The organism is Aeromicrobium sp. P2_G6 (assembly GCF_056403535.1).
On the sequence record NZ_JBFUFH010000002.1, the window covers coordinates 331849 to 386409 of the forward strand.

Here is a 54561-nt window from a genome sequence, read left to right on the forward strand (position 1 = left end):
GATCTCGCTCTTGAAGCTCGACCAGTCCGTGAAGGCGTACACGAGGTTGTAGACGCTCGGGATGAAGAAGAAGACGATCATCACGGCGATGGCCGGGAGCAGGAACGCGGCGGGCTGGCCGGGCCTCTGCCTGGGGTTCCGCTTGGGCTTTCGGGGTGGTGCGCTGGCGCGCCCGGTGAAGGCGGGCGCGCCAGCGGTGTCGGCAGGCGTCCAAGTGTTCGCGGACATTCGGGTTGATCCCTTCAGATCTCTTGGTCGACTGCCACCCGGCTCAGAAGCCGGGAGTTCCGATGGCCTGTGCCAGCTGGGTGAACTGGGCCTGAGTGGTCTCCGCGACCTTGCTCGGACTGGCTTGTCCGGCGAGCATGTTGGCCAGGTTGAGGTACAGGTCCGGGTTGACGACCGCCAAGACCTGCATCGAGCCGACCGAGTTGCCGATCGAGTCCGCGTTGGCGCTCAGGGCGTCGGGAACCGTGGTGGGCGTCTCGACGCCGTCCTGGATCGACACCGTGTTGAGGGACTTGATGAAGCCCGGGTACGCCGACCCCATCCAGTACGTGAGGAACTGACGTGCGGCCGCTTCGCGCTTGGCGTCGCCGGTCTTGAAAGCGACGAGGGCGTTGGACTGGTCGGGGATGACCGTGCCGACATTGCCCTTGGGCGAGATCGGGAAGAAGCCGATCTTCTTGTTGAGCTCCTCGGTGTTCGACTGTGCCTGCATCTGGCTGAAGAACGTGTTGACCTGGATGGCCATGGCTGCGTCGCCGTCCAGCAGCGCCTTGCTCTGGTCGACGAACGTCGCGGACGCGTAGTTCTTGTTGAACAGGCCGTCGTCGACGAGGCTCTTGTACTTCTTGATCGCGTCGAGAATCGTCGGATCGGTGAACTTCTCCTCGTTCTTGTTCACCTTGTCCCACAGGCCGTCCTTGGCCGCGTCGGCGAGCTGCACCTGGACCCACCACTGGGTGGCCCACTTGTCGCCGCCCATCTCGTAGAACGGCACGCCGCCCTTGGCCTTGATCTTCTCGGCGTCGGCGACCATCTCGTCGAAGTTCTTCGGCGTCTCGGTGATGCCGTACTTCGCGAAGACCTCCTTGTTGTACCAAACGCCCTCGACGGCGGGGACGGTCACGAGGGCCGCGTAGCGCGTCTTGTCGAGGATCCCGGTCGAGTCCTTGAGGGCCGGCTTGTACTTGTCGATGAACGGGGCGCCGTCGAGCGACTGCAGGTTGGTCTTGGCGTTGATCGCGGTGAGCTGCGACGCGGTCGGCTGCCAGAACGCCAGGTCCGGCTTGTCACCCGAGGCGACCTTCGTCTGGACGCTCTGCTCGTACGGGTCGGGGACCGTGACGATCTTGACCTTCGCGCCGGTCTTCTCGCCGAAGTCCGCGGCGACCTGCTTGGCTGTGGCGTTGCTGTTCTGGGCCGCCCAGATCGTCAGGTTGACCCCGTCGAGCTTTGCGGTCTCGGCGGGCCACCTGGCGGCCGAGCTCTTGGAGCCGGAGTCGTCGCTGCCACTGCCGGGATCGCTGCAGGCGGTGGTCAGCAGCCCGACCGCCGCGAGGGCGATCAGAGTCTTGTGCAGTCTTTTCATCGGTCTTCCTTGTGTCGTGGTTCGGCTCCGGCGCCGGCGGCGCGAAGGTGCTGCGGTGGAGGTGTCGTCCGAGCAGCGGTACGCCCTTGTGGGGCGGGACCGGTGCTCTCGCGGACGATCAGGGCAGGCGTCGCGAGCGGCACCGTGTCCTGTGTCGAGCCAGACCCGAGTTCAAGCAGCTCGAACGCGCGGCGTCCCAGTGCCGCGAAGTCGAACCTGACGGTGGTCAGGGCGGGGGAGTAGTAGGGCGCGGCGGGCACATCGTCGAAGCCGACCACGCTGACGTCCTCGGGGATGCGCAGCCCGAGGTCGTGGGCTGCGCGGATGACGCCCAGCGCCTGGTCATCGTTGCCGCACAGGACGGCGGTGACGTCGGTGTCCAGCAGGAGATCGCGGGCGGCGTTGTACGCCCCCTCGATCGACCAGCCATGTGGCTGGACGACCTCTGGCACGGGAGCGCCTGCGGCCTCGAGCGCCTGCTTCCAGCCGCGCTCACGATCGCCGACCGGGGAGGACGAGGGGATCGCGACATGGTGGACGGTTCGATGGCCGAGCTCCAGCAGGTGCTCGGTCGCGCTCCTGGCGGCGGCCGTGTCGTCGTACCAGGTCAGCTTGGGGTTGTCCGACTGCGACGACTGCCGGCCGAGCCAGGACTCGGCGGCGCCCGACCAGCTCACCGACGCGGGGAGCGCCTCGAGCGCGGTGGACCCCTCGCGGTCGTACGCCAGCACGATGACGGCGCCGGATCGTGGGTCGCTCACCTGGTCGACGGCGGCGGCGATGTCTTCGGGACTGTCCGAGGGCAGCACGCGGATGGCGACGTGCACGCCCGCGGCTCGAGCCGCCTCCTCGATGCCGCCGAGCGTCTCGGCGTAACCGAAGAGGTTCGTGTTGGAGGTCAGGACCGTCACGGCGCGGTCCATGCCGTTGGCCAGCGCCCGTGCTGCGCGGTTGGGGCGGTAGCCGAGGGCGGTCATCGCCTGGGTGACCTTGTCGCGGGCCTTCTGGCTCACGTTCGGGTGATCGTTGATGACCCGCGAGACGGTCTGGTAGGACACCCCAGCGGCCTTGGCGACGTCGCGGATCGACGCCGCTGAGGTTGCGGGTTGTTCTTCGCCTTCGGCATTGTGACCGGTCACAAACATGGCTAGAGTGTGAGCGATAACACGCTGTCGGCGCAAGGCCTCGAACCAAAAGAACCCGCAGAGGTCCGCAAATCCCCTCGTATTGGAGCAAAAATCTTGTCTGCACAAGAGATTCGATGGTCACCAGGCCCGCACACGGTCGTCCTGTCGTTCGCGGGCGGGCCGCCCAGCCTGCTCCGCGTCGAGATCGACGGTCGCGCGGTGATCTGCCCCTCGTCACCACTGCCGCTCGTCGAGCTGGGAGTGGTCGGCAGCGGTCGCTCCTGGTCGGCTCGTCGCTACATCGACTCGGTGGCCGGACAGCGCCTGAACTACCGCGACCACGCGATCGAGGAGACCCCGACGGGCGAGCGGCTGGTCGTCACGAGTGAGGACGAGAGCACGGGGCTGCGCGTCACCACGACCTTGTCGTCGGTGCGTGGCGCCGGAGTCGTGACGTTCGAGTCGCGCATCGTCAATGACGGCGCGGACGACGTCGACCTCTCGTGGGTCACCTCGGCGACGTGGGGCGGCGCCCTGGCCGGGTCGTCGATCGAGTCGTTGCGCCTGTGGTGGGCCGAGAACGACTGGCTGGCCGAGAATCGCTGGCTCTCGGCCGGCGCGCGCGAGCTGCTGCCGAATCTCACCCGCGCGGTGCACGAGCACGATGCGCGCGGGGAGTTCTCCCGGACCGCGCTCGGCGCCTGGTCGACCGATGGCAGCCTGCCCATGGGCGTGCTCGTCGACGAGGCATCCGGCACCGCGCTCGGCTGGCAGATCGAGCACAACGGTGCGTGGCACTGGCAGATCGGTGAGCGTACGGACGGGATCTACGTCAGCCTGCTCGGGCCGACGGAGGCCCAGCACGACTGGTACGCCCGGCTGGCGCCGGGCCAGGAGTTCACGACGGTCCCGGCCACACTTGCGGTGTCCACGGACGGGTACGAAGGGGTGGTCGCGGAGCTGACCGCCGTACGCCGTTCAGGTCGTCGGCAACACCCGGATCACAGCGCCCTGCCGGTCGTGTTCAACGACTACATGAACACCCTCATGGGCGATCCGACCACGGACAAGCTCCTGCCGCTGATCGACGCGGCCGCGGAGGTCGGTGCGGAGACGTTCTGCATCGATGCCGGCTGGTACGACGACGACTCCGTCGGCTGGTGGGGCAGCGTGGGCGCGTGGGAGCCGGCCACCAACCGGTTCCCCGGCGGGGGTCTGGCCAAGGTGCTCGAGCGCATCCGCGACCGGGGGATGGTCGCCGGTCTGTGGCTCGAGCCCGAGGTCGTCGGAGTGCGGAGCGCCATCGCCGACAGCCTCCCGGACGAGGCGTTCTTCCTGCGCCACGGCCGGCGCGTCGTCGAGCACGAGCGCTATCACCTCGACCTGCGGCACCCGCTGGCCCGAAAACACCTCGACGAGGTCGTCGATCGACTCGTCGACATGGGCGTCGGCTACTTCAAGCTCGACTACAACATCAACATCGGCACGGGCACCGACCACGACGCCTTCAGCGCCGGAGCCGGGCTGCTGGGGCACAACCGTGCCTACCTCGACTGGGTCGACGGCGTGCTCGACCGCCACCCGGACCTGACTCTGGAGAACTGCGCCTCCGGTGGTCTGCGCGTCGACTACGCGATGCTGTCCCGCCTGCAGATGCAGTCGACCAGCGACCAGCAGGATCCGTTCCGCTATCCGCCGATCGCGGCAGCGGCCGCTGCCGCGATCGCACCCGAGCAGGCAGCGAGCTGGTCCTACCCGCAGCCGGACTTCACCGACCACGAGATCGCCTTCACCATGAGCACCGGATTGCTGGGCCGCGTGCACCTGTCGGGACACCTCGACACGATGACCGACGCGCAACGCGACCTCGTCGCCCAGGCCGTCACGGCATACCGCGCCCACCGAACGTTCGTCGGCCGCGCGGTGCCGTTCTGGCCCCTGGGCATGCCTGGCTGGGACGACGAGTGGGTGGCTCACGGTCTACGCGACGACAAGGCAGCGCTCGTCACGATCTGGCGGCGGGGTGGGGAGACCGACACCTGCGCGCTGCGGCTGCCGGGCCGGCTCGCCTCGGCGGCGGTTCGGGTCGTCTATCCGGTCGGGTCGGACGGGCACGCCGAGATCGCGGACGAGGGCGGCACGGTCCTGAACGTCACGCTGCCGCACTCGCGGCAAGCGCTCACGCTGGCGATCGGGGAGCTGAGCTAGGTCTCGTCGGATCCCTTCTGCGCCTGGTCGAACACCCGGAGCAGCTCCATCGGCAACGGGAAGACGATCGTCGAGTTGTGCTCCGACCCGAGCTCCAGCAGCGTGCCCAACGTACGCAGCTGCATCGCGGCCGGGTGGGCCTCCAGCACGACGGCGGCCTCGCCGAGGTTGGCGGCGGCCTCCTTCTCACCGATCGCGTGGATGACCTTGGCTCGTCGATCGCGCTCCGCCTCCGCCTGACGGGCCATGGCTCGGCGCATGCTCTCGGGGAGGATGACGTCCTTGACCTCGACGATCGTCACCTTCACGCCCCACGGGTTCGTGACCTCGTCGATGATCTGCTGCAGGCGTTGGTTGATCTCGTCGCGCTTGGTCAACAGGTCGTCGAGTGGCGTCTGGCCGAGGATGCTGCGCAGGGTCGTCTGCGCGACCTGCTGCGTGCCGAACCTGTGGTCGTCGATCGAGAGCACCGAGCGGATCGCATCGACGACGTTGAAGTAGGCGACGGCGTTGACCCGCACCGTCACGTTGTCCTTGGTGATGACGTCCTGCGGCGGGATGTCGTACGTGTGGGTCCGCAGATTCACCCGGGTCAGCTTGTCGACGATCGGGATGATGAAGATCAGACCGGGTCCCTTGAGCAGCTGGATGCGGCCGAGGCGGAAGATCACCGCCCGCTCGTACTCGGTCATCACGTGGATGGAGGCCGACAGCAGCGCCAGCGCGACGATGATCGCCAGCGCCACTCCGATGAGTATCGCAATGCTCATGATGTGTCCCTTCCCTGTTCGGAGGACGTGTGCTCCGGGGGTTCTGTGGCAGACCTCGGGTCGACGAGCAGGACGAGGTCCTGGACTGCGACGACTCGCGCGGTGTCGCCGGGTCGCAGGGGAGGGCCGACGCTGCGCAGCGACCACCAGGCGCCTTCGGCGTATGTCGATCCGGTGGTGCCGTCGGCCTCGCGGACCGTCACCGACTGTCCCGTGAAGACGTCTGTGCCCGTGCTGACCGATGGCAGCTTCCGGGCCCGCGCGGCAAGCCGGCCGGCGAACACGGCGGCCGCGGCCACGACGAGGGCTGCCGGCAGCACGACGGCCAGGTCGACCGACACGCCCTGGCCCTCGTCGAACAGGAACACGGCCGACAGCACCAGCACCACCGCACCACCGAACGCGAAGCCGGCCACGCCCGGCGCGAGCAGCTCAGCCACGAACAGCACGATGGCAACGGCCAGCAGCGCCAACCCGACGACGCTGACGGGCAGCACCGACAGGCTGAACAGGGCGAGCAGGAGCGCGACGGCGCCCGTGGACCCAGCGACCCCGACGCCCGGCGCCGCGAGCTCCCACAGCAACCCGAGCGTGCCGAGGATCAGGAGGAGAAACGCGATGTTGGGATCGGCGAGCACCTGCAGGATCTTGCGGAACAGCCCGAGGTCATACCGTTCCACGGTTGCTCCCGCGGATCGTACGGTCGCGCGCTCGTCCGGGGTGATGAGCACGCTGCGTCCGTCAGCCGTGGCCAAAGCGTCCTCCAGGGTCGAAGCCTTGGCATCGACCGCGCCGATCCTGACCGCTTCGTCGACTGCGGCCGAACGACCCTCACGCACGGTGTCGCCCGCGAACTCGACGTTCCGGTCCCTGAGCTGTGCCAGGGCCTCGGCCTGCGCGGCTGCGTCGTTGATGATCTTGTGTGAGAGGGAGGAGCCGTCGATTCCCACGGGTGTGGCGGCGCCGATGGCGGTGCCCGGCGCCATCACCGCGACATGCGCGGCGAACGTGATGATCGCGCCGGCCGAACCCGCTCGAGCCCCGGCCGGGGTCACGTAGACGATCACGGGAACAGGGCTGGCCAGGATGTCCTTGACGATGGCGCGCATCGAGGTGATCAAGCCGCCGGGAGTGTCGAGCTCGATCACGTACGCATCGAAGTCGCCCGATCTGGCCTTCCGCAGGCCGGCCGCGACGTGGTCGGCGACGACCGGGGTGATCTCCGTGTCCAGCTTCGTCACGAGGACGCGTGGTGTGTCACTGGTCTGTTCGGCGGGTCCCGCGGCCGCGCCCGCGGCATGCAGCAGGAGGAACACCCCGAGGACGATCGCCAGCCGTCCCGTGATCAACAAGAAGCGGACCATGTGCCTCAGACCCTTCCCCTCAATCGTACGGCGGCGGGTGGATTCAGACCTCCGATTTCAGGCTCGAACGGTATTGACCGGGCGGTCAATCAGGCACACACTCAAAGAAGAGTGATCCGCCTCCAATCGACGGATCTCGAAGTGGAAAGAAGGTGGTTGGAAGTGATGAAGAAATGGGCTCACCCTCTGGACTTTGTTGCCCTGGCTGCTGGTGTGTACGCGGCATGTTCGCCGATCTGGACCGATACGACGGACGACGCCACGGCCACGATGATCGTGCTCGGAGTCGTGACGGCATGCATCGCGCTCTACTCCTTGGCGCGGCCAGGAGAGATCGCAGAAGGCCTGATGGCGTTGATGGGCATCTTGTTCATCGCCTCGCCATGGGTCATGGATTTCGACAAGGTCGATGACATGGCGCTGACAGCGTGGATCGTCGGCGCGATCGCCCTGGTGGTCGGTGTTGCCGACTACGCCATGGCGCACAGGTCGCATCACGGCGGCGGCTTGACCGCCTAGTTCACGGAGGGATCCGACATGGCGCGGACTCGCTCGGATCGACCCGAGCGAGTCTCGCGCGCCGGAAGCGGCAGCGACGGCGGAGCGGACGCCCGCGACCGGATCCTGGATGCGGCGGAGCACCTCATCGCGACCGACGGCTTCGATGCCACGCCCACGGCCCGGATCGCGGACCGTGCCAAGGTCGCCAAAGGCCTGCTCTTCTACTACTTCCCGAGGAAGATCGACCTGCTGCGCTGTCTGCTCACCGAACGCCTGCCGGCGCCTCCGAAGCGGCTGTCCAGCGGCATCGCGAAGCGCGGCGACCTGCACGGCTCGCTGGTCCGGCTGGCCCAGAGCTTCAGCCGCACGCAGTCCCAGTCACCTGAGGTGACGACGATCGTCTTCCGCGAGGCGGGCACCCACCCCGAAGTCGGTCAGCACCTCGAGGCCCTGCGCGACGGGCTCGTCGATCTGACCGAGCGCGTGCTCGACGCCGCCAGTCCGAAGACCTTGGATCGGCAACGTCGACACGGGGCTGCCGACACGTACGTCGCCGTGTTGCTCCATGACGCGAACGCGCGCCGGTTCAACGGCCCGATCCCGGACCTCGACGCAGCCGCGCGCATTGTCGCCGCCGGCCTGACGTCGCCCTAGGACCGGTGCGCTGACCTACGGCTTTGAGCCGATGCCGGTCTTGAACTCCTTGATTCGGAGTGGTCCGCTCGACTTCGGGTCCAGAGGCGGCATCGTGGTGCCGTCGCCGTGACGGACTCCTTCGAGGAACGCCTCCAACGCGTCTCGTCCCGAATGCTGTGGCTGCCAGTCGAGCTCGGCCCTGGCGCGCGCCGCAGACATCACCGGGAGCCGCATCAACGCGTCGAACAGGTTGCCCGGAGCCGGCACCAGGTGGAGCCGCCACGCAGCGCCGAATGCGTGACGTGCGATCCCGGGCGGGATGTCGAGTCCCTTCGCGGAGAACACGGCGGCGAGGGCGTCGCGATCGAGGATGTCGTCGGTCGCCAGGTTGAACGCACCGCTGACGGGCCGCTCGACCGCGGTGGCGAGTGCTCGGGCCACGTCGCCGGCGTGCACGGTTTGCATCCGGAGCCCGCGTGGCACGGGCAGGATCGGGATGAATCGCGGATCGAGCAGCTTTCCAGGCAGGAGCGGACCCGCGAAGAGGCGCCGCTGACTCGTCGCGGCCGACCGCTGGAACACGAACGCCGGCCGGAACCGGACAACGCGGACATCTGAGTGCTCGAGCTCGAAGATGTCCAAAAGTCGCTCGACGTAGACCTTCTCCCGCGCGTACGACGCGCTCGAGGGGCCGTCGGTGGGCCAGCTCTCATCGACGGGTGGTCCGTCACTGGGGGAGTATGCCGCGATCGAGGAGTTGACGATGACGGCAGACACGCCCTGTCGTGCCGTAGCGTCGAGCAACCGCCGCGTGCCGACGGCGTTTGTCTGCCAGGTCAGGTCGGGGTCGTGGCTCGGCTGGAACAGCCAGGCCAGGTGCACCACGACATCGGCACCCTCAACCATCGGGTCGAGGTCCGTGGTTGCGATGTCAGCCGATTCCCACCGGACGGACGCGAGCTCCTGGGCGCTCATCGTGACCTCGGGGATACGGCGTGCGATCCCGACGATGGTGTGCGGCGTGTGGTCGGTGCTGGCGAGCTCTCGGATGAGCGCGCTGCCGATGTTGCCTGATGCCCCGAAGATGACGATCTTCATCCGTGTTCCTTTTGGCGAGGTAGTGGGCAGGACGAATCTGCCCGTGCCGTACCCGCTCGGGCCCAGGGCGAACCGTCAATGTCTCAGGGTCGCCATCGGCGGTTTCGTTGCCAGATGCCGCCGGGTTGTTTGATCTCGATGTGGCCGTCGGGTGCTTGGCGGAATTGCCAGTTTTGGTCGTGGGCTTGGTGGTGGTGCAAGGAGCAGAGGAGTGCGCCGTCGTTGATGTTGGTGGTGGCGCCGTGGGCCCAGTCGTCGCGCCAGTGGTGGCCTTCACACCACCCTGGGGGTGCTTCGCATCCGGGGGTGACGCAGCCGAGGTCGCGGTTGGCGATCGCGATGCGTTGGGCGGGGGTGAACAGGCGCTTGGAGCGCCCCATGTCGAGGGGGAGGGAGGCGCCGTTGAAGACCATGGGCAGGATGCCTTGGGTGCAGGCGATGCGGCGCAGCTCGCCGGAGCTGATCCGGGTGCCGGTGGTCAGCGTGGCGGCGCCTACTTGGTTCTTGAGGTCGTCGAGGTCGATGTTGACGGTGATCACGGCGGGGGTGCCGCCGGTGGTGGGCAGTTGGTCGGTGGGCAGCCGTTCGATGAGGTGGGCGAATGCTCGGCCCATGCGTTGGGGGTAGGTCAGCTCGTCCTGGTCGCGTTCCTGCTCGGGGGTGAGGTGGCGGCGCCGTGGTGCGGCGATCGCGTCGAGGGCTGACTTGAGCATCTCCATGTGAAGGGCGGTCAGTCTGCCGCCGAATCGCCAGGTGCCGTCGTGGTCGTCGGCGGTCCACATCTCGGTGCGCGCCCAGGCCCGGCGTTCGCGCTGTCGCAGCGCTTCGTCCTCGTCGGCTGCGGCTTCGGCGGGCGGTTTGAACACATCGGAGATCCGCAGCGCTCTTTGGCGCAGGTCCTTGATCGGGTACCGCTTCGCATCGGCGATCAGCGTGGTCTCGCACGCGTCGCGCTGGTCGGCGGTCACGCTGTCGGGCAGGTCGGCCATCGCGCCGGCGATGACCGCGGCCTGGGTCTCGGCCAGCTCCCCGGACGCCAGCGCGTCCTCGGTCTTGGGGGCGGCCGCCATCGTCTTGGCGACCCGCACGGTGCGGTCGGCTTCGTACTTGTCCCTCCCGAACCCGCGCGCGAGCATCTCCCCGGTGCGGGCCTTGTCACCCAGCCCGGCATCCAGTGCACGGACGGCGGCCAGCTCCTGCCCAGCAACCCGAGCCTTCAACCGCCGCAACCGCTCGACCGCGTGCCGTTGAAGAGCCGGATCCAGCTCGGCATACGCCTCCGTCGGCATCGAGTCCAACACGGCATCGAGCGCGTCCAGGCACCCCACCAACGGTGGTGGCGATTGGACGAGCTCGGCGACCATGACCCCCCGATCACTAGAACATATGTTCGACTGATCCCAATCTAGACCACCCCTCTGACACTGTCCATCAACCCGGATCCAGGTGTGGACAACAGCGTTCAGCGGTTCGTGACCCCGTCGATCGCCTCGCGCAGCAGGTCGGCGTGACCGTTGTGCCGGGCGTACTCCTGGATCATGTGGATGTAGAGCATGCGCAGCGACATGTCCTCGCCGTGGCTGTCGAACGCCACGTCGAAGTCGAGGGCCTTGGCCACGAGGTCGGCCTCTCGCTGCTCCGTCAGCAGTTCGGTCGCTGCACGCTCAGCGTCCGCGGGGTCGATGACGTTGAAGTCGGTGTCGTCCCGCGCCTCGAAGTTGTGCAGGTGCTCGATGTCCTGCTGGGCGAGCCGCTTGCGAAACCAGATGCGCTCGACCTTGGCCAGGTGCCGCACCAGGCCGAGCAGGGTCAGGTTGGTCGAGGGGATCGGCCGCGACGCGAGCTGTTCGGGAGTGAGGCCGGCGCAGATGTTGAGGAAGGTCGCGCGGTGATGCGCCAGCATCTCCTCGAGCAGCGGACGGTCCGGGCCGGTCATCGGGCCCTCGGGTGCAGGGGTCGGGGTGGGGAAGGTCCAGGTCATACGCCCGATCGTGTCACGCGGCGGCGTCGGCGAGTCCGGCGAGGATCAGCTCGAGCCCGAAGTCGAACTCCTCGCCGAAGTCGTACCCGGGCTTCATGACGTGCTCGGACGCGAACTCGACGAGGTGCGGGTAGTCGATCGGCGACATGCGCTCCAGCATCGGTCCGGCGATCTCTGCGACATCGTCCGGCCCGGACATCGGCAGGGTCGCCTCCTGCAGCGAGAACCCGTAGACGAACGCATCGATCAGCGCGAACGCGTGGGCCGTCATGGCGATCGAGAACCCGGCACTGCGGAGGGCGCCGATGACGGCGTCATGATGGTGCAGCGTCGCCGGGCCGGGGCTGGTGCGGGTCTCCATCAGCGCGATCGCCCAGGTGTGCCGGCCCATGACCGTACGAGCCGACTGAGCCCTGCGGCGCATCCCGGTCCGCCAGTCGTCGTCGGGCTCGGGGAGCTCGATCTCGCTGAACACGATGTCGACGATGCCGTCGAGGATCTCCTCCTTGTTGGCGACGTGGTGATAGATCGCCATGGGCTTGACCTCCAGCTCGCTCGCCAGGGCCCGGATCGTCAGGGCGGCCAGGCCGTCGGCGTCGGCGATCGCCACGGCTTGCTGGAGCACGCGGTCACGGGTGAGCCGCATGCGCTTGGACTTCACCTGTTCGGTCACGGGCTCCCCTTTTGCGCGGTTGTGTGGTTCACTGTAACCCATACCGTACTTAGTACGGTTTGCGACTCGCCGCTTGAGCGAGACCGACAGGAGCAGACATGAGCACGTCAGACCACGCAGTGCAGCAGGACACGATGCGGGCGGTCGTCCAGGATGCGTACGGCTCGACCGAGGTGCTGCGTGTGTCGCGTGCCGACGTGCCGGTGATCGGCGACGACGAGGTGCTGATCCGCGTGCACGCTGCCGGCGTCGACCGCGGCACGTGGCACCTCATGACCGGGCGGCCCTACCTGATGCGCATCATCGGCTTCGGGTTCCGCCGGCCCAAGAACCGCGTGCCCGGCCTCGACGTCGCCGGCACGGTCGAGTCGATCGGTGCGAAGGTCACCCGCTTCGCGGTCGGCGACGAGGTCTTCGGCATCAGTCGTGGCGCTTTCGCAGAGCTAGCCGCCGCCAAGGAGAGCAAGCTCGCGATCAAGCCGGCCGGTCTGTCGTACGAGCGGGCCGCCGCGGTGCCGGTCTCGAGCAGCACGGCGCACCAGGCGCTGCACCTTGCCGGTCGCCTCCAGCCCGGCCAGAAGCTGCTGGTCAACGGCGCCTCGGGCGGCGTCGGCTCGTACGCCGTGCAGCTCGGCAAGGCACACGGCGCGGAGGTCACAGGCGTCGCCAGCACCGCGAAGCTCGACCTTCTGCGCTCGCTCGGTGCCGACCACGTCGTCGACTACACCCAGCCGGGAGACCTCCCGGATCGCTATGACCTGATCCTCGACATCGGCGGCAACACGCCCCTGCGTCGCCTGCGCCGAGCCCTCACGCCGACCGGCACGATCGTGTTCGTCGGCGGAGAGAGCGGCGGCAACGTCACCGGTGGCATCGGCCGGGGGATGCGGGCCGCGCTGCGCTCACCGTTCGTACGCCAGCGGTTCGTCATGCTGGCGTCGAAGGAGCGCTTCGACGAGTTCGAGCAGGTCGCTGACCTGATCGTCGCCGGATCCGTCACGCCGGCTGTGGAGCGTACGTATGCGCTCGACGGCGTCGTCGAGGCGCTCAAGCACCTCGAGGACGGCAACGTCCGCGGCAAGCTCGTCATCAGGGTGCTGCCCGCGTCATAGCTCGACGACTCGCCCGCGGGAGACGACTGTCCGTACGTCGTGCAACGCGGCGATGTCGTCGAGTGGGTCGCCGTCGACCACGAGCAGGTCGGCGTCGAGCCCTGGGCGCAGACTTCCGGTGCGTTCGCCGAGGCCGATCGCCTCGGCGGCAGCCGTCGTCGCGCTCGTGAGTGCTGCGGCAGGGGAGAGGTCGCACTTCACCAGGTCGCCGATCGAGATCGGCAGGAGGGCGTGGTGCTTGGCCGGGTTGATGCCCGAGTCGCCGCCGCTGATGAGCCTGACGCCGCCCGCCACCAGCTCGGACACCTGCGCCAGACGCATCTCGACCGTGATGCCCGCGCGCTCCATCAACGCGACGACCTGTGGTGGCAGGACTCCGCCGGTGGCACGGAGGTCGGAGCCGAGTGTTGGGCACACCACGATGTCGTTGGCGACGAGCGCCTCGACGACGGCGGGCGGCGTGTGCACCCCGTTGGGCACCAGACACGAGCAGTGCTCGATGCCGTCGACACCGGCGGCGATCGACTGGCGTACGGACGGCACACCGTGTGCGTGGGCGGTCACTGCGAGGCTCATCGCGTGCGCCTCGTCGACCACGGCGCGGAGCTCTTCGTCCGTGAACTGGCAGGTCATCACATCGGTGCCGGGGGTCATGACGCCGCCGCTCGTCATGATCTTGACGAGGTCGGCGCCGCGCTCCGCCCTCTCGCGCACGGCCGCGCGGAGCTCGTCAACGCCGCTCGCCTCACCACCCATCGACGCACAATGTCCGCCGACGCTCGTGATCGGCGGTCCGGCGGCCACGACGGTCGGACCCTCGGCTCGGTTCCGGTACTTGTCGACGACCGCCCAGTGGTGGTCACCGAGGTCCCGCACCGCGGTCACGCCGGTGCGCAGGTGGACCCGCAGCGACTCCTCGATGACGGCGTCGAGCTCGTCCGGGCTGAACCCCGGTATGCGGTCCAGCGCGTTCGGACCACCATCGGCGCACAGGTGCACGTGCGCGTCGATCAGTCCGGGCAGCAGCGTCGTGCCCCGCTCGTACGTCACCTCGCAGCCGTCGGGCACCGGCGCATCCGCCGGCTCGACTCCGATGATGCGCCCGTCCTCGACCAGCACGAGCGCGCCGCCCGGCAGCTCCTTCTCGCCGTCGAACGCCCGGTCGGCGCGGTAGCCGTGCATGTGGTCAGTGAATCGGATCGGTACGGATCTGGGTAGGCCTGCACATCATCGGGCGTCCACCGGCTCCAGCACCGCCACGGGGATCGTGCGTCCGGCCTTGCGGGCGTACCGCTCGACTCCCGGCGCCTGGGCCAGCACCACGTCGCGCCACACAGCGTCGCGCTCGGCACCGACGAGCTCGCGGGGACGTGCCTTCAGGTGGTCCGCCATGATCTGCACGTCCGCGACCTCCACCTTGCGGAGGTTGCGGAACCAGTCAGGATCGGTCTTCGAGCCCGACCCCGTGCCCCACACCACGTAACCCTCAGGCTGCTCGAGGTAGCGGACGCACGTGGAGCGCGGCACGCCGGTGCGTCGTCCCGGTGTCGTGATCATGAGGACGTGGACGTTCTTGCTGCCGCTCGAGAGCCGGCCGTCCAGCCGCTTGTACATCCACACGCCGATCTGGCCGCCGGTGTGCTTCATCCAGTGCCTCAACCTGCTCACGCGAGACCTCCGTGCCGAGCCCACCTCGAGGTTCCCGCCGGTGCGTGGTCGCGTCAAGCGATTTTCTCCACAGCGAGCAGCGACAGGCTCTTCCCAAACGTCGCTCCATTCGGCACTATCTCTTGCCAAGTCACTTCTTCGGGGGAAGAGGTATCGGGAGTGGAATCGTCGACGTCGGCCCTGTCCGACCGCGTGCGCGACCTCGTACGCCAGCGCCGCATCGACCCACGCACCGACGCGACATCCGTACGCCAGGTGGCGCTCGACGTCATCGCCGAGCACGAGTCCCGCAGCCTGACCGGCGCCGTACGCTCGCTCGACGAGCCGGAGCTCGTGATCGGCCAGATCGTCGCCGATGTGTCGGGCTTCGGGCCGTTGCAGCAGTTCCTCGACGACGACTCGGTCGAGGAGATCTGGATCAACGATCCGTCCCGGGTATTCATCGCTCGCGGCGGCCGGCACGAGCTGACATCGTCGATCCTCACGACCGAACAGGTGCGTGAGCTCGTCGAGCGGATGCTCAGCTCGTCGGGCCGTCGGCTCGACATCAGCCAGCCATTCGTCGATGCGATGCTGCCCGGTGGGCACCGCCTGCACGTCGTGCTCGACGGCATCTCGCGCGGGTTCGCCGCGGTCAACATCCGCAAGTTCGTCGCGCGGGCGCACTCGTTGAGCGACCTGGTCACGCTGGGCACGCTCAACGAGCAGAGCGCGGCATTCCTCGACGCGAGCGTCGCCGCCGGGCTCAACATCGTGGTGTCGGGCGGCACCCAAGCCGGCAAGACCACGCTGCTCAATTGCCTCGCCGCCTCGATCCCCGGCTCGCAGCGTCTCGTCTCGGTCGAGGAGGTCTTCGAGCTGCAGTGTGGCCATCCTGACTGGGTCGCGATGCAGACCCGGCAGGCAGGGCTGGAAGGCACGGGTGAGATCTCGTTGCGGGTGCTCGTCAAAGAAGCGCTGCGCATGCGACCCTCGCGCATCATCGTGGGTGAGGTGCGGGCAGCGGAGTGCCTCGACCTGTTGCTGGCGCTGAACGCCGGGCTGCCCGGGATGGCGAGCATCCACGCCAACTCGGCACGTCAGGCCCTCGTCAAGATGTGCACGCTGCCGTTGCTGGCCGGCGACAACATCGGCTCACGGTTCGTGGTGCCGACAGTCGCCGCATCGGTCGACCTCGTGGTCCACACAGGGATCGATCCCGACGGCTCGCGCGCCGTACGTGAGATCGTCGCGGTCACCGGGCGGGTCGAGAACGACCTGATCGAGTCCGAACCGGTCTTCGTACGACGTGCCGGCCGTCTCGAGCGGGGTCATGGGGTGCCGTTGCGGCGGGACGCGTACGACCAGGTCGGCATCGACCTCGACGACGTACTGGGGGTCGGCCGATGGGTGCCCTGATCGGGCTGATGGCGGGCCTGGGCCTGCTGTTGATCGGCTGGGCGGTCGCCGAGCCGGGCTGGCGACCGGCTCCCCGCACCGTCAGGCGGACTGGACGGATTGCCGACTTGCTGGCGCGGGCGGGCGTCGAGGGTGTGTCTCCGACCCAGGTAGTCGTGATGTGCGCTGTCGCGTTCGTGTTGGCCGCCGTCGGGTTGACCGGCGCCTCCGGTGTGCCGGCGATCGGGGTGATCTTTGGGCTGATGGCTGCTGCGCTCCCCATCTCGGTGCTGCGCGGACGCGCCTCGCGCCGGGTTCGCGAACATGCCGCGCTGTGGCCGGATGCCGTCGACAACCTCTCGTCTGCCGTGCGCGCCGGTCTCTCGTTGCCCGAAGCGCTGATGCAGCTGGGCGACCGGGGACCCGACGGACTTCGGGCGCCGTTCCGTCAGTTCGGCCGCGACTACCAGGCGACGGGACGCTTCCACGACTCCCTTGACCTGCTCAAGGCGCGGCTCGCCGATCCGGTCGGCGACCGGGTCATCGAGGCGCTGCGCATCGCGCGGGAGGTCGGCGGCGGCGACCTGGGCCGCATGCTGCGCTCACTGTCTGGCTTCCTGCGCGACGACCTCCGTACGCGCGGCGAGCTCGAGTCGCGTCAGTCATGGACCGTCAACGGCGCCAGACTCGCGGTCGCCGCGCCCTGGGCCGTCCTGCTGTTCATGTGCCTGCAGCAGGACGTCGTCCAACGCTTCGCCACGACGACAGGACTCGTCGTGCTCGCCAGCGGTGCGGTGCTGTGCGTCGTCGCCTACCGGCTCATGCTCTGGATCGGCCGCTTGCCCACCGAGAAGCGGATCCTGGCGTGACCGGCGCGATGATCGGGCTGCTGCTCTCGAGCGGGCTGTTGCTTGTCGCGTCTGGCTGGGCGCGCACGAGAAGGCCGTCGCTCGACCAGCGACTGGCTCCCTACGTGCGTGACGTTCATCCCTACGCCGTCGTGCCCGGCCGCGCCGGTGGCGTGGTCGAGGCGGTGTTCGGTCCCTCGATCCGCCGCACCGGCCAGCTCGTGGGCGACCTCATCGGTGGCTCCGCCAGCGTGTCGCGACGGCTCGTACGACTGGGGTCGACCATGACGCTCGAGGACTTCCGCATCCGACAGGCACTCTGGGGTGTCACGGGGCTCGCTGCGGCGATAGGCGTGTCCGCGCTCCTGTGGTCCGAGCGCGGAGCCGGCGTGCCGATCCTGCTGGTCATCTGCGTCATCGGCTTCGTGGGCGGCGTCCTGCTGTGCGACACCAACCTGTCGAGCCGGGTCACTGCACACGAGCAGGAGCTGCAGGCCGAGTTCCCCGTCGTGGCCGACCTGTTGGCGCTTGCGGTCGCCGCCGGCGAGAGTCCGGTCGCGGGGCTCGAGCGCATCATGAAGGTCTGCCACGGTGCCCTCTCGGACGAGCTCGCGCGGGTTGTTGCCGACATCCGCACCGGAACTCCGATGGCACAAGCATTCGACGGGCTCGCCGCTCGCACTGGTGTCACGAGCGTCGCGCGGTTCGCCGAGGGACTCGCGATCGCGGTCGAGCGCGGCACGCCGCTGGTCGACGTCCTGCATGCGCAAGCTGCCGACGTACGCGAGGCAGGGCGCCGCGAGCTCATGGAGGCAGGTGGGCGCAAGGAGGTCGCGATGATGGTTCCGGTCGTGTTCCTGATCCTTCCGGTCACCATCGTCTTTGCGTTCTTCCCCGGCTACATCGGCCTCCATCTGACCTCAGGAATGTAGGAAGGAAACTCACATGCGGCTATTTCGACCACCTCGCCATGACGAGCGGGGCGACGTGCCCGGCTGGGTCATGATCACCGTGATGAGCGCAGGGATCGTGGCGGTGCTCTCGGCGGTCGCCGGTCCGCAGCTGCGCCAGATGCTGACGCAGGCGCTCTCGGCGGTCGGCGGCTGAGCCATGCGTCAACCCGGTCGCGCCAGAGATGAGCGGGGCGCAGCCGTCGTCGACTTCGTGCTGATCATGGTGCTGCTCGTCCCACTGGTGCTCGGCGTCGCCCAGGTCGCGCTCGTTCTGCACGTACGCAACACGGCTGCGGCCGCCGCGTCCGAGGGTGCTCGAGCGTCGGCGCCGCTGGGTGCGACTCCTGCCGATGGCGCGGCGCGCACCCGCAGCATGATCCGCGACGCACTGGCCGACCACTATGCCGACGACGTGACCGCGACCCGCACGACGATCGGCGGCGTTCCGGGCACCGAGGTCGTCGTACGTGCCCGTGTCCCGGCGCTGGGACTGTTCGGACCGTCCGTGCCCGTCACCGTGCGCGGCCACGCCGTCAGCGACATCGAGCCGTGAACCGCGACGACGGCACTGCCACGATCGAGTTCGTGTGGCTCTCGGTCCTCCTGCTCGTGCCCTTCGTCTACATCCTCGTCGCGGTCTTCGACGCCCAGCGAGCTTCCTACGGCGTCTCGACGGCGAGCCGGTCGGCAGCACGAGCATTCCTCCAGGCGCCAGACGTCGCGTCGGGTGAGCAGCGGGCGAGAGTGGCGGCGCGCGTCGCCCTCGACGATCAGGGCCTCCCAGCGGCCAGCGTGCACATCACCTGCCTGCCCTCGCCTGCTGACTGCCTTCAACCCGGATCCTCGGTCCGCGTCGTCGTCCGTACGACTCAGGCGTTGCCGCTGACCCCCAGCGCGCTCGGCTCCCAGCTGGGGGGCATCACGGTCGACAGCACCCATACCCAGCCCTACGGAACGTTCCGGAGGGAGCGATGAGGCGCGACGATGGGCAGATCACCGTCATGACGATCGGGTTCTTCGTATTCCTCGGCCTGCTGGCGGTCGTCGTGGTCAACTCGTCGGCAGCGTTCCTGCAACGACAACAGCTCGACAACGTGGCCGATGGCGCTGCTCTAGCGGCCGCGGACGGTTTGAGCCGCGCTGCCTTCTATCGTCGCGGCGAGGTCAGGCTCGACGACGCCGAGGCCAGGCGCCTGATCGGTGAGTACGTCACCGGCGACGGCATCCGGGTCGTCGCGGTCAGGACCGACGGCGACCAGGTGCACGTACGCCTCGAGCGCAGCGTGAGCATGGCGATCAGGCCACCGGGCTGGACGTCGCGCACGACGATCGTGTCCGAGGCGACGTCGGAGCTGCGGCTCGGCGACTGAGCCGCCGAGCCGAAGCAATCAGCAATCAGCGATCAGCCCATGGCCGACTGACGCCGCGCGGGCCCTGCGTCTGTCGCGGTGAAGCTCAGCACGACGATGATCGCGCCGAGCACGACGCCGACGATGCCGCCTTCGGTGTCGGTCGCCATCGCGATCACACCGCCGACGACGTTGAGCGCGCCGGCGGCGATCGCTGCGGCGCGACCCCACGGCTCGCGGCGGGCCAGGCCGTACACGGCGGCGAGGCCGAACAGGCCGAGCGCAACAGCGCCGATCGTGGCCAGGACGGGCAAGGACTCATCGCCGCCGAGGATGATGCCGACGTTCATCAGCGACATCAGGGCAAGGACGACGACGGCTGCCCAGCGTAGGAACTTCATGGTGCCTCCAAGGGTGGGACGCCGGGCGGTCTGCCTGGCGTGACTGGATGCCCTCATGGTTGGCCGCGCCGCGTTCCCTCAACCAGAGCACATTCTCTCGACGACCTCCCGGATCCCGGGAGGATCTCCCGCTCCTGCGGGAACCGAATCCGTTGCGAACGCTGCCGCGGCGGGTGCATGGTGGCGGCATCACTGACATCGCCCTCACCCCAGAGCATGCATGGTCGCCACGACGCCATGCATCGGCTTGGGCTGTCGCCACGCTGCTCGTGACGGCTGTTGGGGCGACCGTCGACATCCTCGTCCTCGGGCAGTCGGACCAGGCTGATCCCGAGGCAACCCATTCGCTGGTCGAGTCGCTCTGCTATCTCCTCTCGTACGGTGTCGTCGGCGCGTTCCTCGTCAGCAGGCGTCCCGACCTGCCGTTCGGCTGGCTGCTGGCGGGCACCGCTGCGGCGTTGACCCTTTCCGCGATCACCGTGGGTCCCGCGTATGTCGCGGTGAACAACGGCGAGACCGGCACGCTGGTGCGGTGGGGGCTTTCCGGTTCGGGGCTCGTGTTCACGCAGATCGCGGTCCAGGGCTTCATCAACGTCCGGTTCCCGAGTGGACGGATCACGTCGCGGTGGGGCCGCGTGCTGGACCGCTTGATGATCCTCGGACTGGCGCTCGTCATGTGCGGCGGCCTGTTCGGCTCGACCAACGTGCGCACGGTCCTGCCAGGCGCTTCGCCCCAGGTGCTCGACAACCCACTCGTCGGCGGTACGCCGCTGGCCGACGTGGCGGAGGTGATGCAGGTCGGTGCCCCGCTCGTCGTGCTCCTGGGGATCATCGCCGGCCTGCACGTCGTCGTCCGGGCTGCACGCGCGGAGGGAATCGAGCGCGAGCAGCTTCGCTGGCGCGCCGGAGGGGTGCTGCTGTCCTTGCTGCTGTTCCCGTTCGCCGTGGCAGAGGTCTTGCCGAGCGTCATCGGCATCGTCGACGGACTGCTGTTCGTCACGACGCTCGTGATTCCGGTGATGTTCTACCACCTGTGGGACATCGACGCGATCATCCGGCGATCGGCTGTGTACGCCTTGGTCAGCGTCGTCCTGGTCAGCGTGTACGTCGCCATCGCGGCGGTCGGCGCGACCCTCGCCTCCGACCAGGCCGGAGTCCTGATTGCTGCGCTGGTCACCGCGGTGGCGGTGGGACCGGCCCGCAACCGGAGTCAGCGGCTCGTCGACCACTTCTTCTACGGCGAGCGCGACGATCCCTATCGAGCGCTCAGCGACGTGAGTCGCCGGCTCGAGGCGGTTGCCGGCGCGGGCACCGTGCTGCCGGCGGTCGTGGACGCCGTGGCCGGGTCGCTGCGGCTGCCGTACGTCGCGATCGAGCGTCCTGGCGACAACCAGCTGCTGGCGGCACACGGTGATCCGGGCGAGGCCCCGGTCGAGCGGTGGGCGCTGACCTACCAGGGCCGGACCGTGGGACACCTGGTCGCCTCACCCCGGCGCGGCGAGGCTGAGTTCGGCTCGCGGGACCGTCTGGTCCTTGCCGACCTGGCGCGTCAGTCGGGCGCGGCGGTGCACGCCGAAGCGCTGACCGCTGACCTCCTCGACTCGCGGCAGCGCCTCGTGAACGCCCGTGAGGAGGAGCGGCGCCGGTTGCGGCGGGATCTCCACGACGGGCTGGGGCCGGTCCTGACGGGACTCGGGCTCAACATCGACGCAGCACGTACACGGCTGGAACAGGCAGAGCCTGACGTGCCAGACGCCGATGCATTCCTGTCGCACGCCAAGCAGGCGTCGTCGCAGGCCATCGCCGACCTGCGGAACATCGTCTACGGACTCCGACCGCCCGCGCTCGACGACCTGGGTCTTGTCGGCGCAGTACGCGTCCACGTCGACCGGCTGGCCGAGGGGAGCGCCGTGCGGATCGCGGTCAACGGCGCAGGACTTCCCGAGCTGCCCGCTGCCGTGGAGGTCGCGGCCTTCCGCACGGCCGTCGAGGCCGTCAACAACGTCGTACGGCATGCCGATGCGCATCGATGCACCGTTGAACTTGGCGTCGAGGACGGGTGCCTCGTGCTCGAGATCTCCGACGACGGCGAGTCACGTACGGACTGGACCGCAGGTGTGGGTGTGCTCGCGATGCGGGAGCGCGCCTCAGAGCTCGGCGGGACGCTGTCGGCGGGGGCGACAGCGCAAGGCGGCAGGGTGCGAGCGACGTTCCCCTTGAGCCCGCCATTGATGACAGGCTCGGCACCATGACCGCGGAGGCAACCACCGTGTTGGTCGTCGACGACCACCCGCTCGTACGTCAGGGACTGCTGGCAGTCCTCGGCTCGGCGGAGGGAATCGTGGTGCTGGGCGAGGCCAGCGACGGCGACGAGGCGATCCACCTGGTGACGCAGCTGGAGCCCGACGTCGTGCTCATGGACCTGCAGATGCCCGGCATGCATGGCATCGATGCAACCCGCGCGATCGTCGCCGCGCGCCCCACGACGGCGGTCCTCGTCCTGACGATGTTCGAGGACGACGACATGGTGTTCTCCGCGGTCTCGGCCGGCGCGATGGGCTACCTGCTGAAAGGCGCCGACGGCTCTGACATCATCGCGGCTGTACGCTCCGCGGGCGCCGGTCAGGCGGTCTTCGGTGCCGCGTTGGCGGGCCGCCTGCGATCGTGGTTCGCCTCACCTCCGCGGGTCGCAGCTGACGCGTTCCCGCAGCTCACCGATCGCGAACGCTCGATCCTCGACGGGGTCGCCGCCGGCCTCACCAACGCCCAGATCGGCGAGCGGGAGTTCCTGTCCTCCAAGACTGTGGCCAACAACGTGTCGAACATCCTGGCCAAGCTGCAGCTGGCCGAGCGCGGCCAAGCCATCATCGCCGCGCGTGAGGCCGGCCTCGGACGTACGGAACGCGACGACTGACCGTCAACGGGAGGCAGCGGCGCCCATGATCCGGCTGACGTTGTCCGGGGCGAAGAACACCGCAGGGGAGAGGGTCGCGGCGTTGACGCTCACGAAGTCGTCCATCGCCTCCTGGTTGCCGTGGACGGAGCCGAGCAGCTGCTGGGTCTGCGGCGGCGGTGGCTCGAGTCGGGCGAGGTCGGTCGTGAACTCGTACACCGGCATCGCCTGCATGTCACGCTTGCGCTGGTAGTCGCCCATCGCGTCCTCGTACGACCGGGCCCCGGTGAGGGTCTCGTCCAGCGCGGTGACGCACAGCTCGACCTCCCGGAACGCGTCGGTGATGCCCATCGCCGTGATGGGGTCCTTGTTGTAGCCGGCATCGCCGACGAGCGCCCAGCCGGGCCCGTACGGCTTGCGGAAGAAGTTGGGCACGGCGCCGCCGTTGAACGGCTCGACCCGTTTGGCAGCCCTGACCCGCTCGGCGAACTCCGGCGCGAGCTTGAACGTCTTGAGGAAGTTGGCCTCGACGTCAGCCTTGTACGTGCCCGACTCGGCGTACGGCCAGCCGCAGACCACCATCGTCAGGCCGTCGTTGGTCTGGACGGCGGCCCAGCCCCGGCCCGGGCGGATGTGGACCTCGAAGCCGTCAACCGGAAGCCCGCTGAAGTACGTGTAGTAGCTCCACAGCAGGCGAGGCTTCTCGTGGTAGTCCTCGGTGTCGAGCGCCTTGGCGACGTGCGAGTTGCGGCCGTCCGCCCCGACGACGACGCGGGCGGTCTCGCTGACCTGCACACCGTCCTGACCGTGACCGCGTATGCCGACGACGACCCCGTCCTCGACGATGAGCTCGTCGACGTTGAAGTGCTCGCGCACGACGACGCCGGCCTGCCGGGCGCCGTCGACGAGGATCTTGTCGAGGACCGTGCGCCGGGGTGCATAGCCCGCGGCGTGGCCTTCGTACGGCCGCGGTGTGCCGGCGATCGTGAACGGCCCGAAGTCGAACGAGTAGCTCTCGATCGGCGGGCAGCCGGTCGCCGCCACCCTGGCGAGCAGGCCCCAGCGATGCAGGGCCGCGACGCCGGGAGGGTGGATCATGTGGGTCGAGAGCGTGTCGCTGGGAAACCTCGCCCGGTCGACCAGGAGGACCCGGTGACCCTTGCGGGCCAGCAGCATTGCAGTCGGCGATCCCGCGCAGCGAGCGCCGACGATGATCGCGTCATAGTCAGGTGCCATCGTCTTGCCTCTCGTCGGCCCCCGATCTTTCGAGGGTGAACCCGTTGAGAGGTTTCGACAACCCGAACCGGCAAGTCAGCCTTCGAGCGCGGCACGCAGCTTTGCGGCGTACTCCTCGGCCTCGCCCTCGGCGTACTTCGTGCGGGGCCAGAAGAAGCCACGGAGTCCGTCGCCCTTGGTTCGCGGCACGACGTGCATGTGCAGGTGGGCGACGCTCTGCGAGACGACGTTGTTCATCGCGACGAACGTGCCCTGAGCACCGAGTCCGGAGGTGATCGCGTCGGCGACCCGCTGGGCGGTGCCGAGCAGCGGCACCATGAGGGACTCGGGCAGGTCCGAGAGCGTCACGAGATGTTCTCGCGGCACGAGCAGCGTGTGCCCCTTGAACACCGGGCGTACGTCGAGGAAGCCGACGACATCGTCGGTCTCCAGGACGATCGTGGCTGGGGTCGTGCCCGCGACGATCCCGCAGAACAGGCAGCCTTCGGTCATGGTTCGATCTCACCACAGATGGGCATAGGGTGACCGTATGGCTGAATCAGAAGGCACCGACAGCAAGTCCGACATGAAAGCCAAGTTCCGCGAGGCGCTGGAGAAGAAGAAGGGCAAGCACCACGCGACCGCCGAGGGCGCCGAGCACGACGGCAGCGAGAAGTCGCACGGCGCCAACGGCCCGACGCAGTCGCCCGAGTTCCGGCGCAAGAGCATCTGACGTCTCCCTGTAACCTCGTCGAGTGGCGACACCCGATTTTGCAGAGCAGACCAAGGCCCTCGACGCGACCCTGACGTCGATCGAGAAGGTGCTCGACCTCGACGCCATCCGCGCGGAGATCGAGACACTCCAGGAAGAGGTCGGCGACCCCGGGCTGTGGGACGACCAGGCCAACGCGCAGCGCGTCACGAGCCGGCTCTCCGCGCTGCAGGCCGAGGTCGAGCGCGTCACCGGACTGCGTGAGCGCCTCGACGACCTGGAGATCATGCACGAGATGGCCCTCGAGGAAGCGGATGCTTCCGCTTCGGCTGAAGTCGCCTCCGAATTGGTTCGCATTCAAAAAGCCATAGATTCACTCGAGATCCGCACGCTGCTGTCCGGTGAGTACGACGAGCGCGACGCGCTGGTCTCGATCCGCTCGGGCGCGGGCGGTGTCGATGCGGCGGACTTCGCGCTGATGCTGCAGCGCATGTACATCCGCTGGGCCGAGCGCCACGGCTACAGCGTCGAGGTCTACGACACGTCGTACGCCGAGGAGGCCGGCATCAAGTCGACGACCTTCGCGGTCAAAGCGCCCTACGCGTACGGGACGCTCTCGGTCGAGGCCGGCACGCACCGCCTCGTCCGCATCTCGCCGTTCGACAACCAGGGCCGCCGCCAGACCTCGTTCGCCGCGGTCGAGGTCGTGCCGGTGCTCGAGGAGACCGACGAGATCGACATCCCCGAAGAGGACATCCGCGTCGACGTGTTCCGCTCGTCGGGTCCCGGCGGCCAGAGCGTCAACACGACCGACTCGGCCGTACGCCTGACGCACATCCCGACCGGCACGGTCGTCAGCTGCCAGAACGAGAAGAGCCAGCTGCAGAACAAGGCCAGCGCGATGGTGATCCTCAAGGCCAAGCTGCTCGCCCTCAAGAAGGCCGAGGAGCGGGCCCAGCTCGACGAGCTGCGCGGCGACGTGCAGGCGTCGTGGGGCGACCAGATGCGCAACTACGTCCTCAACCCGTACCAGATGGTCAAGGACCTGCGGACCGAGTTCGAGACCGGCAACACGCAGGCCGTGCTCGACGGCGAGATCGACGACTTCATCGAGGCGGGCATCCGCTGGCGGAGGGGCCAGGCCGCTTAGTCGGGCTCTCGCGGGTCTTCCTGCTTCTGTTCCTCGACCCGCCGCTTGACCCGGCCCATGCCGGGCAGCTTGCCCAGCATCTGGTTGAGCTCGCGGGTGATGTCGAGCAGGTCGTGCACGTCGGGCCCGACGGTGCGCAGGGTCACCAGCATCGGCAGGATGTCGGACTCGACCCGTTCGACCAGGTCAGGCAGCTGATCGATGAGCTTGACCATCGCGTCGACCTCGTCCGGGTGCGTGGTCTCGGCGAGGCGCTCGAGCGTCGGCTGCAGGTGCTCCAGCGCCGGCGCGAAGGAGTCGAGCAAGGCCTGCAGGCGCGCGATCGTCGGCTCGACGCTGCCGACGGTTCCCGCCGTACGGACGATCAGCGCGTCCGCCTCGCTCCGGGTGTTGTCGATGCGGTCGACCAGCTCATCGGCGCGCGCCAGCAGCGCCTCGGCGGATCCGAGCAGCGCGACTGTACGGGGGAGCAGCGCGAACGCCTGCTCGAAGAGTGCCGGTCCGCGACCGATCAGAGCCAGTGCGTCACGCGGATCGCCGAGCGGAAGCCTCATGCCTCGACGCTAACCAACACCGCGACGTACCGCCCGCTGGAGCGGTGACTTAGGGCCCACCAGGCGTACGCGGGTGGGCCCTAAGTCACCGCTCCCCGGGTCAGGGTCAGTCTCCCGAGCTGAAGGCTGCGTCGAACGCTGCGGTGGGAGCGTCGAACAGGTTCGCCTTGACGAACGCCAGTGCCTCGGGGGCGCCGAGCAGGCGATCCATGCCGGCGTCCTCCCACTCGACCGAGATGGGGCCGTCGTAGCCGATCGTGTTGAGCATCCGGAAGCACGCCTCCCACGGCACATCGCCGCGGCCGGTCGACACGAAGTCCCACCCGCGCCGCGGGTCCGCCCACGGCAGGTGCGAACCGAGCCGGCCGTTGCGGCCGTTGCCGAGCTGCTTCTTCGCGTCCTTGCAGTCGACGTGGTAGATCCGGTCCTTGAAGTCCCAGAGGAAGCCGAGCGGGTCGAGGTCCTGCCAGATGAAGTGCGACGGGTCCCAGTTGAGCCCGAACGCCTCGCGGTGGCCGATCGCCTCGAGTGCCGCATGCGTCGTCCAGTAGTCGTACGCGATCTCGCTGGGGTGCACCTCGTGCGCGAACCGGACGCCCTCCTCGTCGAACACGTCGAGGATCGGGTTCCAGCGGTCGGCGAAGTCCTGATAGCCCGCGGCGACCATCTCCTCGGAGGCCGGCGGGAACATCGCGACGTACTTCCAGATCGCCGAGCCGGTGAAGCCGATGACGGTGTCGACGCCGAGCAGCTTTGCCGCTCGGGCGGTGTTCTTGAGCTCCTCGGCGGCTCGCTGGCGTACACCTTCGGGATCGCCGTCGCCCCAGATGCGCGGCGACAGGATGCCCTGGTGGCGCGCGTCGATCGGGTCGTCGCAGACCGCCTGGCCGGTCAGGTGGTTCGAGATCGCGTAGACCTTGAGCCCGTTCTTCTCCAGGATGTCGTGGCGGGTCTGGACGTAGCCGGGGTCCTCGACGGCAGCCCACGGATCGAAGTGGTCGCCCCAGCAGGCGATCTCGAGCCCGTCATAGCCCCAGTCGCCGGCGAGCTTGGCGACTTCCTCGAACGGCAGGTCGGCCCACTGCCCGGTGAACAACGTGATCGGTCGAGTCATGCGGATGCTCCTGTCGTGTGTGTCGTGCCGTCGGCCGCGCTCGCCTCGACTGCGGCGAGCACCCGCTGCACCGCGAGCCCGTCCGAGAACGAGGGAGCCGGCTCGGCGCCCTTGGCGATGTCGGTGACCAGGTCGACGACCTGATGCGTGAAACCGTGCTCATAGCCGAGACCGTGGCCCGGCGGCCACCAGGCGGCGATGTAGGGGTGGCTGGCCTCGGTCACCTGGATGCGGCGGAACCCCGCGACCGCAGGATCCTCGGTCGCATCGAACAGCTCGAGGACGTTCATGTCCTCGAAGTCGAACGCGAGCGACCCGCGCGTGCCGTTGACCTCGAGCCGCAGGGCGTTCTTGCGACCAGTGGCGAACCGGGTCGCCTCGAAGACGCCGATGGCACCGTCGGCGAAGCGGGCGGTGAAGGCGGCCGCGTCGTCGACGGTCACCGGGCCGCGCTCCGCGTCGGCGGTGGAGGTGCCCCCGAGCGTCGCGCTCTCGCCCGCGATCGGACGGGTCTTGACGAAGGTCTCCATCAGACCGCTCACCGAGGTGATCGATGAGCCGGTGACGAACTGCGCCATGTCGATGATGTGGGCTCCGATGTCCCCGAGCGCGCCGGAACCCGCCAGCGACTTGTCGAGCCGCCAGCTCAGTGGGGTGTTCTCGTCCGTCAGCCAGTCCTGGAGATATTGCCCCCGCACGTGGCGGATCGTGCCGATACGCCCCGACGCGACGAGCTGCCGGGCATATGACACGGCGGGCGTACGCCGGTAGGTGAAGCCGACCATCGCGCGTACGCCGTGCTTCGCGGCCTCGGTCGCTGCCGCCGCCATGGCTTCGGCCTCGGCGACGGTGTTGGCGAGGGGCTTCTCGCACAGGACGTGCTTGCCGGCCTCGAGCGCCGCGATCGCGATCTCGGCGTGCGTGTTGCCGGGCGTGCAGATGTCGATGACGTCGATGTCGTCCCGCGTCAGCAGCGCGCGCCAGTCGGTCTCGACGGACTCCCAGCCGAACCGGCGGGCCACGTCTCCAGCGGCATCCTCGTTGCGTCCGCAGATCGCCCGGAGCCTCGGATGGAGCGGGAGGTCGAAGAATGCGGGCGCGGTGCGCCAGGCCTGGGAGTGGGCGGCGCCCATGAAGGCGTAGCCGACCATGCCGATCCCGAGCTCGGTACGTGTGTCGGTCATGTCCCTGCTCTCGTGTGTGGTGGTCTCAGTGTGGCGTGGTGTGGTGCGGGGGCCCGCGGTGGAGGAGACCGCGGACCCCCGACCGATCAGGACTCGAAAGCCGACTTGATGTAGGTGTCGACGTTGTCCTTGGTCACGACCGGGGCGGCCAGCTTGAGCTGGCGCGGCACCTCGATCTCCGAGAGGTCCGACATCGACTTGCCCTGGACCAGCAGGCGAGCGAGCTTGATGCCGTCGGCAGCCTGGGTCGACGGGTAGATGACCGTCGCCTTGAGCACCGAGTTGTCGGCCTTGATGTCGCGCATGACGTTGGCCGATCCGGCGCCGCCGATCATGACGAACTCGTCGCGGTTGGCGTTCTTGATCGCCGCGAGCACACCGACACCCTGGTCGTCGTCGTGGTTCCACAGGTAGTCGATCTTCGGAGCAGCCTGCAGGAGGTTCGATGCAGCCTTCTCGCCCGACTCCACCGTGAACTCAGCAGCGGTGCGGTTGTTGACCTTGAGGCCGCACTTCTTGAGCGCGTCCGCGAAGCCGCGCGACCGGTCCTGCGTCAGGGGCAGCGAGTCGATGCCGGCGATCTCCGCCACGATCTTGCCCTTGGCACCCTTGGCGTCGTCACACACGAACGTGCCGGCGGAGACGCCCATGCCGTAGTTGTCACCCAGCACCGTGGTGCGGGCGGCGAACGGCGAGTTGAACTCACGGTCGACGTTGATCACGATGATCCCGGCATCCATCGCCTTGCGGGCCACGGCGGTCATGGCGGCACCGTCGAACGGCAGCAGCACGATCGCGTCGACCTTGTCGTTGATGAACGTCTCGACCTGCGAGATCTGGAGGTTCACGTCGTTCGTGCCCTCCGCGACCTTGAGGTCGACGTCGTCGTACTCCTTCGCCTGCGCGACCGCCGCCTTGGTGATCGCACCCATCCAGCCATGGTCGGCAGCAGGCGCCGAGAAGCCGATGACAACCTTCTCGCCGCTCTTGTCGTTGTCGGTGTTGCTCTTGGAGACGTTCGAGTTCGAGTCGTCGTCGCCGGAGCCGTTGGTGCAGGCACCGAGCACGAGCGTGGCGGCCGCGAATGCGCCCAGGAGGGCAAGGCCGCGACGACGACGGTGATGGATGGTGGACATGTGGACTCCTGTGGTGGTGGGGGCGGACAGGTTGGAGAAGTCAGGTCTTGCGGTTCGCGATGCGCTGCTGCAGGAGCACAGCGACCACGATGATCACGCCCTTGGCGACGTTCTGCGTCGACGTCGAGAGGTTGTTGAGCGTGAAGACGTTCGTGAGGGTCGTGAAGATCAGGACGCCGAAGAGCGTGCCGATCACGGTGCCGCGGCCGCCGCTGAGCAGCGTCCCGCCGATCACGACGGCGGCGATGGCGTCGAGCTCGAGAAGCGTGCCGTGCGTCGAAGAACCGGTCGTCGTACGCGACATCAGCATCACCGCGGCGATGCCACAGGTCGCGCCGAGCAGCGTGTAGAGGTAGACGGTGTGACGCTGCACCTTGATGCCGGCCAGTCGTGCTGCCTCGGGGTTGCCGCCGACGGCGAACGTGCGACGGCCGAAGGTGGTGCGGTTGAGCAGGAACCATCCGCCGAGCGTCACGAGCGCGAAGATGATGACGATGACCGGTATGCCGGCCGGCTCAGCGCCGAAGAAGTCGGTGAAGCCCTGGTTGGTGATGATCTGGGTCTTGCGGTCGGCGATGAGCTCGGCGAGGCCTCGCGCAGAGGCCAGCATCGCCAGCGTCGCGATGAAGGGGACGACCTTGCCGTACGCGATCAGCGCTCCGTTGACCAGTCCGCAACCCGCTCCGACGACCACCGCCGTGAACACCATGGCGATCCAGCCGATGTCATCGGCCATCGCCTGAGTGCCGGTCGTGGTCGCCCACACGGACGCCAGCGCGAGGATCGCGCCGACGGACAGGTCGATGCCGCCGCCGGTGATGACGAACGTCATGCCGATCGAGACGACGCCGAGCACCGCCGCAAGGCGCAGGATCGTCACCATGTTGTCGGTGCTGGCGAACCGGTCGCCGGCGGTGATGACGCCGACGACGCACAGCACGATCAGCGCGATGACCAGCCCGAGGTTGCGGGCCAACCCGAGGTTGCCGCCACGGTCACCACGAGACGGTGCGGCCTCGGGTGCGGGGACCGTCAACGACGGGTCGTCCTTCAGTGCGTCACTCATGCAACGTCGTCCTTCGTGTCGGTGGTCGAGTCGTGCTCGGCGAGGATCCGGTCGAGCACGCCGGAGGGGTCGATCGCATCGCTCGGGCCGTCATGGACCACGTGCCCGTCCGCGACGACGAGGACGCGGTCGGACAGGCCGAGGACCTCATCGATGTCGCTGGAGACGATCACCAGGGCGACGCCGGAGTCGGCGAGCTCGCGGATCAGCGTGTAGATCTCGGCGCGGGCGCCCACGTCGACGCCACGCGTGGGCTCGTCGAGCAGGAGCACCTTGCACGACCGCAGCAACCAGCGGGCGAGCACGACCTTCTGCTGGTTGCCACCCGAGAGCGTCCGGATGATGCGGTTGGGGTCGTCGGGGCGTACGTCGACGGACCGAGCCGCCTCCTGGGCGGCCCTGCGCTCCGCACCCTCGCGGGAGACGCCGTACTGCGCGAACCGGTCGAGGCTCGCGAGTGAGATGTTGCGGTAGACCGCGTCGTCGAGGACCAGCCCCTGGGACTTGCGCTCCTCAGGGCACAGGCCGAGGCCTGCAGCGACGGCGGCGGACACCGAGCCGTTGCGCAGCTTGCGCCCATCGACCCTGACCGAGCCGTGGTTGGCGCGGCGGGCGCCGTAGACGGTCTCGATGATCTCGCTGCGACCCGCGCCGACCAGTCCGGCGATGCCGACGATCTCCCCGGCGCGTACGCCGAAGGACACGTCCGAGAACTCGCCGTCGCGACTGATCCCGTCGACCTCCAGCAGTGCGGGCTCGTCGAGCAGCGGGGTCGTACGCCTGGGGAACACCGACGACACCGTGCGGCCGGTCATCAGGGTGATGAGCTCCGAGGTCGGGGTGTCCCGCGCGGGCAGGTCCGACGCGACGGTGCGGCCGTCCTTGAGCACCGTGAGCCGGTCGCCGATGCGGCGGATCTCCTCGAGCCGGTGCGAGATGTAGATGATCGCCGCGCCAGACGAGCGGAGGTCCTCGACGACCCGGAACAAGCCGTCGACCTCGTCGGGGTCGAGGACCGCGGAGGGCTCGTCCATCACGATGACGCGGGCGTTGCGCGACAACGCGCGAGCCATCGAGACGATCTGCTTGCCGGCGGCCGAGAGGCTGCCGACCTCGCGCGTCGGGCGGATCTCGGGATGCCCGAGCCGCTTGAGCAGCTCTCGCGCGGAGCGGTTCATGTCGCGGTCGCGGGTGACGCCACCGAGTGCGTTCTCGTGGCCGAGGTAGATGTTGTCGGCGACGCTCAGGCCGTCGATCAGGTCGAGCTCCTGGTAGATCGTGGCGATCCCGGTTGCCAGCGCCGCCTGGGGATCAGAGAACTCGACCGGCTCGCCGTCCCACAGGACAGTGCCCTCGTCGACGGTGTGCGCGCCCGACAGCACCTTGATCAGCGTGGACTTGCCGGCTCCGTTCTGGCCGAGGAGGCAGTGCACCTCCCCCGCTCGTACGACGAGATCGACGCCGTCGAGGGCACGTACGCCCGGGAACTCCTTGACGATGCCGCGCATCTCGAGCAGGGGATGTGACATGGCGGTGATGCTAGTCACACGTTTTGTCGTTCGTCAAGCAAAAGTATGATGTTGACGGACATACTTGGTTCACAACGGTTGCGAAAGGGGGCATGGTTTACTCATGGCCATGACTGTGCCCGCCGAGCTGCCGCCAACCCTGGCCGGCACAGGAGAGCTGTTCCAGCTGCTACGTGACGGGACCCCGCGAACGCGGGCCGAGCTCGCCCAGCTCTCGTCCTTGGCGAGGTCCACGGTGACGGCGCGCGTCGACGCGCTGCTGGCATCGGGCCTGCTCGCACCGGTCGGTGAAGCAGCCTCGACCGGCGGCCGTCCGCCGACCCGTTTTGCCCTCAATCACGACAACCGGGTCGTGCTGGCGATCGACCTCGGTGCCTCCCACGCCAGCGTCGCCGTCACGGACCTGGCAGGCCGGGTGCTCGAGGAGAAGACCGTGGCCAGCGACATCGCGGACGGCCCCGAGAAGGTGCTGGACCGGGTCACCACGATCGGGCTCAAGCTCCTCGACTCGATCGACCGACCTGTCAGCGATGTCGCGGGCGTGGGCATCGGCGTGCCCGGCCCGGTCGAGCATGCCACCGGGCGCCCCGCGAACCCGCCGATCATGCCCGGCTGGCACGACTTCGACATCCCTGCGCACCTCGGCAAGACGTTCGTCGGCCCGGTGCTCGTCGACAACGACGTCAACCTCATGGCGCTGGGCGAGTACGTCACGGTGTGGCAGTCTGCGCCCCACCTGCTGTTCGTCAAGGTCGCTACCGGCATCGGCGCCGGCATCGTGTCGGACGGCCGTCTCATGCGCGGGGCGCTCGGCTCGGCCGGCGACCTCGGGCATGTCCGAGTAGCCGGAGCGCGCGACGACGTGGTCTGCCGGTGCGGCAACATCGGCTGCCTCGAGGCGGTGGCTGCCGGTCCCGCAATCGCCGCGCGACTGCGCGAGCGCGGGCTTGACGTCGAGAGCTCGCAGGACGTCGTGGATGCCGTCGTGGCGGGGGAGATCGTCGCCCTCCAGGCCGTACGCGAAGCGGGCCGCGACCTGGGCACGGTCCTGGCCACCTGCGTCAACCTGCTCAACCCGTCGGTCATCGTGATCGGCGGCAAGCTCGCGGAGGCGGGGGAGTACCTCCTGGCCGGCGTGCGCGAGGTCGTCTACCAACGTTCGCTGCCGTTGGCGACGCACAACCTGCGCATCGTCAGCACCTCGGCGGCCAGCAAGGGCGGCATCCTCGGCGCGAGCGCGATGGTGCTCGACGCGGTCCTCGCGCCGCGTGCAGTCGACGACTACGTGGCGAGACACACTGCAGCCAAAACGGCGTAGGCGGCCGGGTCCAACGGTGGGTGGGTCCACCCACCTACACTCGATGGGTGATTCGATTCGACAAGGTCACCAAGACCTACCCCGGCCAGAAGCGCGCTGCGCTCGATGCCGTCGACCTGGAGATCGAGAAGGGCGAGTTCGTCTTCCTCGTCGGCTCCTCCGGTTCGGGCAAGTCGACGTTCCTGCGCCTGATCCTCCGTGAGGCCCGTCCAACGACCGGCCGTGTCTACGTCGCGGGCAAGGAGATCAACAAGCTCTCGAGCTGGAAGGTGCCCAAGCTGCGCCGCCAGGTCGGCACGGTGTTCCAGGATTTCCGGCTGCTGCCCAACAAGACCGTGACCGAGAATGTCGCCTTCGCGCTCCAGGTCATCGGCAAGTCGCGCAGCGAGATCAACAAGCTCGTCCCCGAGACGCTCGAGATGGTCGGGCTCGAGGGCAAGGGTCACCGCATGCCCGACGAGCTGTCCGGCGGCGAGCAGCAGCGCGTCGCCGTGGCGCGCGCGTTCGTCAACCGGCCGATGATCCTGATCGCCGACGAGCCGACCGGAAACCTCGATCCTGCGACCAGCGTCGGCATCATGAAGCTGCTCGACCGGATCAACCGCACCGACACCACCGTGGTCATGGCGACGCACGACTCGTCGATCGTCGACCAGATGCGCAAGCGGGTCATTGAGCTCGACAACGGACTCATCGTCCGTGACGAGGCCCGCGGCATCTACGGCTACCAGAACTAGGAGACGTCGATGCGAAGCACCTTGAGTGAACTGCGTCAAAGCCTGTCCCGCAACAAGTCCATGACGATCTCGCTGGTCGTGACCATGACCGTTTCTCTCCTCCTGGTCGCGCTCGGTCTGCTGATCCAGAGCCAGGCGGAACGTACCGAGAAGTACTTCGGCTCCAAGCTCCAGCTGCAGGTCAACCTGTGCACCAAGAACTCGCCGAGCTCCAACTGCATCGGCGGCGTCGCAACGGATGACCAGAAGACTGCCGTGCAGCAGGCGCTCAAGGAGAACCCCGAGGTCAAGTCCTTCGATGTCCGGACGCCCAGCGACAACTACGAGCGGGCCCGGGCGCTCCTCGGCCAGTCCGACACCGGTCGCAAGCAGCTGGAGACGCTGGGCCCGGAGTCGTTCCCGGAGTCCTACTTCGTGACCCTCAAGGATGCCGACAAGTACGACGGCGTCGTCAGTCAGGTCTCGGGCATGGACGGGGTCGGCAACGTCAACTCGCTGAAGAAGCTGCTTGGACCGCTGTTCGACTTCCTCAACAACATGAAGTGGGCATCGATCGGTGTCGCGCTCCTGCTGATCGTCGCGGCGATCCTGCAGGTCTCCAACACCGTCCGCATGACCGCGTACGCCCGACGGCGCGAGATCGGCATCATGCGGCTCGTCGGCGCGTCGAGCTGGCACATCCAGCTGCCGTTCGTCCTCGAGTCGCTGATCGCAGCGCTGCTCTCGGCGGCGCTGGCAGCCGCCGGGCTCGCCGCCTTCATGTACTTCGTCGTCTACCAGTACCTGAGACACACTCTCGGGTCGCTCACGACCTGGGTCGGCTGGCACGAAGCGTTGATCGTCGTTGGATGGACGACGGCGCTCGCCATGCTGCTCGCCCTCATCCCGACCCTGGTCATGACGCGCAAGTACCTCGACGTCTAGGCCAGCCTGAGCCACTCCCGGGAAGCAAAATGCTTCTTCGTGTGACTGATGTGACGTATGGTGCGGGGAGACAACCGACACGTCCTCCCGCGGGAGGATCCTTCCCCCAAGGTCGAGGTCATGTTTTTCACCACCCGCAAGGCGACGATGGCGATGCTGCTGGTTGCAGCACTGATCGCCGCTTTGACGACGCCATCGTTCGCTGACAAGAGGGACGACCTCGAGAAGCAGAAGAAGGGCGTCAGCGGCAAGATCGGTGACGCCAAGAAGGATCTCGAGCTCTCGACGAAGAAGTACGCCAACGCCGTCGCCGCGCTCAAGAAGGCACAGGGCAAGCTCGATGTCGCCCAGTCGAAGCTCAATGACACGCGGGGCGCGCTGGCAACTGCCAAGGCGCGGGATGCGCAGATGCAGGCCAAGCTCGTGTCGACCGAGGCCGAGCTCGACGCCGCCGTGGCCCGGCTCGGCCAGGGCCGCGCGGAGCTGCGCGATGCCGAGGCGAAGGTCGAGCAGTTCGCGGTCGAGAACATCGAACAGGGCGACCCGGGGATGCGCGCGTTCAGCAGCCTCCTGCAGGGCGAGGACCCCAACCAGTTCTCCGAGCAGATGAGCCTCAACGATGCGGTGAGCGATGGCCAGCTCGCGACGATGCAGAAGCTCGCCGCCACGCGAGTGATCCTCGAGGTCAACCGCGCCCGCGTGGAGAAGCTGCGCGACCAAGTCAAGGCACAGCGTGAGGCCGCGGCGGCCAACCTCGTCCGCAAGCAGCAGCTCGAGGCAGCCGCGGAGGACCAGGCTGCTGAAGTCGCCGAGCTCGTCGCCGTCCGGCAAGGCGCCCGCAACACCGCGGCGAAGCTCCGCGCGGAGGACAAGAAGCAGCTCGCATCGCTCGAGGCCGATCGCCGCAGCCTCGAGGCGAGGATCCGAGCGTTGACCCCCAAGCAGGTCCGAGATGCCGGCGGCGATGGCGGCGGCACCCTGTCCTACCCCGCCAACGGCCCGATCACCTCGCCGTACGGCATGCGGTTCCACCCGGTGCTGCACATCTGGAAGCTGCACGACGGGACCGACTTCGGCGTCCCGTGTGGCACGCCAGTGCACGCGGCGGCCGGCGGCCGAGTGCTGCAGACGTACTACAACGGCGGCTACGGCAACCGGATCATCCTCAACAACGGCCGGATGCGTGGCCAGAACATCGTGACGACGTACAACCACCTGACCCGCTGGACCGTCAGCCCGGGGCAGCACGTCAAGCGCGGCCAGACCATTGGCTACTCCGGCACGACCGGCTACTCGACCGGCTGCCACCTGCACTTCATGGTCATCGCCAACGGCTCGACCGTGAACCCCATGGGCTGGTTGTAGTAGGCCGGCGCGCTCCTTCGTCGCGCTCACTCCCACGGCTCGCTGGAGCTCGCCGTGGGCTGGCCCGCCGGGCTCCGCCCGGCCACATCTCACGTGAGAGCATGGTGACGTGGCTAAGGAAACCGGGCGCAAGCTCGTTGCGCAGAACAAGAAGGCGCGCCACGACTATCACATCGAAGACACCTTTGAGGCCGGCCTGGTCCTCACCGGCACCGAGGTGAAGTCGTTGCGTGCGGGTCGCGCATCCCTCGTTGACGGATTCGGCGAGATCGAGCGCGGGGAGGCGTGGCTGCTGCACGTCCACATCCCCGAGTACACGCAGGGCACCTGGACCAACCACGAGACCCGCCGGCGGCGCAAGATGCTGCTCAACCGGCAGGAGATCGACCGGATCGAGCGGCGTACGTCCGAGAAGGGCCTCACGATCATCCCGCTCTCGCTCTACTTCAAGGACGGCCGCGCGAAGGTCGAGATCGCGCTGGCCAAGGGCAAGAAGACGTACGACAAGCGACACGCGATTGCCGAGCGCGATGCGACCCGAGAGGCCGAACGCGACCTCGGACGCCGCCTCAAGGGCATGTAGCAGTGACCCTGGCGGACGCTGACCTGCCGGCATACGCCGCGGAGCTCGGAATCCCCGGCATCATCGACGTCCACACGCACTTCATGCCGCCGGCGATCCTCGCCAAGGTCTGGGCCTACTTCGACTCGGCGGGTCCCTTGCTCGGCCGGCCGTGGCCCGTGACGTACCGCGGCAGCGACGAGGAGCGGGTCGAGCAGCTGCGGGCGATGGGCGTCAGGAGGTTCTCGGCGCTGTCGTACGCCCACAAGCCGGGTATCGCCGAGTTCATGAACGACTGGACGCGTGAGTTCGCCGCGCGTACGCCCGACGCCCTGCACTGTGCGACGTTCTATCCCGAGCCCGAGGCGGCAACGTACGTGCCGAAGCTCATCGCGGACGGCATCGAGCTCTTCAAGGTCCACGTGCAGGTGGGGGACTTCGCCCCGAACGATCCGCTGCTCGAGCCGGTGTGGGGCGCGCTCGCCGACAGCGGAACGCCGATCGTGCTCCACGCCGGTTCGGGGCCGGCACCTGGAACGCACACCGGGCCGGCCCACGTCGCCGACGTCTTGTCGCGGCATCCGGACCTGGCGCTGATCATCGCCCACCTCGGCATGCCGGAGGTGTCGGAATTCCTCGACCTCGGTGAGGGTTACGCCAACGTGAGACTCGACACGACGATGACCTTCGTCGACTTCTGGGGACTGCCGGTTCCCGATGGCGTCGCGCCGCGACTGGCCGCGTTGCAGGACAAGATCCTGTTCGGCACCGACTTCCCCAACATCCCGTATGCGTACGCGCACCAGGTCGAGGCCCTCGAGCGGCTCGACCTCGGCGACGACTGGATGAGGAAGGTGCTCTGGCACAACGGGGCTGAGCTGTTCGGAGTTTCGGCATGAGACTTGCCAGTGCGCAGGGCAAGTGGCTCCTTGCCGCGATGATCCTCGGCTCCGGCATGGCATTCCTCGACGGCTCGATCGTCGGGCTCGCGCTGCCGGCGATCACCGAGGACCTCGGCGGCGGCTTGCCGGGCCAGCAGTGGACGGTCAACGCTTACACGCTGACGCTCGCCGCGTTGATCCTCGTCGGCGGCTCGCTCGGCGACCGGCTCGGCCGCCGCAAGGTGTTCGTGGTCGGCGTGACGTGGTTCGCGGCTGCGTCGGTGCTGTGCGCGCTGGCCCCGACGATCGAGGTGTTGGTCGCGGCTCGCGGCCTCCAAGGCGTCGGCGCGGCGCTCCTGACTCCCGGCAGCCTGGCCATCATCTCGGCGTCCTTCGTTCCTGAGGACCGCGGTCCGGCGATCGGCATATGGTCCGGGCTGGCCGGCGTGACGACCGCGATCGGGCCGCTGGTCGGCGGGTGGCTGGTCGACATGATCGGCTGGCGATCGATCTTCTGGATCAACGTACCGCTCGCCGCAGTGGTGGTTCTGCTGTCGATCAAGCACGTGCCCGAGACGACCGGGGAGCAGAAAAAGCTCGATCTCGGTGGCACGGCACTGACCGCGGTGGGCCTGGCACTGCTGACGTACGGGCTGGTCGAGCAGCAGTGGATGTGGTCGGCTGCCGGCGTGCTCGTGCTGGCAGCGTTCGTGATCCAGCAGAAGCTGACGCCGCACGCCATGGTGCCGCTCGAGCTGTTCGCGAACCGCGTGTTCACCGCGGCGAACATCTGCACGTTCGCGATCTACGGGGCGCTCTCTGCGTCTGGTTTCCTGTTGGTGCTCCAGCTGCAGTACGTTGCCGGCTTCTCGCCGCTGGAGGCGGGTCTCGCGACGATCCCGGCGACGATCCTCATGCTGCTGTTCTCGGCGAAGGCTGGCGCTGTCGGCACCAGGATCGGTCCGCGCTGGCCGATGACGTTCGGCCCGATCGTGGCCGCCGGTGGGCTGTTGCTCTGGCTCGGCATCGACGCGGACACCAACTTCTGGGTCGACGTGCTGCCCGGCGCGATCGTCTTCGGCATCGGTCTCACGATGCTCGTGGCCCCGCTGACGACGGCGGTGTTGGCGGCGGCCCCCGACATGCAGAGCGGTATTGCGTCGGGCATCAACAATGCCGTGGCCCGTACTGCGTCACTGCTGGCTGTCGCTGCAATCCCGCCGATCGCGGGCATCGCAGGCAGCGACTTCGCCGACCCAGACGTGTTCAGCCCGGGCTTCCGCATGGGCATGCTGATCTGTGTCGGGATGCTGGTGACCGCGGGCGTCTGCGCGGCCGCGCTGATCCACGGCCGCGTCGTCAGCCCGGAAGTGCTGCTGGCGGAGGAGTAGCCGGTTTCCCGGAATTCCTGAATCGGTCCGGCGGTTGTACAGGAGTAGGATGGTGACGTTGCTTCGGCAGCGTTTGAAAACTCAAGAGGGGCTGATCGGTTTCGACTAAGGTCGTTCGATTCAGGTGAAGCGGGTAGAGGATCCAGGGTTATCTCTTAAACGATCTCTGGAAACCAACAAGTGCCGATTCAAAGCGCACTGACTTCGCCCTCGCTGCTTAAGCGATAGGTGAAGGGCTGGCCCGGGGGCGTTCCCGCTCCGGATCGCCAGTCTCATTTAGGGGACTTGCTGATCACACGGCGTCGCAGCGTGTGATCGGGACTTTTCTGCGACTGGGCCTGTCGGCGACGCGTTCGTCCGAGCGTCGGGGCCGAGAAAAGCGATAGACGAACTGCACCCGGAGAAGCCCTGACTCAGCGCCATAGGACCCGGGTTCGATTCCCGGCAGCTCCACGAATGACAGAGCCCCGCTCGCCCCGGTTTTGGGCGAGCGGGGCTCTGTCATTCGTGAAAACAGCAGAGCAACTCAGCCCCTACAGCTCCGTTTCCGTCAGCGGCTCGGCCGAGCCCGCCAGGCGGATCTCGACGCTCCGGATCTTGTCCTTCCGGACGGCGCTGGAGGTGGTGAGCGATGCGGCCTTCGGGCTTGTCGCGACCCAGGTCGCGGCGATCGTCTCGCGGCCGGACGTGTCGGTGATGACCAGCTCGTAGACCCGGCTGGCGCTGTAACCGCCAGTGGCGAGGTAGTGGCAATTCCACTCCAAGCGCGTGCCCCATGCCTTCTTCTCGACGCGCAGGCTGGCCGTCATGATGCCCGGCTGCACCGAGCTCATCGCGACGAACTGACCCGAAGGCGTCGACGGCTCGTTCGCGGACCCCACGACGTACCCACCGATGCCGAGTCCCAGTGCTGCGGCGACTCCGGCGCCGGCGATCGCCAGGCGTACGCGACGTCGGCGGCGTACGGCCGCGGCGGCGAGTCGGGTCACCAGACCGTCGGAGGCCCGCTCGTCAACGGGCTCCGGATCGAGCAGCGCGACCGCCTCGTCCTTGCTCAAGGTCGCGAGGATGCCGGGCATGCCGGCGAGCTCCGCGACTGCGGCGGAGCAGGAGGCGCAGGTCGTCAGGTGCTGCTCGAACGCTCGCCGCTCATCGGGCCCGAGCAGGCCGAGGACGTAAGCCGCGTCCCAATCGTGGAACGGATCGTCGTTCATCGCGTGACACCTCTTTCCTGCATCGCGAGTCGAAGGGCGCGGAGCGCGTAGTGCACGCGTGACCGCACGGTGCCTTCCGGGATGCCCTCTTCGCGGGCGATCTCGGCGGCGGACCTGCCGAGGTAGTACGTGTTGACCACGGCATGGCGGTGCTCCGCCGACAATGACCGCAAAGCGTCGGACACGAGCCATCGGTCGAGCGTCGCGTCCGTGCCGTCCGTACGCGCGGTCTCCGGCACGCGCTCGCTCGTCACCTCGTGGAGGTGGCGTGCGCTGCGACGATCGTCGATCACGAGGTTGCGGGCCACCGTGTAGAGCCATGCGCGCGAGGCGGCGTCGCCCTGCTCGAGGATCGTGGGTCGTTTCCACGCCCGGAACAGCGCTTCCTGCACGACGTCCTGGGCGAGCGCCGGGTCGTACGTCAGCCGGGTCACATAGCGCAGGAGTGCAGGCGCGTGCGCGTCGTGCAGCGCACGCAACAGCTCGTCCTGGTCCTCGGGCATCGGTCCTCCAGGCCCTACAACGAGGAGCAGGGCCGATTCGTTCAGTTCTTCTCTCCATTGAACGCGCAACGGCGTGATCTCGTCTTGCTTGTAGGGGTATCCATCACAAGACTGAAGGAAGTTGATCGCCATGAGCCGCAGGCTGACACTCGCCATGGCCGGCACCTCGCTGGCCGTCCTCGCTCTGACCGCCTGCGGAGGCTCCGACTCGTCGGGCGAGGTCCCGGCCAAGGGATCGGACCTCGGCGCCTCCAAGAGCTCGCTGGGCACGATCGTCGTCGACGGCAAGGGCATGACCGCGTACGCCTTCGACAAGGACACCCCCGGATCCGGCAAGAGCGCGTGCACCGGCGAATGCGTGGAGGAGTGGCCGGCGATCACGTCATCCTCGGACAAGCCCAAGGTCGACGGGGTCACGGGCGAGGTCGGCACGATCACGGGTGCTGACGGTGCCAAGCAGGTCACGCTCGAGGGGATGCCGCTCTACACGTACCACGACGACAGCGACGTCGGGGACACCAACGGCCAGGGCAAGGAAGGCGGCATCTGGTGGGTCGTCTCGCCGGATGGCGAGAAGATCATGAAGAAGGCCGACTCCGGTGACACCGGTGGCGGTGGGGGCTACTGAGTCACTGCCGTTCACGCGGACCAGGCGCGGGCTGGGTCACGGACGTATCGTCGAGGCATGTCGACGTTCACTGATGCCCAGATCGAAGAAGCCCTCGACTCGTTGCCCGGCTGGTCGCAGGAGGGCGAGGCGATCGTCAAGACGTACGAGTTCGCGGACTTCCGCGCGGCGATCGACTTCATGGGCCGCGCCGCCCTGCCGATCGACGAGATGAACCACCACCCCGAGTGGACCAACGTCTACAACCGGGTCGACATCCGGCTCAGCAGCCACGACGTCGGCGGGGTGACCGGTCGTGACGTCCAGCTGGCGAACGTCCTCGAACGGGTCGCCGGGGCGATCGACTAGGCCCAGAGGTTCTCGCCGAACTCGAACCAGATCGCGGAGATCAGGGCGACGTACCAGAGGATGTTGATCAGCAGCGTCCAGTCGCCGACAAAGCGCGACACGGGGTTGTTGGGCGCGTATGCCCGAAGGTTGCGAGCCGTGACCCAGACGAAGATCGGGATCATCACGGCCCACACGACCATGCACCACGGGCACAGCTTGCCGATGTCGTAGATGCTCTGGGTCTGGAGCCAGGTCACGAAGCCGATGCCGAACAGCACGCCGGCCTGCAGCCCGGCCCACACGAAGGTCGGCAGCTTCACGCGGGCCAGCAGCAGCACGCCCAGGGTCACGACGACCGCGAAGCCAGCCACGCCGATGATCGGGTTGGGGAAGCCGAAGGCTGACGCCTGATCGGTGTTGATGACACCACCGCAGCTCACGAACGCGTTGAGGTCACAGCTCAGGTCCGTCGGCTTGCCGTCGGCCTTGTCCTGGAGGTAGTTGACCTTCTCGATGATGAGGATCGCCGCGGAGAGCAGCCCGATCGCGCCGCCGATCGTCAGCAGGAGGCCGAGCCCCCGGCTTCCCTGCGTGCCGTTGTCGGCGGTGTCGACGTCGTCGATCAGTTCGGTCATAACCGTGATCTTAAGGTCAGGCTGCAACTTTCGAGCGGGGACATCAGGTCTGGCAGTGCGGGCACCAGAACGTGTTGCGCTCGGTGGTCGGCCGGTCGCCGAGCGTGCCGTGGAGCAGCGGCGTGCCGCAGCGCCGGCAGCGCGACCGCTCGCGGTTGTAGACCCAGCGTTCTTCGCCGGTGCGCGCGCTGCCGGTGAAGGAGCGGTCGATCCGTGACTTGTTGAGGTCGAGCATCTGGCGACCGCGTGACAGGACCCGCCGGATGTCGGCGACCTCACCGACCGGACGTGTGGGCAGCAGCCCCATCAGGAACAGCAGCTCGTTGACGTACTCGTTGCCGAGGCCCGCGACATTGCGCTGGTCGAGCAGCGCGAGGTAGACCGGACGGGAGGGGTCGGCAGCCACGCGTCGGGCGGCCTCGTCGAGGTCCCAGTCGGGGCCGAGCAGGTCGGGACCCAGGTGGCCGACAACCGAGTCCTCGTCGCCCCTCGCCAGCACTTCGAGGATGCCCAGGGAGTAGCCCACGGCCTGCCACTCGTCGTTCTCGAGGACTGCGCGCGCAGTGTGACCGGGTCGTCGCCAGGCCGCGCCCAGCCGGTAGACGTGCCACGCGCCTTCCATCTTGAGGTGGGAGTGGATCGTGTGCTCCGGCGTGCGGATCAGCAGGTGCTTGCCCCGGCTGACGACCTCGTCGACCTGCGAGCCACGCAGGTCGACCGTCGCGAAGGCCGGCACACGGAAGTCGGTGCGGGTCAGCTCACGACCAGCCAGAGCCTCGTGCAGGTGGTGGGCGGTGCGCCAGACGGTGTCGCCTTCAGGCATCGATGCGCAGTCCCTTGATCGTGCGCTCGAATCCGGCTTCGAGCAGCGCCTCGCCCAACGGCGTGGAGGCGATGGGATGGCTGTCGGCGGTCTCGATCGTCAGCCGGCTGATGCGCTTGGCCCGGACCGTGGCGATGAGCGAGGCCGCGGCGGCGGCCAGCCGGGCGGGATCGTCGTCGAACACCAGCACCTTGCGACCGCCGCGCTCGAGGTAGACCACCAGCTGCCCGTCGTGGAGGACGACGAGCGATCCGGCCTTGCGGGCCGGGCGGTGCCCGGCGGACTCGTCGTCGTTGCGGCGCTCGGGCCACGGCAGGGCGGCGCCATAGGGGTTGGCCGGATCGGTTGCTGCGAGGGTCACGGCTGCGGCGTCGGTCGGACGGTCGTCGTCGCTGGTGTGCCCGCGCATGCGATCGACCGTGGCGGGCGCCGCGAACTGTGCTGCCCCGAGCGTCTCGATGTAGTAGCCCCGAAGCACCGGTCCGGTCTGCTCGAGCTCGCGCAGCACGCGATAGACGCCGGCGAACCCGCCGGGAGTCTGCTCCGCCATGACCGAGCCGCGGGTCACCACGCCATAGCGCCCCACCAGGGACTCGGTGCGGGCCAGCTGCAGGCTCGTCGGGTCACCGGTGGTCTCGGTCAGGGCGAACCAGCGGCCGCTGACGGTCGGCGGTCCCTGCAACGCCACACGGGGTGAACGGGTGCGTCGGCCATGGATGCGGGCCCGGGGCGCGGGCCGGGTCGTGCGATGCGCGCCGCCGCGACCCACGAGCGTACGGACGGGAGCGAACGTGTCGTTGCTGACCCGGCCGGACCACACGAGATCCCAGAGCGCCTCGGCCAACGCGCCGTGGTCGTCGGTGCCGACGGCATCGGCGAGCTGGCGGAACAGGAACGCGCCCCCGCCGTCGAGGGCCTCGATGATCGTGGCCTGCAAGGAGTCGGGCTCGGGCGGCACTGTGCCCGCGGCCCGCAGCACCAGATCGGACGGATGCAGCTGCACCCACCCGTCGTTGCCGGGGAGCGTGCCGGCGCCTGACCACATCACCTCTCCTGCGGTCGTGAGCTCGTCGAGCATCGCGGGGGAGTAGTCGCGTACGCGAGCGGGCAGCACGAGTGCCTCCCAGGCCGAGGCAGGCAGCGCCAGTCCGGCCAGCTGGTCTATCGCGGTCAGCACTCCGTCGGGTCCGCGCAGGTTGCCGCCGACGCCCTGCCAGGACGGCAGGAATCTGGCATAGGTCAGCGGGTCGACGGGCTCGACCTGGTGACGGGCCGCCGCGAGGGAGCGGGAACGCAGCCTGCGCAGCACGCCGGGCTCGACCCACTCGGTGCCGGTGGCCTGCGGCCGGAACTCGCCCTCGGTCAGCCGGCCGTCGCGCGAGAGACGACGCAGCACCTGGAGGGCGACGGAGCTGCCGAGGCCGAATCGGGCGGCGGCCTCTTCGGTCGTGAACGGTCCGTGGGTGCGGGCGTAGCGGGAGATGAGGTCCGTCAGCGGATCGGCGGTCACCTCGAGGAATGCGTCCGAGATGCCCATCGGCACCACGACTCCGAGCGCGTCGCGCAGCCGGCCGGCGTCCTCGACCACGGCCCAGCGCACCTCGCCGGCGATTGCGACCTCGATGGCCCGTCGTGACTCCTGCAGCTCTGCGAGCCACGTCGCGGCATGGGACGCGATATCGGGCTGGAGCCTCGCCGCGACCTCGTCAGTCGTGAGCGGCCCCAACATCCGGAGCAGGTCGGCGACCCCCTCGACGTCCTTGGCGCGCCGGTCGTCGGTCAAGCGCTGGAGCTCGAGCTCGGTGTGCTCGATGACCGTGGGGTCCAGCAGCTCGCGGAGCTCGGCGCGGCCGAGCAGCTCGGCGAGGAGCGTCGGATCAAGGGTCAGCGCCGACGCACGGCGTTCAGCCAGAGGGGTGTCGCCCTCGTAGAGGAAAGCGGCGACGTAGCCGAACAGCAGGTTCTGCGCGAACGGCGAGGCGCGCTCGGTCGTGACCTCGGCGATCTGGACCTCGCGCGAGGCCAGCCGCCTGGTGAGTGCCGTCAGGGCCGGAAGGTCATAGACGTCCTGAAGGCATTCGCGGGCCGTCTCGAGCAGGATCGGGAACGTCGGGTGGTTGCGGGCGACATCGAGCAGCTGCGCCGAGCGTTGCCGCTGCTGCCACAGGGGCGCGCGAGAGCCGGGGTTGCGGCGTGGCAGGAGCAGGGCGCGGGCGGCGCACTCCCGGAAGCGGGAGGCGAACAACGCCGAGCCGCCGACCTCCTCGGTGACGATCTTGTCGAGGTCGTCGGGGTCGAACACGAACAGATCGGCGCCGGGTGGCTCGAGCTCGGTGTCGGGTATGCGGGCGACGATGCCGTCATCGCTGGCCACGACCGAACCGTCCATGCCGAACCGTTCGAGGATGCGGGCGCCGACGGCGAGGGCCCACGGAGCATGGACCCGGCGGCCGAACGGCGAGTGCAGCACGACCCGCCAGTCACCCAGCTCGTCGCGGAACCGCTCGACGACCAACGTGCGGTCGGACGGCACCTGCCCCGTGGCGTCCTTCTGATCGCGCAGGTATGCCGCGAGGTTGTCCGACGCCTGGCGGCCGAGGCCCAGGGCGGACGTCCGATCGGCGAGCTTGGCGGGGGACAGGTTGGCCGCCTCGCGGACGAAGCCCCCGATCGCCTCGCCGAGCTCGTAGGGCCGCCCGACGGCGTCACCCTTCCAGAACGGCAGGCGTGCGGGCTGGCCGAACGCGGGGGTGACGATGACACGGTCGTGCGTGATCTCCTGGATCCGCCAGCTCGTCGCGCCCAGCGCGAAGACATCGTTGATGCGCGACTCGTAGACCATCTCTTCGTCGAGCTCGCCGACCTTGCGGCCGCCGCCTGAGTCGTCGGTGCCGGCGGCGAGGTTGACCGAGAACATGCCCCGGTCGGGAATCGTGCCGCCGCTCGTGACGGCGAGGCGTTGGGCGCCGGGCCGACCGGTCAGCGTGCCGGCGTCGCGGTCCCACACGAGCCGGGGACGCAGCTCGGCGAACTCGTCGGACGGATAGCGTCCGGCCAACAGGTCGAGCGTCGCGTCGTATGCCGAACGAGGCAGGGTCGCGAACGGGGCGCTGCGGCGTACGGTGTCGAACCACTCCTCGACGTCGATCGGCTCGAGTGCCGTCACGGCGACGGTCTGTTGGGCCAGGATGTCGAGCGGATTGGCCGGTATGTCGAGGCGTTCGATCAGCCCTTGCTGCATGCGCGACGTCGTCACGGCGGCACCGAGGAGGTCCTGACGCGATGTCGGGAACGTCACGCCCTGTGACACCTCGCCGACCTGGTGCCCAGCCCGGCCGACACGCTGCAGCCCGCTCGCGACCGAAGGTGGCGAGGAGACCTGGATGACGAGGTCGACCGCACCCATGTCGATGCCCAGCTCGAGGCTCGACGTCGCAACGACGCAGCGGAGCCGTCCGGTCTTGAGCTCGTCCTCGATCAGGGCGCGCTGCTCCTTGCTGACCGAGCCGTGGTGTGCCCGCGCAAGGATCGTCTCTTCGCCCTGCCCCTGAGCAGGGCGGGTCTGTGCGCTGCCGCCCATGAGCTGCGCCGGGGGACGAGCGGAGCCGGACGGGACGGGCTCACCACCGATGTAGGTCGCATAGGCCTCGTTGAGCCGCGCGGTGAGGCGCTCGGCGACGCCACGCGAGTTGACGAAGATGATCGTCGAGCGGTGCTCGAGGACACGGCGCATGACGGCGTCCTCGACGTGCGGCCAGATGCTGCCGCGTGGTTGGTCATCGTCGTCCAGTGCCCGGGCACCGCTGCCCTCGTCGCGCGGGGGTGCCGGGATGCTGGTCATGTCGTCGACCGGCACCTCGACCTCGAGCGCCAGGCGCGTCGCTGACTCAGGAGCCACGACCGTGACCCGAGCGGAGCCGCCGAGGAACCGCGCGACCTCGTCGTGGGGGCGCACGGTCGCGCTGAGGCCGATGCGGCGCGCCGGCGCAGGTAGGAGCGCGTCGAGCCGTTCGAGCGACAACGCGAGGTGGGCACCTCGCTTGGTGCCGGCCACGGCGTGGATCTCGTCGACGATGACGGTCTCGACCGTCCGCAACGTCTCACGCGCCGCCGAGGTCAGCATCAGGAACAGCGACTCCGGTGTCGTGATCAGGATGTCGGGGGGATGCGTCACGAGCGCTCGGCGATCGCGCTGGGGTGTGTCGCCCGAACGTACGCCGACGCTGACCTCGCGGAACTCGTCGCCGCGTCGCGCCGCGGCCTGGGTGATGCCGACGAGGGGCGAGCGGAGGTTGCGCTCGACGTCGACCGCCAGCGCCTTGAGCGGCGAGATGTAGAGGACGCGGGTGCCCTCGGACTCGCCCGCGTGCATGAGCCGGTCGATCGACGACAGGAAGGCCGCAAGGGTCTTGCCGGACCCGGTCGGAGCGACCACCAGGACATGCTCGTCGCCAGCCACGGCATCCCATGCGCCGAGCTGTGCGGGCGTTGGTGCGTCGAAGGACTCGTCGAACCACTCCTGCGTGGCTGGAGCGAAACTCCTCAGCGTGCCGGTCATTCTCCCATCGTTGCAGCCGCCACCGACATGCGCCCGTGAGTGCATCGTCGGGTGATGCCGGCGGATAGTCTTGACCTTCGTCGAGACGTTCACGCAGGGGGATCCGGAGTGTCGGAGAAGCGGCTCAAGGCCATCGCCGCCATGCTCGGGACGACCCTTCTGGTGGTGATCACCGTTGGCGCGCTCATCGGGTCGTCGTCGGCCGCAGACAATCTGCAGGCCAAGGCCGAGCGGGCTCTCGCCGCAGCGGACCTTGACGGTGTCCACGTGACGTTCCGAGGTCGCGAGGCCGAGCTCAGCGGTGGCACGCCGGACGAACTCGGCAAGGCCGAGCTGCTCGTCGAAGGCGTCGAAGGCGTGCGCTGGGCCGACATCGTGCCGCCGGCCGCCGGCACGCCGACGCCCAGACCTCCCGACACCACACCGACGCTCGACCTCGAACGTACGGGCACCGGCATCATGATCAGCGGCACGGTCCCGGACGCCGACGCGGCGGTGAGCATCAAGGCCGGGGTCGCCGAGGCGTTCGGCGTTCCCGTCACCGGCGACCTCACAATCGACCCGGAAGTGGGCACGACCGGCTGGATCGACCAGCTGCCCGAGGTCTTCGGCGACATCGTCGGCGTCAAGCGCCTCGCGCTGACGATCGACGGATCAGGCACGCTGCACCTTTCGGGTTCGATCGAGAGCCGGGCCGGTGCGGAGGACGTACGCCGGAGGGTCGCCGCAGCCGCGCCCGAGCTCGACGTCGTGAACCGCCTCGACATCCAGCCGGGCGACCTTTCAGAGACGGATGCGACGACTCTCAACTCGTCGACGCTCTACTTCGCGCCCGGCAGCTCGGACCTCGACGCGATCAACACTCGGCTGCTCGACGCCGTGGCGGACGTCTTGCGCCGCAACACGGGGATCGCGGTCGAGGCGGGTGGGTATGCCGGGCCCGACGAGCCCACAGCCGGCGAGGCGCTGGCGACGGCCAGGCTCGGGACCGTCAAGGCCTACCTCGTCCGTTCGGGCGTGAGTGCCGCCCGCGTCAGCACCAGGACGTTCGCCTCCAACAGCCGCTCCGCCGAGCCGAAGCAGTTCCGCCGCGTCGCCTTCGTCGTGAGCGGAGGCTGACATGTCGGGCTACACGATCGGTGAGATCGTCATCTGGCTGGTGGTCGCGGCCGCCCTCGGCTTCGGCCTCGGCTGGATCGCGCGGGAGCTCCTGCTGCGCGCGAGGTCGCGTGCCAACGACGTGTCAGACGTACGACCTCCTGTGCCGGTGGCTGAGCCCGAGGCGCCGGTCGATGAACTGTTGGTGAAGAAGGCGCCGGCCACGCCGGCCAAGAAGGCGCCGGTGAAGAAGGCGCCGGCGAAGAAGGCGCCCGCCAAGAAGGCCACTGCGAAGAAGACCACCGCGAAAAAGACGGCGGCCAAGAAGACCACCGCCAAGAAGGAGCCCGCGAAGAAGGCTCCGGCGAAGAAGGCCACCCCGCCTCAGGCCTCCGACGACACCTGAGCGACTGCCGCGAGGGGTGCGCAGGGTGGCGTGCCGCATGAGGCATGCTGGGCGGCATGAAGTTGCGTCTGCTTGTCGCGGTCACCGCGGCAGCCCTCACCTTGACCGCCTGCTCCTCGTCGGACGGGAAGAAGGAGCCCACGACGCCTGAAGCGTCGAAGGGCACGGCCAAGAAGCTCGTCGAGATCTCACCGCTCACGGGCCTGCCCATGCCCAACGGTCGACCGGCCAACCCGGTGTTCGTCGTCAAGATCGAGAACACCGGCGGCGGTGCCCCGCAGTACGGCCTCAACAAGGCCGACATGGTCATGGAGGAGCTCGTCGAGGGCGGGCTGACGAGACTTGCGGCGTTCTACTACTCACGCCTGCCGTCCAAGGTCGGCCACGTGCGCTCGCTGCGCGACACCGACATCGGCATCGCCGCCCCCGTCGGGGGACAGGTCGTGGCGTCGGGTGGCGCAGCCGGAACCTACCGCCGGGTCGAGCGGGCCGGCATCACGGTGTTCTCCGAGGACGGCGGCGCGCCGGGCTTCAGCAGCGACCCCGCGAAGGTCCGCCCCTACAACCGCCTGATCAACCTCAAGACCGTGGCCAAGAAGGCCAAGACCAGCAAGATCCTGGGGCCCTACCTGCCGTGGACCGCCAGGAAGTCGTCGGCGACGACCCCGGCACCGAGCGGGACCACCCCCGCGGCGCCTCAGCCGAAGAAGGCCACCAAGGCGGCCGTCCGGTTCTCCAACTCGACGGCGACCAGCTGGAAGCTCGCGGGCGGCACGTGGCAGCGCACCAACGGTCACGCTGCATCGGGTCAGGACTTCAAGGCCAACACCCTGATCGTGATGTTCTGCAGGGTCGGCGATGCCGGCTACACCGACCCGGCGGGCAACCCCGTGCCGGAGACCAAGTTCGAGGGCAAGGGTCGCGCGATGGTGTTCCACGGCAACACCGTGACCGAGGTCGAGTGGCTCAAGCCGAGCCTCGAGGAGTCGATCACGTTCTCGACCAAGGCGGGCAAGCCCTTCACGATCGCTCCGGGCCGGGTGTTCTTCGAGCTCGTGCCCAAGGGTGACGGCAGGGTCGCCCTCGGCTGACGCCGGTCAGTCGATCGAGGGCAGCAGGCGGAGGCCGGCGAGGATCGTGCCGATCGCGGCCTGCACGTGCTCGCTCGCCACGTCAGGATCCTCGGCGTCGGCCACGAACTCCGAAGCCGAGCGGATCGCTCCGTAGAACACCGCGCCGAACGCCTCGTTGAGCTCGCCGCCGCCACCCAGGTCGGCCAGCAGGTCGTCGACCGTACGTTGGACGATGCCGAACGACGAGGCGCGCTCGGCCTCGGCCCAACGCTCGTGCCCGAGGGCGACAGGACCCTCCTGCATGCAGATGCGACGGAACTGCGGCTCGCGGCACACCTCGAGGAACTTCTCGAGGCCGATCTGAGCGCGCTCCCATGGGTCCTTGGAGGCGTTGATCGCCTTCTCGACGTCGTTCGTCGTGGCTTCCTGGACTCTGAAGAAGACGCTCTCGAACAGCGCGAGCTTGCTGGGGAAGTGGTGGTAGAGCGCACCCTTGGTGACCCGGGCTGCCGCGACGACCTCGTCGAGCGACGTGCCGGCGTAGCCGTGATCGGTGAACAGGGTTGTCGCACTGTCCAGGAGAGCGCGCTTGGTGCTCGATGAGTAGTCCTGGCGCCGCGTGGTCTTGCGAGCGGTCCGCAGGACGTTCTTCGTCACGCGTGCATGGTGTGGCATGGCGACCATTCTAGGGCCGAAAGACTCTGGTGGGGTGAATCACATACCGGGGGTTTGCCAAGTACGTCGGTATCCAACATACTGAGAGTACGTACCGAGAGTATGGAACTCTCGACCGACGGGAACAGAAAGGAGCACACCATGACCTGGGATGCTTACAACCGTCGCAAGGAAACACTCCGTGACCTGCTCGCGATCGCCGACCGGCGCCGCGACCTGACACTCACCGAACTGCTCGACACGGTCGACGAGGGCCGCAATGCCTTCGCGAACGAGACCGAGCTCCTGTTCGACCTGCAGATGGCCTGGTTCCAGCGCCTCAGTGGACAGCTGGACCGCCTCGTCACCGAGAGCGTCGAAACCCCCGAGATGATGGCCGTCACGGCATGGGTCAACACCGCCGCAGAGATGCCCGGTGCACGCGCCCTGCTCGACGCCCACATCCACGAAACCGCGCTCGCCAAGGCGTTCGCCAAGGAACAGTCGTTCCTGGCCGCGTCCGCCGGCGTGCCGATGAACCACCCGGACGTCGCAACGTACGGTCGCCGCATCATGAACTCCGCCCGTGAGTCCGTGGTCGCCACCGCCCACGCTGCCTAGGAAATATCCGGCCGCAGACCACCCCGCCTGGCACCTCCCTCCCTCCGGTGCCGGGCGGGGTTATTCCTTGCCCGCGCGCCCTGACCCGAGGCCCGTGATCTGCTCGCCGACCTCGACATCGATCGCATCGCGGAACTCCGAGCGGAAGATCCCGAGCGTCACCTGACTCGCGATCGGCAGCAGGCTCTCCACGACGCTGAGCACGCGTGGCCACTCGTCCTCCGGGAGGCCCGCATCGATGAACGGCTGCACCAGCTCCTTGACGACCTCCTGGACGAACGCGTCCGCGATGGTCCGCAGGTGTGACTGCAGGAGGGGGAACAGGGCGATGACGGTCTCCGGTGCGAGCCCGAGCTTGACCGCCGCGGCTCCTGAACGTACGACGGCCGGCTCGATCAGTCGGACCTGGTCGCCGTCGAGCTTCTCGACCAGCCCGAGCCCGACCAGCGACTCGATCAGGGTGTCGTCGCGATGCACGCCGGCCAGCGCCGCCAGGTCGTCGCGCGACATGATCTCGGGCTCGGCGGTGTCGGGCTGGTCGAGGATCGCGATGAGGTCGAGGGTGTGCCCGGCCGCGTGCGGGGCGTTGAGGATCGCCTTCTCGATCGCCGCGAGGGTGAACCCGCGCTCGATCAGCTGACGTACGAGTTGGAGCCGCTGCAGGTGCTCGCGGTTGTAGTAGCCCGTACGCCCTTCGAGTCGTGGCGCCTCGATCAGGCCGCGCCCGGCATACGCGCGAACGTTGCGGACCGTCATCTGGGCCCGCGCAGCGAGCTCGTCGACGGTGTACTCCTCGCCGTCCTGCACGTCACCTGGCATGCACGAATCATAGGTGCACTCGGAGGGACATCTTTTGCGGGCACCGCGTGGCGACAGGGGGCATCATGGATACATGGACACGTTGCGAGGGAGGCTCCTGGTGGCGACGCCGGCCATCGAGTCCGGTCCGTTCATGCGCAGCGTCGTGTTCGTCCTCGATCACGACGCCGACGGCGCTCTCGGCGTGATCCTCAACCGCCCGCTGGATTCGGAGGTCGACGACGTGCTGCCCGACTGGGCCGGCCTCGTCAACGCCCCGGTGTGCCTGTTCGACGGTGGACCCGTCGCGATGGACTCGGCGCTCGCCCTCGGCGTCATCGCCGATGTCGCACCGCCGATCGGCTGGCGCCAGATGGCCGGCCGGGTCGGCCTCGTCGACCTTGAGGGCCCGTTGCCCGGCAACGGTGAGTTCGCCGGCATCCGAGTGTTCGCCGGCTATGCCGGATGGGGTGCCGACCAGCTCGAGGCCGAGCTCGAGGAGGGCGCCTGGCTCGTCGTCGAGGCGTACGACTCGGACCTCATGTCCCCGCAGCCGGAGACGCTGTGGCGCGAGGTGCTGCGCCGCCAGGACAACGACGTCAGGTTCTGGACGACATTCCCCGAAGACCCCTCCGCCAACTGACCCACGTGTCATGAGGACTCGTTAGACTGACGACGTGGCTTTCTTCGGGCGAGGTACTCAGACGGTTGTCGACGAGCGCACCGACATGCGCACCGAAGAGGGTGACCACGAGAAGTTCTCGCACTACGTCCCCAAGGACGAGCTGACCGAGGCGATGATCATGGGTCACCCCGTCATCGCGCTGTGCGGCAAGGTCTGGGTCCCCAGCCGCGATCCCGAGCGTTTCCCGGTGTGCCCCGAGTGCAAGGACATCTGGGAGAGCCTCAACGACGGCGACGAGGGGGACCCCTCGGGTGACGCGTAGCCAGCACCTCCGGGTCTGGCAGCGTGAGGCATTCGAGCTCTATCAGCGCGGGCAACCGCGCGACTTCCTCACGGTCGCCACGCCGGGCGCCGGCAAGACGACCTTTGCCCTGACGATCGCCGCCGACCTGCTCGCCCGCGGCATCGTCGAGCGCGTCGTGATCGTCACGCCCACGGACCACCTCAAGACGCAGTGGGCCCTCGCCGCGTCGGGCATCGGCATCACGCTCGATCCGTCGCTGGCGGGCCAGGGCGTGCTCGGATCGGACTTCCAGGGCTTCGCCGTGACCTACGCGGGTCTCGCCGTGAACCCCAACGCCTACCGAGCCCGCATCGAGCACCGGTCGACGATCGTGATCCTCGACGAGGTGCACCACGCGGCCGACGCGCTGTCGTGGGGCGACGCCGTGCAGGAGGCGTGCGAACCCGCGGTCCGGCGCCTCGCGCTGACCGGCACGCCGTTCCGCTCCGACGACAACCCCATCCCGTTCGTGACGTACGCCCCGCAGGACGACGGCACGATGACGAGCGTCGCGGACTACTCCTACGGCTACGGCCACGCGCTCAAGGACCGGGTCGTCCGGCCCGTGCTGTTCATGGCCTACTCCGGCCAGATGCACTGGCGCACCCGGATGGGCGACGAGGTCGCCGCCCGGCTCGGTGAACCGCTCGACCGCGCCGCGACCGCACAGGCGCTGCGCACCGCGCTCGACCCCAACGGGTCATGGATCCCCGAGGTGCTGACGGCCGCGCACACCCGGCTGATGGAGGTGCGCCGCGACGTCCCCGATGCCGGTGGACTCGTCATCGCGAGCGACCAGGACACCGCACGGGCATACGCCGCAGTGCTCGCCGAGATCACCGGGGCCAAGCCGACCGTCGT

58 protein-coding genes and 1 other RNA gene (2 of these 59 cut by a window edge) are annotated in these 54561 nt (G+C 68.4%); 32 read left to right on the forward strand and 27 right to left on the reverse strand.

Going from position 1 to position 54561, the window contains the following annotated elements; translation table 11 throughout:
- The 3 genes in view from AC1DVU_RS08090 to AC1DVU_RS08100 are tightly spaced (at most 43 nt apart) and all read right to left on the reverse strand, a layout consistent with a single transcriptional unit that may run on beyond the window.
- Positions 1–228, reverse strand: the 5' end (the start) of a protein-coding gene (locus tag AC1DVU_RS08090; RefSeq protein ID WP_476921926.1) for a carbohydrate ABC transporter permease. 735 nt of this gene lie to the left of the window's left edge; only the first 228 of its 963 coding nucleotides appear in the window; it begins with the start codon at positions 226–228; its stop codon lies off the left edge, out of view.
- Positions 229–271: 43 nt separating this feature from the next.
- A complete protein-coding gene (locus AC1DVU_RS08095; protein ID WP_476921927.1) occupies positions 272–1594 on the reverse strand; it encodes an ABC transporter substrate-binding protein in 1323 nt (440 codons plus the stop codon).
- Complete coding sequence (locus AC1DVU_RS08100) at positions 1591–2739, reverse strand: LacI family DNA-binding transcriptional regulator (protein ID WP_476921928.1); 1149 nt, start codon at positions 2737–2739, stop codon at positions 1591–1593. Before AC1DVU_RS08100 ends, AC1DVU_RS08095 begins: the two co-directional genes overlap by 4 nt.
- A gap of 96 nt (positions 2740–2835) precedes the next feature.
- On the opposite strand from AC1DVU_RS08100, the gene AC1DVU_RS08105 reads away from it, so the two are divergent.
- The gene (locus AC1DVU_RS08105) at positions 2836–4929 is read left to right on the forward strand and encodes a glycoside hydrolase family 36 protein (RefSeq protein WP_476921929.1); all 2094 of its coding nucleotides are present in this window, start codon (positions 2836–2838) and stop codon (positions 4927–4929) included.
- Here the strand turns inward: AC1DVU_RS08105 and AC1DVU_RS08110 are convergent.
- Together AC1DVU_RS08110 and AC1DVU_RS08115 are read right to left on the reverse strand one after the other, a co-directional pair.
- Positions 4926–5699 carry a slipin family protein gene (locus tag AC1DVU_RS08110; protein ID WP_476921930.1) on the reverse strand — a complete coding sequence of 258 codons (774 nt, stop codon included), beginning with the start codon at positions 5697–5699 and terminating at the stop codon, positions 4926–4928. The two genes, AC1DVU_RS08105 and AC1DVU_RS08110, sit on opposite strands and share 4 nt — an antisense overlap.
- The gene (locus tag AC1DVU_RS08115; protein ID WP_476921931.1) at positions 5696–7063 is read right to left on the reverse strand and encodes an NfeD family protein; all 1368 of its coding nucleotides are present in this window, start codon (positions 7061–7063) and stop codon (positions 5696–5698) included. The genes AC1DVU_RS08110 and AC1DVU_RS08115 overlap by 4 nt, the downstream gene beginning before the upstream one ends.
- A gap of 111 nt (positions 7064–7174) precedes the next feature.
- On the opposite strand from AC1DVU_RS08115, the gene AC1DVU_RS08120 reads away from it, so the two are divergent.
- Positions 7175–7582: an SPW repeat protein gene (locus tag AC1DVU_RS08120; RefSeq protein WP_476921932.1), complete on the forward strand. Its 408-nt coding sequence runs from the start codon at positions 7175–7177 to the stop codon at positions 7580–7582.
- Between the two features lie 18 nt (positions 7583–7600).
- Positions 7601–8218 (forward strand): TetR/AcrR family transcriptional regulator, encoded by a 618-nt coding sequence (locus tag AC1DVU_RS08125; protein WP_476921933.1) that lies wholly within the window; start codon positions 7601–7603, stop codon positions 8216–8218.
- Between the two features lie 15 nt (positions 8219–8233).
- Here AC1DVU_RS08125 and AC1DVU_RS08130 read toward each other — a convergent pair whose 3' ends face one another.
- From AC1DVU_RS08130 to AC1DVU_RS08145, 4 genes are all read right to left on the reverse strand, one after another.
- The gene (locus tag AC1DVU_RS08130; protein WP_476921934.1) at positions 8234–9298 is read right to left on the reverse strand and encodes an NAD-dependent epimerase/dehydratase family protein; all 1065 of its coding nucleotides are present in this window, start codon (positions 9296–9298) and stop codon (positions 8234–8236) included.
- A gap of 83 nt (positions 9299–9381) precedes the next feature.
- Positions 9382–10662 (reverse strand): HNH endonuclease signature motif containing protein, encoded by a 1281-nt coding sequence (locus AC1DVU_RS08135; RefSeq protein ID WP_476921935.1) that lies wholly within the window; start codon positions 10660–10662, stop codon positions 9382–9384.
- 98 nt (positions 10663–10760) lie between these two features.
- Positions 10761–11279, reverse strand: coding sequence for a DinB family protein (locus AC1DVU_RS08140; RefSeq protein WP_476921936.1), 519 nt, complete (start codon positions 11277–11279; stop codon positions 10761–10763).
- Between the two features lie 13 nt (positions 11280–11292).
- Complete coding sequence (locus AC1DVU_RS08145; RefSeq protein WP_476921937.1) at positions 11293–11952, reverse strand: TetR/AcrR family transcriptional regulator C-terminal domain-containing protein; 660 nt, start codon at positions 11950–11952, stop codon at positions 11293–11295.
- Positions 11953–12050: 98 nt separating this feature from the next.
- Here AC1DVU_RS08145 and AC1DVU_RS08150 point away from each other — a divergent pair, with 98 nt between their 5' ends.
- A complete protein-coding gene (locus tag AC1DVU_RS08150; protein ID WP_476921938.1) occupies positions 12051–13064 on the forward strand; it encodes an NAD(P)-dependent alcohol dehydrogenase in 1014 nt (337 codons plus the stop codon).
- On the opposite strand, the gene AC1DVU_RS08155 is transcribed toward AC1DVU_RS08150, so the two are convergent.
- Together AC1DVU_RS08155 and AC1DVU_RS08160 are read right to left on the reverse strand one after the other, a co-directional pair.
- Positions 13059–14246 (reverse strand): metal-dependent hydrolase family protein, encoded by a 1188-nt coding sequence (locus tag AC1DVU_RS08155; RefSeq protein ID WP_476921939.1) that lies wholly within the window; start codon positions 14244–14246, stop codon positions 13059–13061. The genes AC1DVU_RS08150 and AC1DVU_RS08155 overlap by 6 nt on opposite strands.
- A 45-nt stretch (positions 14247–14291) precedes the next feature.
- The gene (locus tag AC1DVU_RS08160; protein WP_476921940.1) at positions 14292–14732 is read right to left on the reverse strand and encodes a nitroreductase/quinone reductase family protein; all 441 of its coding nucleotides are present in this window, start codon (positions 14730–14732) and stop codon (positions 14292–14294) included.
- 159 nt (positions 14733–14891) lie between these two features.
- Between AC1DVU_RS08160 and AC1DVU_RS08165 the strand changes: the two genes are divergently transcribed.
- Genes AC1DVU_RS08165 through AC1DVU_RS08195 form a run of 7 tightly spaced genes read left to right on the forward strand, consistent with a single transcriptional unit; the run spans position 14892 to position 19280 of the window.
- Entirely contained in the window at positions 14892–16130 is a 1239-nt protein-coding gene (locus tag AC1DVU_RS08165; protein ID WP_476921941.1) for a CpaF family protein, read from the forward strand.
- Entirely contained in the window at positions 16118–16978 is an 861-nt protein-coding gene (locus tag AC1DVU_RS08170) for a type II secretion system F family protein (RefSeq protein WP_476921942.1), read from the forward strand. The genes AC1DVU_RS08165 and AC1DVU_RS08170 overlap by 13 nt, the downstream gene beginning before the upstream one ends.
- Positions 16975–17889 carry a type II secretion system F family protein gene (locus AC1DVU_RS08175; RefSeq protein ID WP_476921943.1) on the forward strand — a complete coding sequence of 305 codons (915 nt, stop codon included), beginning with the start codon at positions 16975–16977 and terminating at the stop codon, positions 17887–17889. Before AC1DVU_RS08170 ends, AC1DVU_RS08175 begins: the two co-directional genes overlap by 4 nt.
- 13 nt (positions 17890–17902) lie before the next feature.
- Positions 17903–18064, forward strand: coding sequence for a hypothetical protein (locus AC1DVU_RS08180; RefSeq protein ID WP_476921944.1), 162 nt, complete (start codon positions 17903–17905; stop codon positions 18062–18064).
- Positions 18065–18067: 3 nt separating this feature from the next.
- Positions 18068–18463, forward strand: coding sequence for a TadE/TadG family type IV pilus assembly protein (locus tag AC1DVU_RS08185; RefSeq protein WP_476921945.1), 396 nt, complete (start codon positions 18068–18070; stop codon positions 18461–18463).
- On the forward strand, positions 18460–18885 hold the full coding sequence (locus AC1DVU_RS08190) for a hypothetical protein (RefSeq protein WP_476921946.1): 426 nt from the start codon (positions 18460–18462) through the stop codon (positions 18883–18885). The genes AC1DVU_RS08185 and AC1DVU_RS08190 overlap by 4 nt, the downstream gene beginning before the upstream one ends.
- A complete protein-coding gene (locus tag AC1DVU_RS08195; RefSeq protein WP_476921947.1) occupies positions 18882–19280 on the forward strand; it encodes a pilus assembly protein TadG-related protein in 399 nt (132 codons plus the stop codon). Before AC1DVU_RS08190 ends, AC1DVU_RS08195 begins: the two co-directional genes overlap by 4 nt.
- Before the next feature lie 32 nt (positions 19281–19312).
- Here AC1DVU_RS08195 and AC1DVU_RS08200 read toward each other — a convergent pair whose 3' ends face one another.
- Positions 19313–19660 (reverse strand): hypothetical protein, encoded by a 348-nt coding sequence (locus tag AC1DVU_RS08200; RefSeq protein ID WP_476921948.1) that lies wholly within the window; start codon positions 19658–19660, stop codon positions 19313–19315.
- Positions 19661–19929: 269 nt separating this feature from the next.
- Here AC1DVU_RS08200 and AC1DVU_RS08205 point away from each other — a divergent pair, with 269 nt between their 5' ends.
- Together AC1DVU_RS08205 and AC1DVU_RS08210 are read left to right on the forward strand one after the other, a co-directional pair.
- The gene (locus AC1DVU_RS08205) at positions 19930–21912 is read left to right on the forward strand and encodes a sensor histidine kinase (RefSeq protein ID WP_476921949.1); all 1983 of its coding nucleotides are present in this window, start codon (positions 19930–19932) and stop codon (positions 21910–21912) included.
- Complete coding sequence (locus tag AC1DVU_RS08210; RefSeq protein WP_476921950.1) at positions 21909–22574, forward strand: response regulator; 666 nt, start codon at positions 21909–21911, stop codon at positions 22572–22574. The genes AC1DVU_RS08205 and AC1DVU_RS08210 overlap by 4 nt, the downstream gene beginning before the upstream one ends.
- Before the next feature lie 3 nt (positions 22575–22577).
- Here AC1DVU_RS08210 and AC1DVU_RS08215 read toward each other — a convergent pair whose 3' ends face one another.
- Positions 22578–23789, reverse strand: coding sequence for an NAD(P)/FAD-dependent oxidoreductase (locus tag AC1DVU_RS08215; protein WP_476921951.1), 1212 nt, complete (start codon positions 23787–23789; stop codon positions 22578–22580).
- A 75-nt stretch (positions 23790–23864) separates the two neighbouring features.
- Positions 23865–24281 (reverse strand): HIT family protein, encoded by a 417-nt coding sequence (locus AC1DVU_RS08220; RefSeq protein WP_476921952.1) that lies wholly within the window; start codon positions 24279–24281, stop codon positions 23865–23867.
- Between the two features lie 37 nt (positions 24282–24318).
- On the opposite strand from AC1DVU_RS08220, the gene AC1DVU_RS08225 reads away from it, so the two are divergent.
- The gene (locus AC1DVU_RS08225) at positions 24319–24501 is read left to right on the forward strand and encodes a DUF5302 domain-containing protein (RefSeq protein ID WP_476921953.1); all 183 of its coding nucleotides are present in this window, start codon (positions 24319–24321) and stop codon (positions 24499–24501) included.
- A gap of 22 nt (positions 24502–24523) precedes the next feature.
- Complete coding sequence (gene prfB / locus AC1DVU_RS08230) at positions 24524–25630, forward strand: peptide chain release factor 2 (protein ID WP_476921954.1); 1107 nt, start codon at positions 24524–24526, stop codon at positions 25628–25630.
- Here the strand turns inward: prfB and AC1DVU_RS08235 are convergent.
- From AC1DVU_RS08235 to AC1DVU_RS08260, 6 genes are all read right to left on the reverse strand, one after another.
- Complete coding sequence (locus tag AC1DVU_RS08235; RefSeq protein ID WP_476921955.1) at positions 25627–26184, reverse strand: hypothetical protein; 558 nt, start codon at positions 26182–26184, stop codon at positions 25627–25629. The genes prfB and AC1DVU_RS08235 overlap by 4 nt on opposite strands.
- Before the next feature lie 106 nt (positions 26185–26290).
- A complete protein-coding gene (locus tag AC1DVU_RS08240) occupies positions 26291–27298 on the reverse strand; it encodes a sugar phosphate isomerase/epimerase family protein (protein WP_476921956.1) in 1008 nt (335 codons plus the stop codon).
- Positions 27295–28482, reverse strand: a complete 1188-nt coding sequence (locus tag AC1DVU_RS08245) for a Gfo/Idh/MocA family protein (RefSeq protein WP_476921957.1) — start codon at positions 28480–28482, stop codon at positions 27295–27297. Before AC1DVU_RS08245 ends, AC1DVU_RS08240 begins: the two co-directional genes overlap by 4 nt.
- A gap of 86 nt (positions 28483–28568) precedes the next feature.
- Positions 28569–29618, reverse strand: coding sequence for a substrate-binding domain-containing protein (locus AC1DVU_RS08250; RefSeq protein ID WP_476921958.1), 1050 nt, complete (start codon positions 29616–29618; stop codon positions 28569–28571).
- A 40-nt stretch (positions 29619–29658) separates the two neighbouring features.
- Positions 29659–30684 carry an ABC transporter permease gene (locus AC1DVU_RS08255; protein ID WP_476921959.1) on the reverse strand — a complete coding sequence of 342 codons (1026 nt, stop codon included), beginning with the start codon at positions 30682–30684 and terminating at the stop codon, positions 29659–29661.
- Positions 30681–32213, reverse strand: coding sequence for a sugar ABC transporter ATP-binding protein (locus tag AC1DVU_RS08260; RefSeq protein WP_476921960.1), 1533 nt, complete (start codon positions 32211–32213; stop codon positions 30681–30683). Before AC1DVU_RS08260 ends, AC1DVU_RS08255 begins: the two co-directional genes overlap by 4 nt.
- A 103-nt stretch (positions 32214–32316) precedes the next feature.
- On the opposite strand from AC1DVU_RS08260, the gene AC1DVU_RS08265 reads away from it, so the two are divergent.
- The 8 genes from AC1DVU_RS08265 (at position 32317) to ssrA (ending at position 39847) form a co-directional block, all read left to right on the forward strand.
- Positions 32317–33531, forward strand: a complete 1215-nt coding sequence (locus AC1DVU_RS08265) for an ROK family protein (protein WP_476921961.1) — start codon at positions 32317–32319, stop codon at positions 33529–33531.
- A 47-nt stretch (positions 33532–33578) separates the two neighbouring features.
- Positions 33579–34268 carry a cell division ATP-binding protein FtsE gene (ftsE, locus tag AC1DVU_RS08270; RefSeq protein ID WP_159541280.1) on the forward strand — a complete coding sequence of 230 codons (690 nt, stop codon included), beginning with the start codon at positions 33579–33581 and terminating at the stop codon, positions 34266–34268.
- A 9-nt stretch (positions 34269–34277) separates the two neighbouring features.
- Positions 34278–35192, forward strand: a complete 915-nt coding sequence (gene ftsX, locus AC1DVU_RS08275; protein ID WP_476921962.1) for a permease-like cell division protein FtsX — start codon at positions 34278–34280, stop codon at positions 35190–35192.
- 120 nt (positions 35193–35312) lie between these two features.
- Positions 35313–36557, forward strand: a complete 1245-nt coding sequence (locus AC1DVU_RS08280; RefSeq protein ID WP_476921963.1) for a peptidoglycan DD-metalloendopeptidase family protein — start codon at positions 35313–35315, stop codon at positions 36555–36557.
- Positions 36558–36666: 109 nt separating this feature from the next.
- Positions 36667–37140 carry an SsrA-binding protein SmpB gene (smpB, locus tag AC1DVU_RS08285; protein WP_364634862.1) on the forward strand — a complete coding sequence of 158 codons (474 nt, stop codon included), beginning with the start codon at positions 36667–36669 and terminating at the stop codon, positions 37138–37140.
- Between the two features lie 2 nt (positions 37141–37142).
- Complete coding sequence (locus AC1DVU_RS08290; protein WP_476921964.1) at positions 37143–38018, forward strand: amidohydrolase family protein; 876 nt, start codon at positions 37143–37145, stop codon at positions 38016–38018.
- Positions 38015–39391: an MFS transporter gene (locus AC1DVU_RS08295; RefSeq protein ID WP_476921965.1), complete on the forward strand. Its 1377-nt coding sequence runs from the start codon at positions 38015–38017 to the stop codon at positions 39389–39391. The genes AC1DVU_RS08290 and AC1DVU_RS08295 overlap by 4 nt, the downstream gene beginning before the upstream one ends.
- Positions 39392–39478: 87 nt before the next feature.
- Positions 39479–39847: a transfer-messenger RNA gene (ssrA, locus tag AC1DVU_RS08300) on the forward strand.
- A gap of 77 nt (positions 39848–39924) precedes the next feature.
- Here ssrA and AC1DVU_RS08305 read toward each other — a convergent pair.
- Together AC1DVU_RS08305 and AC1DVU_RS08310 are read right to left on the reverse strand one after the other, a co-directional pair.
- Entirely contained in the window at positions 39925–40605 is a 681-nt protein-coding gene (locus AC1DVU_RS08305; RefSeq protein ID WP_476921966.1) for an anti-sigma factor family protein, read from the reverse strand.
- Entirely contained in the window at positions 40602–41108 is a 507-nt protein-coding gene (locus tag AC1DVU_RS08310; RefSeq protein WP_476921967.1) for a sigma-70 family RNA polymerase sigma factor, read from the reverse strand. Before AC1DVU_RS08310 ends, AC1DVU_RS08305 begins: the two co-directional genes overlap by 4 nt.
- Before the next feature lie 130 nt (positions 41109–41238).
- Between AC1DVU_RS08310 and AC1DVU_RS08315 the strand changes: the two genes are divergently transcribed.
- Positions 41239–41736 carry a COG4315 family predicted lipoprotein gene (locus tag AC1DVU_RS08315; protein ID WP_476921968.1) on the forward strand — a complete coding sequence of 166 codons (498 nt, stop codon included), beginning with the start codon at positions 41239–41241 and terminating at the stop codon, positions 41734–41736.
- A 57-nt stretch (positions 41737–41793) separates the two neighbouring features.
- Positions 41794–42084: a 4a-hydroxytetrahydrobiopterin dehydratase gene (locus tag AC1DVU_RS08320; protein WP_476921969.1), complete on the forward strand. Its 291-nt coding sequence runs from the start codon at positions 41794–41796 to the stop codon at positions 42082–42084.
- Here AC1DVU_RS08320 and AC1DVU_RS08325 read toward each other — a convergent pair.
- From AC1DVU_RS08325 to AC1DVU_RS08335, 3 genes are read right to left on the reverse strand one after another with little or no spacing between them, the layout of a single operon-like run.
- Positions 42081–42701 (reverse strand): vitamin K epoxide reductase family protein, encoded by a 621-nt coding sequence (locus AC1DVU_RS08325; protein ID WP_476921970.1) that lies wholly within the window; start codon positions 42699–42701, stop codon positions 42081–42083. The genes AC1DVU_RS08320 and AC1DVU_RS08325 overlap by 4 nt on opposite strands.
- Before the next feature lie 43 nt (positions 42702–42744).
- Complete coding sequence (locus AC1DVU_RS08330) at positions 42745–43524, reverse strand: DNA-formamidopyrimidine glycosylase family protein (protein ID WP_476921971.1); 780 nt, start codon at positions 43522–43524, stop codon at positions 42745–42747.
- Positions 43517–48082: an ATP-dependent helicase gene (locus AC1DVU_RS08335; RefSeq protein ID WP_476921972.1), complete on the reverse strand. Its 4566-nt coding sequence runs from the start codon at positions 48080–48082 to the stop codon at positions 43517–43519. Before AC1DVU_RS08335 ends, AC1DVU_RS08330 begins: the two co-directional genes overlap by 8 nt.
- Positions 48083–48190: 108 nt before the next feature.
- Here AC1DVU_RS08335 and AC1DVU_RS08340 point away from each other — a divergent pair, with 108 nt between their 5' ends.
- From AC1DVU_RS08340 to AC1DVU_RS08350, 3 genes are read left to right on the forward strand one after another with little or no spacing between them, the layout of a single operon-like run.
- Positions 48191–49201 (forward strand): OmpA family protein, encoded by a 1011-nt coding sequence (locus AC1DVU_RS08340; RefSeq protein WP_476921973.1) that lies wholly within the window; start codon positions 48191–48193, stop codon positions 49199–49201.
- A 1-nt stretch (position 49202) separates the two neighbouring features.
- Positions 49203–49586 (forward strand): hypothetical protein, encoded by a 384-nt coding sequence (locus AC1DVU_RS08345; protein ID WP_476921974.1) that lies wholly within the window; start codon positions 49203–49205, stop codon positions 49584–49586.
- Positions 49587–49642: 56 nt separating this feature from the next.
- On the forward strand, positions 49643–50677 hold the full coding sequence (locus AC1DVU_RS08350; RefSeq protein WP_476921975.1) for a DUF3048 domain-containing protein: 1035 nt from the start codon (positions 49643–49645) through the stop codon (positions 50675–50677).
- 6 nt (positions 50678–50683) lie between these two features.
- On the opposite strand, the gene AC1DVU_RS08355 is transcribed toward AC1DVU_RS08350, so the two are convergent.
- Positions 50684–51316: a TetR/AcrR family transcriptional regulator gene (locus tag AC1DVU_RS08355; RefSeq protein WP_476921976.1), complete on the reverse strand. Its 633-nt coding sequence runs from the start codon at positions 51314–51316 to the stop codon at positions 50684–50686.
- 159 nt (positions 51317–51475) lie between these two features.
- Between AC1DVU_RS08355 and AC1DVU_RS08360 the strand changes: the two genes are divergently transcribed.
- Positions 51476–51934, forward strand: a complete 459-nt coding sequence (locus AC1DVU_RS08360; RefSeq protein WP_476921977.1) for a hypothetical protein — start codon at positions 51476–51478, stop codon at positions 51932–51934.
- A 60-nt stretch (positions 51935–51994) separates the two neighbouring features.
- Here the strand turns inward: AC1DVU_RS08360 and AC1DVU_RS08365 are convergent, their stop codons facing one another.
- A complete protein-coding gene (locus AC1DVU_RS08365; protein ID WP_476921978.1) occupies positions 51995–52753 on the reverse strand; it encodes a MerR family transcriptional regulator in 759 nt (252 codons plus the stop codon).
- A gap of 73 nt (positions 52754–52826) precedes the next feature.
- Here AC1DVU_RS08365 and AC1DVU_RS08370 point away from each other — a divergent pair, with 73 nt between their 5' ends.
- The 3 genes in view from AC1DVU_RS08370 to AC1DVU_RS08380 are tightly spaced (at most 34 nt apart) and all read left to right on the forward strand, a layout consistent with a single transcriptional unit that may run on beyond the window.
- Positions 52827–53375 carry a YqgE/AlgH family protein gene (locus AC1DVU_RS08370; protein ID WP_476921979.1) on the forward strand — a complete coding sequence of 183 codons (549 nt, stop codon included), beginning with the start codon at positions 52827–52829 and terminating at the stop codon, positions 53373–53375.
- 34 nt (positions 53376–53409) lie between these two features.
- Positions 53410–53679 (forward strand): DUF3039 domain-containing protein, encoded by a 270-nt coding sequence (locus tag AC1DVU_RS08375; RefSeq protein ID WP_476921980.1) that lies wholly within the window; start codon positions 53410–53412, stop codon positions 53677–53679.
- Positions 53669–54561, forward strand: the 5' portion of a protein-coding gene (locus AC1DVU_RS08380; RefSeq protein ID WP_476921981.1) for a DEAD/DEAH box helicase. 802 nt of this gene lie beyond the right edge of the window; only the first 893 of its 1695 coding nucleotides appear in the window; it begins with the start codon at positions 53669–53671; its stop codon lies beyond the right edge, outside the window. The genes AC1DVU_RS08375 and AC1DVU_RS08380 overlap by 11 nt, the downstream gene beginning before the upstream one ends.

Bases quoted from the DNA above. Each gene is read 5' to 3' on its own strand.
- AC1DVU_RS08095 (WP_476921927.1), bottom strand. From the start codon at position 1,594: ATGAAAAGACTGCACAAGACTCTGATCGCCCTCGCGGCGGTCGGGCTG.
- AC1DVU_RS08100 (WP_476921928.1), bottom strand. From the start codon at position 2,739: ATGTTTGTGACCGGTCACAATGCCGAAGGCGAAGAACAACCCGCAACC.
- AC1DVU_RS08110 (WP_476921930.1), bottom strand. From the start codon at position 5,699: ATGAGCATTGCGATACTCATCGGAGTGGCGCTGGCGATCATCGTCGCG.
- AC1DVU_RS08115 (WP_476921931.1), bottom strand. From the start codon at position 7,063: ATGGTCCGCTTCTTGTTGATCACGGGACGGCTGGCGATCGTCCTCGGG.
- AC1DVU_RS08125 (WP_476921933.1), top strand. From the start codon at position 7,601: ATGGCGCGGACTCGCTCGGATCGACCCGAGCGAGTCTCGCGCGCCGGA.
- AC1DVU_RS08130 (WP_476921934.1), bottom strand. From the start codon at position 9,298: ATGAAGATCGTCATCTTCGGGGCATCAGGCAACATCGGCAGCGCGCTC.
- AC1DVU_RS08135 (WP_476921935.1), bottom strand. From the start codon at position 10,662: ATGGTCGCCGAGCTCGTCCAATCGCCACCACCGTTGGTGGGGTGCCTG.
- AC1DVU_RS08140 (WP_476921936.1), bottom strand. From the start codon at position 11,279: ATGACCTGGACCTTCCCCACCCCGACCCCTGCACCCGAGGGCCCGATG.
- AC1DVU_RS08150 (WP_476921938.1), top strand. From the start codon at position 12,051: ATGAGCACGTCAGACCACGCAGTGCAGCAGGACACGATGCGGGCGGTC.
- AC1DVU_RS08155 (WP_476921939.1), bottom strand. From the start codon at position 14,246: ATGCACGGCTACCGCGCCGACCGGGCGTTCGACGGCGAGAAGGAGCTG.
- AC1DVU_RS08170 (WP_476921942.1), top strand. From the start codon at position 16,118: ATGGGTGCCCTGATCGGGCTGATGGCGGGCCTGGGCCTGCTGTTGATC.
- AC1DVU_RS08180 (WP_476921944.1), top strand. From the start codon at position 17,903: ATGCGGCTATTTCGACCACCTCGCCATGACGAGCGGGGCGACGTGCCC.
- AC1DVU_RS08185 (WP_476921945.1), top strand. From the start codon at position 18,068: ATGCGTCAACCCGGTCGCGCCAGAGATGAGCGGGGCGCAGCCGTCGTC.
- AC1DVU_RS08195 (WP_476921947.1), top strand. From the start codon at position 18,882: ATGAGGCGCGACGATGGGCAGATCACCGTCATGACGATCGGGTTCTTC.
- AC1DVU_RS08200 (WP_476921948.1), bottom strand. From the start codon at position 19,660: ATGAAGTTCCTACGCTGGGCAGCCGTCGTCGTCCTTGCCCTGATGTCG.
- AC1DVU_RS08210 (WP_476921950.1), top strand. From the start codon at position 21,909: ATGACCGCGGAGGCAACCACCGTGTTGGTCGTCGACGACCACCCGCTC.
- AC1DVU_RS08215 (WP_476921951.1), bottom strand. From the start codon at position 23,789: ATGGCACCTGACTATGACGCGATCATCGTCGGCGCTCGCTGCGCGGGA.
- AC1DVU_RS08220 (WP_476921952.1), bottom strand. From the start codon at position 24,281: ATGACCGAAGGCTGCCTGTTCTGCGGGATCGTCGCGGGCACGACCCCA.
- AC1DVU_RS08225 (WP_476921953.1), top strand. From the start codon at position 24,319: ATGGCTGAATCAGAAGGCACCGACAGCAAGTCCGACATGAAAGCCAAG.
- AC1DVU_RS08235 (WP_476921955.1), bottom strand. From the start codon at position 26,184: ATGAGGCTTCCGCTCGGCGATCCGCGTGACGCACTGGCTCTGATCGGT.
- AC1DVU_RS08240 (WP_476921956.1), bottom strand. From the start codon at position 27,298: ATGACTCGACCGATCACGTTGTTCACCGGGCAGTGGGCCGACCTGCCG.
- AC1DVU_RS08245 (WP_476921957.1), bottom strand. From the start codon at position 28,482: ATGACCGACACACGTACCGAGCTCGGGATCGGCATGGTCGGCTACGCC.
- AC1DVU_RS08250 (WP_476921958.1), bottom strand. From the start codon at position 29,618: ATGTCCACCATCCATCACCGTCGTCGTCGCGGCCTTGCCCTCCTGGGC.
- AC1DVU_RS08255 (WP_476921959.1), bottom strand. From the start codon at position 30,684: ATGAGTGACGCACTGAAGGACGACCCGTCGTTGACGGTCCCCGCACCC.
- AC1DVU_RS08260 (WP_476921960.1), bottom strand. From the start codon at position 32,213: ATGTCACATCCCCTGCTCGAGATGCGCGGCATCGTCAAGGAGTTCCCG.
- AC1DVU_RS08265 (WP_476921961.1), top strand. From the start codon at position 32,317: ATGGCCATGACTGTGCCCGCCGAGCTGCCGCCAACCCTGGCCGGCACA.
- ftsX (WP_476921962.1), top strand. From the start codon at position 34,278: ATGCGAAGCACCTTGAGTGAACTGCGTCAAAGCCTGTCCCGCAACAAG.
- AC1DVU_RS08280 (WP_476921963.1), top strand. From the start codon at position 35,313: ATGTTTTTCACCACCCGCAAGGCGACGATGGCGATGCTGCTGGTTGCA.
- AC1DVU_RS08295 (WP_476921965.1), top strand. From the start codon at position 38,015: ATGAGACTTGCCAGTGCGCAGGGCAAGTGGCTCCTTGCCGCGATGATC.
- AC1DVU_RS08305 (WP_476921966.1), bottom strand. From the start codon at position 40,605: ATGAACGACGATCCGTTCCACGATTGGGACGCGGCTTACGTCCTCGGC.
- AC1DVU_RS08310 (WP_476921967.1), bottom strand. From the start codon at position 41,108: ATGCCCGAGGACCAGGACGAGCTGTTGCGTGCGCTGCACGACGCGCAC.
- AC1DVU_RS08315 (WP_476921968.1), top strand. From the start codon at position 41,239: ATGAGCCGCAGGCTGACACTCGCCATGGCCGGCACCTCGCTGGCCGTC.
- AC1DVU_RS08320 (WP_476921969.1), top strand. From the start codon at position 41,794: ATGTCGACGTTCACTGATGCCCAGATCGAAGAAGCCCTCGACTCGTTG.
- AC1DVU_RS08325 (WP_476921970.1), bottom strand. From the start codon at position 42,701: ATGACCGAACTGATCGACGACGTCGACACCGCCGACAACGGCACGCAG.
- AC1DVU_RS08330 (WP_476921971.1), bottom strand. From the start codon at position 43,524: ATGCCTGAAGGCGACACCGTCTGGCGCACCGCCCACCACCTGCACGAG.
- AC1DVU_RS08335 (WP_476921972.1), bottom strand. From the start codon at position 48,082: ATGACCGGCACGCTGAGGAGTTTCGCTCCAGCCACGCAGGAGTGGTTC.
- AC1DVU_RS08345 (WP_476921974.1), top strand. From the start codon at position 49,203: ATGTCGGGCTACACGATCGGTGAGATCGTCATCTGGCTGGTGGTCGCG.
- AC1DVU_RS08350 (WP_476921975.1), top strand. From the start codon at position 49,643: ATGAAGTTGCGTCTGCTTGTCGCGGTCACCGCGGCAGCCCTCACCTTG.
- AC1DVU_RS08360 (WP_476921977.1), top strand. From the start codon at position 51,476: ATGACCTGGGATGCTTACAACCGTCGCAAGGAAACACTCCGTGACCTG.
- AC1DVU_RS08365 (WP_476921978.1), bottom strand. From the start codon at position 52,753: ATGCCAGGTGACGTGCAGGACGGCGAGGAGTACACCGTCGACGAGCTC.
- AC1DVU_RS08370 (WP_476921979.1), top strand. From the start codon at position 52,827: ATGGACACGTTGCGAGGGAGGCTCCTGGTGGCGACGCCGGCCATCGAG.